Below are 57,671 nucleotides of genomic sequence, written 5' to 3' on the forward strand. Positions count from 1 at the left end.
TTCACTATCAAAATCTCGCCCGCAACGGGCAGGGGGCGTCCAGCCACCATACGGCGCTACCGGTTGAGATCGGCCTTGCCGGCGAGGAGGGCTACCCCCATCAGGGTAAAGTGGATTTCCTTGATAATCAGCTCACGCCGAGTACCGGTACGATCCGCATGCGCGCGCTGCTGGATAACGCGCAGCGTCAGTTCACGCCGGGACTCTTTGCCCGCGTGCGCCTGCCGGGCAGCGCGGAATTCCAGGCCATGCTTATTGACGACAAAGCGGTACTGACTGACCAGGATCGCAAGTATGTCTATATCGTGGATAAAGAGGGTAAAGCGCAGCGTCGCGATATTACGCCGGGGCGTCTGGCCGACGGTTTACGCATCGTGCAGCAGGGGCTGAAACCTGGCGATAAGGTCATCGTTGACGGTCTACAGAAAGTGTTCATGCCGGGTATGCCGGTGAACGCGAAAACCGTCGCCATGACCGCCAGCACCGCCCTCAACTGATCACTTGACCTGAGAATCCTTCCCATGGACTTTTCCCGCTTTTTCATCGACAGGCCGATTTTCGCTGCCGTACTGTCGATTCTGATTTTTATCACAGGATTAATCGCCATCCCGCTTCTGCCGGTGAGTGAATATCCTGACGTCGTACCGCCAAGCGTACAGGTGCGTGCGGAGTATCCGGGCGCCAACCCGAAAGTGATTGCCGAGACCGTGGCGACGCCGCTGGAAGAGGCGATCAACGGCGTCGAGAACATGATGTACATGAAATCCGTTGCCGGCTCGGACGGCGTGCTGGTTACTACCGTCACGTTCCGTCCGGGTACCGATCCGGATCAGGCGCAGGTGCAGGTGCAAAACCGCGTAGCGCAGGCCGAGGCGCGTCTGCCGGAAGACGTGCGGCGCCTGGGCATCACGACGCAGAAGCAGTCGCCAACGCTGACGCTGGTGGTGCATCTGTTCTCGCCCAACGGTAAGTACGATTCACTGTACATGCGCAACTACGCCACGCTGAAGGTGAAGGACGAGCTGGCACGTCTGCCCGGCGTCGGCCAGATTCAGATTTTCGGCTCCGGTGAATACGCGATGCGCATCTGGCTGGATCCGAACAAGGTCGCGGCCCGCGGGCTGACCGCCTCGGACGTGGTCACGGCAATGCAGGAGCAGAATGTGCAGGTCTCCGCCGGCCAGCTTGGCGCCGAGCCGCTGCCGAAAGAGAGCGATTTCCTGATCTCCATTAACGCCCAGGGGCGTCTGCATACCGAAGAAGAGTTTGGCAACATTGTCCTGAAAACGTCGGAGGACGGTTCGGTCGTCCGCCTGCGTGACGTGGCGCGTATCGAGATGGGTTCCGGAAGCTATGCGCTGCGTTCCCAGCTTAACAATAAAGACGCGGTCGGGATTGGTATCTTCCAGTCACCGGGGGCAAACGCCATTGATTTGTCTAACGCGGTGCGCGCCAAAATGGACGAGCTGTCCACCCGTTTCCCGGAAGATATGAAGTGGGCGGCACCTTACGATCCGACGGTTTTCGTGCGCGACTCCATCCGTGCGGTGGTGCAAACCCTGCTGGAAGCGGTGGTGCTGGTTGTACTGGTGGTGATCCTGTTCCTGCAAACCTGGCGCGCGTCGATCATTCCGCTGATCGCGGTGCCGGTGTCGGTGGTGGGGACGTTCAGCATTCTCTATCTGCTGGGCTTTTCGCTTAACACCCTGAGTTTATTCGGGCTGGTGCTGGCGATTGGTATCGTGGTGGACGATGCCATCGTGGTGGTGGAAAACGTCGAGCGAAACATTGAAGAGGGGCTTGCGCCGCTTGCGGCGGCGCATCAGGCGATGCGTGAAGTTTCCGGGCCCATTATCGCGATTGCGCTGGTGCTGTGCGCGGTGTTCGTGCCGATGGCGTTCCTCTCCGGCGTAACCGGTCAGTTCTACAAGCAGTTTGCGGTGACGATAGCGATTTCCACGGTGATCTCCGCCATCAACTCGCTAACGCTCTCTCCGGCGCTGGCGGCGCTACTGTTAAAACCGCACGGCGCGCCGAAAGACTTCCCGACCCGGCTTATCGATCGCCTGTTCGGCTGGATTTTCCGTCCGTTTAACCGCTTTTTCCATCGTAGCTCTAACGGCTATCAGGGGCTGGTGGGCAAAACGCTTGGCCGACGCGGCGCGGTGTTTGTGGTGTATCTGCTGCTGCTGTGTGCCGCGGGCGTCATGTTTAAAGCGGTACCCGGCGGGTTTATTCCGACACAGGATAAGCTCTACCTGATTGGCGGCGTGAAGATGCCGGAAGGTTCGTCGCTGGCGCGCACCGACGCGGTGATCCGCAAAATGAGCGAAATCGGCATGAATACCGAAGGCGTGGACTACGCGGTGGCTTTCCCGGGGCTGAACGCGCTGCAGTTTACCAACACGCCGAATACCGGGACGGTGTTTTTTGGCCTGAAGCCGTTTGACCAGCGCAAGCACTCTGCGGCGGAAATTAACGCGGAGATCAACGCGAAAATCGCGCAAATCCAGCAGGGCTTTGGTTTCTCCATACTGCCGCCGCCGATTCTGGGGCTGGGTCAGGGGTCAGGCTACTCGCTGTATATTCAGGATCGCGCAGGTCTGGGCTATGGCGCGCTGCAAAACGCGGTGAACACCATGTCCGGTGCGATTATGCAGACGCCGGGAATGCACTTCCCGATCTCAACCTATCAGGCTAACGTTCCGCAGCTGGACGTGCAGGTTGACCGCGATAAGGCGAAAGCGCAGGGCGTGTCGCTGACCGATCTGTTCGGTACGCTGCAAACCTATCTGGGCTCGTCGTACGTGAACGACTTCAACCAGTTCGGGCGCACCTGGCGCGTGATGGCGCAGGCAGACGGGCAGTTCCGCGACAGCGTGGAAGATATTGCGAATTTACGCACCCGGAATAGCCAGGGCGAAATGGTGCCAATTGGCAGTATGGTGAAAATCACGACCACCTACGGACCGGATCCGGTGATCCGCTACAATGGCTACCCGGCGGCGGATCTGATTGGCGATGCCGACCCGCGCGTACTCTCGTCCGCGCAGGCGATGACGCAGCTGGACGCGATGTCTAAGCAGATCCTGCCGAACGGAATGAACATTGAATGGACGGATCTGAGCTTCCAGCAGGCCACGCAGGGCAATACGGCGCTGATCGTCTTCCCGGTCGCGGTACTGCTGGCGTTCCTGGTGCTGGCGGCGCTGTATGAAAGCTGGACGCTGCCGCTGGCGGTGATCCTCATCGTTCCGATGACCATGCTTTCCGCGCTGTTTGGCGTCTGGCTGACCGGGGGCGATAACAACGTCTTCGTGCAGGTGGGGCTGGTGGTGCTGATGGGGCTGGCCTGTAAAAACGCGATTCTTATCGTGGAGTTTGCCCGCGAGCTGGAAATTCAGGGGAAAGGCATCATGGAAGCAGCGCTGGAAGCGTGCCGCCTGCGTTTACGTCCGATTGTGATGACATCCATCGCCTTTATCGCCGGGACCATTCCGCTGATCCTCGGCCACGGCGCGGGCGCAGAAGTGCGCGGCGTCACCGGGATTACGGTCTTCTCCGGGATGCTGGGCGTGACGCTGTTTGGTCTGTTCCTGACGCCGGTCTTTTACGTGACGCTGCGTAAGTTCGTGACGCGCGGCAAAGTGGAAAGAGAGGTTCTGCCTGCGTAGGGATATCGCAGATAACAAAAAACCGCACTCACTATGAGGGCGGTTTTTTTTTTGCGTAAATTACTGGGCTTTTTTGTACTGGGCAATCAGTTCAGGTAAAGGATCGCACCCGCTGGTATCGGCTTTTTTGACCTCGTCCAGCGCGCTTGCCACGGTGTGGCGCGCTAATACCGCGAGCGAGGCCTGCTCTGCTTCTTCGGAAATAGATTTGAAGTACCAGCAGGCGTTCGCGCTGACCACGCAGCGGGCCGGCACGTCCGGGCGCGACGCCCAGAGTTTTTTATCTTCGGTGACTGAAAGGTAGATATCGCGCAGGGTAATCTCTTCCGGCGGACGTCCAAGATGAATTGAGCCGTTGCGGCCAAGCGTTGAGACGATAATGCCGTCACGCGTGAGTGGAACCATCAATTTGCGGATAAAGCTCGGGTTGGCTTCCAGGCCGTAGGCCAGAATCGCACTCGTCGAACGTTCACCTAGTTGCTCCGCCATCGCTACGCTGAGAACCATCTGCAAAGCTGTCGGGAAGCGGTAATCTAACATTTCTCTTTCCTGGGTTGCGGTGAATCTTGTTCTTTTTGGCACCGCAGAGGTGAATAAGCAATAAACAACAATATAACAAATACGGTAATTTTTTTGAAGCAATCTGCGGCATTTGCGATCAAACACCCTGTTCCGGTTTAGCTATACGTGCGGTTCGGGAAGTCAACCGTCACCAGGAGGCCACCTTCTGCGGAAGTACTCAGGTTTACGCTGCTGCCGTGCTGCTGTGCAACGGCTTTGACAATGGCAAGCCCCAGTCCGCTCCCGCTTTGCAGCTGATTGGGATCGCGGAAAAACCGGTCGAATACGCGCTCGCGCAATTCAACCGGGATACCCGGCCCCCGATCGGAGACGCGTAGCTGGGCTGATGTATCTGCTGAGCATACCTCCACCTGAATCCGCCCGCCCTCAGGACTGTACTTCACGGCGTTTTCAATGAGATTGTCTATAAGCGACATCAGACGCTCCCTGACGCCAGCGATCCAGATTTCATCCTCAGCGAAGAATTCCAGCTCAATCTTGCGCCCGGACGCTAGCGGCTCCAGCGCAGCCATCCGCTCTTGTATGAGCGAGGTTAGCGGCACGGGCTCCATCGCGGTGTCAATGCGCGCTTCACTGTGCATCATCAGCAGCAGCTGGTTGACGAGACGGGCCGCCCGGCTATTGCTGCGCACAATCCCTGCAAGCAGCTGCCGCTGGCTCTCGCTGCTCACCCAGGACTGCAGCGCCTCCACGTTGATGCGCATCGCGGCCAGCGGCGTACGCAATTCGTGCGCGGCGTCCGCAATGAAAACCCGTTCGCGTTCCGCGCTTTCCCGCACTCTGGCAAGAAAGTCATTAATCGCGTCCACCATCTGGCGGAGTTCCTTATGCCCAGGAACAGCCTTTAAAGGGGAGAGATCGTCAGGCGAACGTAATGAGATCTCATTAACCACCTTGCTCCAGGGGCGCATCGCAATGCGGATTGACAGCCACGCAGGAAACAGAAGAAAAGGAATACATACCAGCAGCGGCATAATGTAGTAGCCCCGCGAGTTCAGGTAGATAAAGAAGTTCCAGCTTCCGGCAGGGGTGAAAAGGGTTACCTCCACGTTGGAGTGGGGGGATTTAAGCGTGCGGCTCGTCCAGGCGTGACCTTCACTCTGAACGCGCTGCATTTCGCCCAGTCTGGTGTTTTTTACCCCCGTAGGTGCACCATCAGAAGAGAAAATAACCTCGTTGTTTTTGCGAACTATCAGGTTAATCGACAGCTCCGGATCTTCACCGCCGCCATAGCCTTCCCGCAACGCTTTGCTGAATGCTTCCAGGACATCATTACGATCCTGCGGGCGCTCGTCACTGAGATCAACCAGAGTAAAAATGGTTTCGTAAGTCTTACTTCCCGTGAGTATCGGAGGGCTACGCAGGTCTTCCAATAAAATAAAGGTTAAAAAAAGACACCACAGCAGGGTAAGCAGCAGCATCTGGGCGATGATAATTCGCCGTACCAGCGTTGGGCGCCTCAGTTGGTGCCAGACATTTCGCATTAATCTGTCACCTTCTGGATAGCGACGGTATCAATGACATACCCGACGCCCCGCACCGTTCGTACATAGCCGTCACCAATTTTTCGCCGCAAATTCCCCATATGCACGTCGAGCGCATTGCTGAGATTTTCCTTCGCGCCAAATATCCTCTCTTCCAGGAACCGCCGTGTGATCACCCGGTCAGCGCGCAGCATCAACGTTTCAAGCAGCGCATATTCACTGGCCGTCAACTCAACGTGACGCGCATTCACCGTTACGCGACGCGTCGGGATATGAAGCGATAAGCTCCTGATTTCTATCGCTTCATTTTCAAAACCATAGCTGCGTCGCGCAAGGGCTCTGACTCGCGCCAGCAGTTCGGCGAGAACGAAGGGTTTGACAAGATAGTCGTCTGCGCCAGCATCCAGCCCGCACAGGCGATCCTGCAGGGTACCTCGCGCCGTCAGGATAATGACGGGGATCCCCTTAAGCTGCTGGCGCAAACGCGTCATCAGGCTCATGCCGTCGCCGTCGGGCAGCCCCAGGTCGAGCAGAATAAGTTCCGGCACGCCGACCTCAAGCTGATGCAGCGCATCCTCTTTACGGCGAACCCATATGACATCAAATCCTTGATCTGAAAGGGCGATACGTACGCCATTGCCGAGATCCAGGTCGTCTTCGATTAGTAAGATTTTCACATTGGTAACTGTATCAACAGTGAATGAAGAACAACTTAAGAAAAAAACGGTAGCAGGAAATCCGTCCGGTTGACAGCGCCCGCACGCGCTTCAGCGTTTCTTCATTTTCGGCTCATAAGAACCTCAGGGTGAGTATTCAGAATGAGTGCTCTGGCGTGTAAACCGCTTGCATTGCAATCATTTGAATCCAAAGGACTTCTTCAATGAGTAACATCGAACTGCGTCATTCTTTCCCCTATTTACTTCCGAGCCGCAGACTGAAAAACATCGTGCCGGGCGTTATTCTGGCGTTACTGGCTACCCCGGTACTGGCGGCAGAGCAGAAACAGGGCAATGTCTTAACCCTGGGGGGAGGCGTGGACGTCGCGCCACGCTACTCGGGTTCGGATAAAAGCCGGGTCTCGGCATCTCAGGTAGTAGATTATTCCATGGCAAATGGTTTCTTTATCAGCACCACGCGGGGTATCGGTTACGGAAACAACATTGGCAACCTGGATTACAACGCCGCAGTGAGCTACCGAACAGGCCGTAAAGATAAAGACGTGAGCAGTGATTCGATCAGCTCCGGCAGCGACAACCTGCGGGGGATGGGCGATATCAAAGGTTCCGCTATCGTGGTGCCGGGGCTGGGGTATAAGGTGACCGACTGGCTCAATCTTCAGCTGCAGGCTGAGATCCCGGTTTCTGAGAGAGACAACGGTGAGGCGGTGCATTTCGGCATTTCCAGCCCGCTCTACACATCGTCGAAAAATGCGGTGACGCTGGGGCTGACGGGCAGCTGGGGTTCCGGCAAGTACATGCAAACGTACTATGGGGTTAATGCTGCCCAGTCCGCCGCATCGGGGTTTGCCCGACATGACGCCGGAGCGGGAATTTACGCCTGGTCGATGAACCTTGACTGGACCTACAGGCTCACCTCGAGCTGGAGCGTTCTCACCTCCGCGGGCGTAACGCAGCTGACGGGGGATGCGGGTGATAGCCCGATAGTGCAACGTAAAACGTCGCCAACGGGAAGCCTGAAGGTGACGTACAGTTTCTGATTGCGGGTTGCTTATAGATATGAGCGCGCAATAGCGACGAATTTGAGCCGCCCCGGAAAGATGATGGGGCGGTAGTTTTTAAATGATGTTTAACAGTAGTCAGAATAATGAGTTGACTGACGTTTTATTAAGAACTGAGAGGCATCGACCTGACTCCGGAGCATTTGGAAACCATAACCTCACTGAGAAGTGTGCCAATATTACGTGGCTATCATCCCTGTCCGGAGAATAAAGTGCTCGGAAAATTATTGTTAAAGTACATGCCAGGGTTACAAAATTTATTAGCCTACGATAAAAGCTGGCTAAAACATGATGTTAAAGCTGGATTATCCGTCGCGGCTGTAGCGCTACCCGTTGCTATTGCTTATGCTGAATTGGCGGGTGTTGGGGCAATAGTGGGGCTCTATTCCTGCGTTTTACCGATGATAGCTTATGCACTGTTTGGTTCTTCACGTCAGCTTATTGTTGGCCCTGATGCAACGACCTGCGCCGTGATTGCAGCCGTCGTGTTTCCTCTTTCTGCAGGCAATCCTGAACTGCACTGGCAACTCACGATCGTCATGACGTTGATGATGGGCGGGTGGTGCCTGCTTGCCAGTAAATTTCACCTGGGTGCACTTGCCGATCTCCTTTCTCATCCCATTCTTACAGGGTTGCTTAATGGCGTAGCCGTAACGATTATTGTCGGGCAATTAGGCAAGGTTTTGGGGATCAAGCTCGATGAAGCGCAGGTTATTGAGAAAATACTGGCCTTGCCAGGCCGACTTTTAGACAGCCATGTATTAACAATAGGGATATCACTTTTAACGTTAATTATTTTAATGGTTATCAAAACGTATCGCAGCAATTGGCCAGCACCTCTGATTGCCATTGTGATAACAACGATACTGGTATGGGGAACATCTGCGCAACAGTATGGTATTGCCACGATTGGGGGGGATGGCTTCCAGCCTGGTTTACCCGTCGTTAACTGGGGTGCGTTCCAGCCCGGTCCGATGCGAGAATTAGTGATCCCGGCGCTTAACCTGGCTTTAGTGAGTTTTGTCAGTCTGATGCTGACCGCTCGCAGTTTCGCCGCGAAAAATGGCTATGAAATTAATGCTGATGCAGAGTTCCGGGCACTGGGTATTGCGAACATTATGTCTGGGCTATCTCAGGGATTTGCCATCAGTGGAGCCGATTCCCGGACCGCGGTTAATGATTCCGTTGGGGGGAAAAGTCAGCTGGTTTCCATAGTCGCAGCCTTACTGATAGGTTTAGTGGTGGTATTTTTCACGCAGCCATTACAATTTATTCCGGTATCTGCATTAGGTATTGTTCTAATGTATGCATCGTGGTCATTAATTGATTTACGTGGGTTATGGAACCTGAGGCGAAGAAATAAACAGGCATTTCGCCTGGCCTTCTTTACGTTTGGCTGTGTTTTAATCATCGGTGTAATTCAGGGGATCGGCCTTGCGGTGTTGCTTGGCCTGTTACAGTTCCTGCGTACGGTATTTCGTCCCTCTGAGCACTTACTGGGGACTGACGAAAATGGAATGATCCACTCATTAGGGAATACAACCGATATTAAAATGGTCCCGGGCGTGCTGATGTATCGATTTAACTCACCGTTGACCTATTTTAATGTGGCTTATTTTAAACGTCGGGTATTGAACCTGGTTGATGGTGCAGCAGTACAACCTAAATGGGTGGTTATTGATGCCGTGGCTTGCTTCACCTATTCAGATATCAGTGTCCTGGCAACCATTAATGAGTTAAAGCGTGACCTGAAAGCCCGACAGATTGTGTTAATCCTTGCGGGCAGGAAAACGGAATTAACACGTTGGTTTAAAGAAAGTCGGCCAACGATGAATGATGATGACATGATTCTGGCGCCAGACCTCTATTTGGCACTCCGGTTCATTCAAAGCAAAGAGAGTGTGAATGAATCAGGTGGTGATGCACAACCAAACCCTGGTTAAAGGCTTGCTCGCCACCCGCGAGCAAGCCATATCCCTTAGCGGTACAGCGTCTTTTCCGCAACCGGAACAACCAACGCCGATCGCCAGTCCGCCAGCGTCAGCTGCGCAAGCCTGCCGAGCGCGATATAGAACGGATGCCCGGCGTTGTCGACAAACACCGACAGAAAGCGGGTGCTCCACGGCAGCAGATGCCACGCCAGAAGCCGATCGCACTCCGACTCGCGGCCATTCTCGGCCAGCCATGCCGCCAGCAGCAGCAGGGTGCCGAAATGATCTTCCGGTTCATTTTGCTGCATCTGAAACGCGATATTGTTTTCCCGCATCCACTGGCGCAGCGCGAGGGTCGAATCGCCAAACAGCACGGATTCACGGTCCAGCCAGACGGAACCCCACGGCGGAGCGGGCAGGGCATAAGGACCAATAAACAGCCGTTGCCAGGCATCCGTCAGCGGCTCATCGGAAGATGAAGCAAAGGTTTCGGCAACGGGCAGCAGCGTTTCCGGCGGCAGGGGCCAGTCCTCTATCCATTCGCCAGCGGTAAGTGCCTGCACCAGCGGGGCTGTCTGCTCGCTGTCAGGCGCGAAGTAAAACAGCGCGCCCAGTACGCGGGCGCTGAACGCGAACGAGTCACGGTGTGAGACGTCTTTCATTAAACCTTCCTTGCTCGCGCGGTTATGTCCGCGCGACGTGATTAACCATTAATACAGACCAAAGCATAAACCAGGGTCATAGAATTCACCCCTTACACCTTCTCAATCTGCACCAGATTGGTGTGCTGCGGGTTGCCTTTTGCCAACGGTGACGGGCGGTGCGTGGTCAGGGTGTTGATACACGAGCCGTGGTCGATACGATCGCCATTCATATTGGCATCGTGCCAGGCTCCCTGGCCCATGGCGCTTACGCCTGGCATGATGCGCGGCGTGACTTTCGCTTCTATTCTCACCTCACCGCGATCGTTTAAGACGCGCACCGTATCGCCGTTTTTAATGCCACGTTTCGCGGCATCAACGGGATTCAGCCAGACCTCCTGGCGGCAGGCCGCTTGCAGCACGTCGACGTTACCGTAGCTCGAGTGGGTGCGGGCTTTAAAATGGAAGCCAAACAGCTGCAGCGGGAACTGCGCGCGCTCGGGCGCATCCCAGCCGTCAAAGGTGGATGCGTAGACGGGCAGCGGGCTGATGGTCTCATCTTTTGCCAGCTCCCAGGTCGCCGCAATATCCGCCAGCTTGCTGGAATAAATTTCAATCTTGCCTGAGGGCGTTTTCAGCGGGTTGGCTTCCGGGTTCTCGCGGAATTTTTTATAGGCCACAAAGTGTCCGTTCGGATCTTTGCGCTTATAGATGCCCATTTTTTTCAGCTCGTCATAGGACGGCAGCGTGGGATCTTTTGCGAGCATTTTGGCATACAGATACTGCAGCCACTCTTCCTGCGTTCGCCCTTCGGTAAATTTCTGATGGATATCCGGTCCGAGGCGTTTCGCCACTTCGCTCATGATCCAGTAGATAGGCTTGCGCTCAAACTTCGGCGCGGTCACGGGCTGGAGAAAAATCAGGTAACCCATGTTCCCGGCGTAATCGTTAGGGATAATGTCTTCCTGCTCGACGGTCATTAAATCTGGCAGCAGGATATCGGCGTATTTCGCCGATGAGGTCATAAAGTTGTCGATCACCACGATGGTTTCGCACTTACTTTCGTCCTGCAGAATATCGTGGGTTTTATTGATATCGGAGTGCTGGTTAATAATGGTGTTGCCCGCATAGTTCCAGATGAACTTAATCGGTACGTCCAGCTTATCTTTACCGCGTACCCCGTCGCGCAGAGCGGTCATTTCCGGGCCACGGGCGATGGCGTCCGTCCAGCTGAAGCAGGAAATTTGCGTTTTGACCGGGTTTTCCGGCAGCGGCATACGTTCGATAGTGATGGTGTAGGTCGATTCACGGGCGCCACTGTTGCCGCCGTTGATCCCCACGTTGCCGGTCAGAATCGGCAGCATCGCGATGGCGCGGGAGGTCAGTTCACCGTTCGCCTGACGCTGTGGTCCCCAGCCCTGGCAGATATAGGCCGGCTTCGCGGATCCAATCTCGCGGGCCAGTTTAATGATGCGGTCTGCAGGAATGCCGGTGATGCGCGAGGCCCACTCCGGCGTTTTCGCCGTGTTGTCCTCACCCTGGCCGAGAATGTACGCTTTATAGTGACCATTCGCGGGGGCACCTTCCGGCAGCGTTTTTTCGTCGTAGCCAACGCAGTATTTGTCCAGGAACGGCTGGTCCACCAGGTTTTCGTCGATCAATACCCAGGCAATCCCCGCCACCAGGGCGGCATCGGTACCCGGACGGATCGGGATCCACTCGTCTTCGCGTCCGGCTGCCGTATCGGTGTAGCGCGGGTCGATGACAATCATACGTGCGTTAGAACGCTCGCGGGCCTGCTCCAGATAGTAAGTAATCCCGCCGCCGCTCATGCGCGTTTCCGCTGGGTTATTGCCGAACATCACCACCAGTTTGGTATTTTCGATATCCGAGGTGCTGTTGCCGTCGTTGCTGCCGTAGGTATAAGGCATCGCGCAGGCGATTTGCGCCGTGCTGTAGGTGCCGTAGTGGCTCAGGAAACCGCCGTAGCAGTTCATCAGGCGCGCCACCAGCGAAGCGTAAGGGGAGGAGCGGGTGATATTGCCGCCGACAATCCCGGAGGAGTAATTAATATACACCGCTTCGTTGCCGTACTTGCTGACCACGTCTTTCAGGCTGGTGGTGATGGCGTTCAGCGCTTCGTCCCAGCTGATGCGCTCGAACTTGCCTTCACCCCGCTTACCCACGCGTTTCATCGGGTAGTTCAGACGGTCAGGATGGTTGATGCGGCGGCGAATGGAGCGCCCGCGCAGGCAGGCCCGCACCTGGTGATTGCCGTAGATATCCTCACCGGTGTTATCCGTTTCGACCCAGTACACTTCTTCATCGCGGACGTGCAGACGCAGCGCACAGCGGCTGCCGCAGTTGACCGAACAGGCGCCCCAGACCACTTTATCTTCTGCCGGTTTCATTGCATTTTGTACCGCGGCTGCGGCGCTTTTCAGTCCAAAAGGCAACGAAATTCCGCCAGCGGCAAGCGCCAGAGAACCTATCGCCGTAGATTTCACGAGTGTTCGACGGCTAATCCCGCCGTGATGTTCGATATCGGACATGGCTCACCCCACCATTGTGATTACATATTATTTTTCCCGAAACGATAACCGGGCTAATGATGGGGTGAGTGTTACTTATTTGGAGGTATTAAATATTAATCCTTGTCAAATCAAAGGGGATTGACGGTGATTTACTGAGGTTCAGCCGGCGCATTATCCTGATTGCCGGACGCCGCCCCGCTGCCCGTACGGGTGTACAAAATTTTAAAGGTGTCGTTGGCGCAGTGGCCCACCACCTGAGCGTCCGGCTGGTCAGCCTGATCGTTCGGCACAATGTTCAGCGTAAAACCTGACTCCGGCACGCCGTTGTTGATGATCTTCTGCTGAATGTCGCTTTTCACGCGCTCGCAGGAGTCCGGTGCCGCCAGCGCGGCCGTTGAGGCACTCATTAACAGCAGGGCGGTAATCCAGGGTAACCGTTTCATCTGTAGCTCCTTTTCTCTGTGTAGAGATTAATTTTAGCAGGCTTCGTGTAAACAACTGTATTTGCTAATATGATTGGGAATAATCTCTCTGTATTGGTAAAGAATGTGAAGAAATATGCAGCGATAACGCTCCTGGCAGCTACTCTCGCAGGGTGTGATAACAACTCCGCGCCGCTGTCGTTTACGCCCGAGATGGCGAGTTTTTCGAACGAATTTGATTTCGACCCTCTTCGCGGCCCGGTCAAGGATTTTACCCAGACGCTGTTCAACGAGAAGGGTGAAGTGTCCAAACGGGTCACCGGCACCGTGTCGGCGGAAGGGTGTTTCGATACGCTGGAGCTGCACGACCTGGAGGCTAACACGGGCGTAGCGCTGGTGCTGGATGCCAACTACTACATCGATGCAGAAACCCAGCAGCGTAAGGTGAAGCTGCAGGGCAAATGCCAGCTGGCCGAACTGCCGTCAGCCGGGGTGACGTGGGATACCGACGACAACGGCTTCGTGGTGGCCGCACATGGTAAAGAGATGGAGGTGAAGTACCGCTACGATGCGGATGGCTACCCGCTGGGCAAAACCACCGTCTCCGGGGATCAGCATTTATCGGTACAGTCGACGCCGTCTAAGGATCTGCGCAAAAGAATGGATTACTCGGCCGTGAGCCTGTTAAACGATAAGCCGCTGGGCAACGTGACGCAGAGCTGCGACTACGATCGCCACAATAATCCGGTGAGCTGCGATCTGACGATCACGGACGACAGCGTCAAACCCGCCGTTGAGCGCAAGTACACCATCAAAAACACGATTGAGTATTATTGAGAATGAAACCGCGCAGGCTACTGCGCGGTTGGTTTCAGCAGGCTGGCACCTGACGGCTTGTGACCGGCCAGATGCTGATGCTGGAAAATGCACATGCGGATGGTATTGCGGTATTCACCGTTGATAAAGAACTCATGAATCAGCTCGCCTTCTACCATAAAGCCCAGCTTGCGGTAGATATGGATCGCTTTTTCGTTCTCTTTATCCACGATCAGATAAAGCTTGTAGAGATTCAGGACGTTGAATCCGTAATCCATCGCCAGCTTCGCCGCCCGGGAGGCCAGGCCTTTCCCCTGGTGCTCCGGCGAAATAATGATCTGGAACTCCGCCCGGCGGTGAACGTGGTTGATCTCAACCAGCTCCACCAGCCCGGCTTTGTCGCCTTCACACTCCACCACAAAACGACGTTCGCTCTGATCGTGAATGTGCTTGTCGTAAAGATCCGACAACTCGACAAAGGCCTCGTACGGCTCTTCGAACCAGTAGCGCATCACGCTGGCGTTATTGTCAAGCTGGTGGACAAAGCGCAGGTCTTCACGCTCCAGTGGCCGGAGTTTTACATCACAGGGCGCCGACATTATGGGGCTACCGTACGACCAGTGCGGCGATCCAGGCAGCGCAGGGTGTTCGGCTCCCAGTAGGCATTGACGTTCGCACTTTGCTGACACTTATCGCGTGCGTCAAAGGCGACATCTTCTTTGTCCCACTCTTTTTCAGCACGTTTGTTGACCTTCTGACGAAGGCTGCGGGTGTCATTCCATTGTTCTTTGTCCATCGCGGCGTTCTGGCGGCTTTGCGCGCTGTCACCAGACTCAATAATGAGCTTGCTGGTTTCCGCTGTCGCAGAGGCGGCAAAGACGAACGATGACAGCGCCAGCAGGGCTGTCAGACAAAGGCGTTTGCTTAATGTAGTCATAGCGTTTCCTTTTAAATGGGTGCAGATGAGCAAGTTTCCCCGTTCAGATTCTACACCAAAGAGCAATAACGGCATACCCGCGGAGCAAGTATGGAAAAGTAAAGGGCATCATCAGGTATGATGGTTAAATAAATCCTCACCTGACGTGAAATATGCTCAAAACGACGCTGCTTTTTTTTGCCACCGCGCTATGCGAAATCATCGGTTGCTTCCTGCCCTGGCTCTGGCTGAAGAAGGGGGGAAGCGCACTGCTGCTGATCCCGGCGGGCGTCGCGCTGGCTCTGTTTGTCTGGCTGTTAACGCTGCATCCGGCGGCCAGTGGGCGCGTTTACGCGGCTTACGGCGGCGTCTATGTCTGCACGGCGCTGCTGTGGCTGCGCGTGGTGGACGGCGTCAAACTCAGCGCATATGACTGGGCCGGGGCGCTGATTGCCCTGTGCGGTATGCTGATTATTGTGGCGGGATGGGGCCGTGCTTGAGCCCCCCGGGTTTTGTGATCGTTAGCTGATTTTATGATCATTATACTTGTATGGTAGTAGGGTTGGTGGGTAAATTTCCAGCATCACAACGAACGATGTAAGGAAAGGAATTATGAAGATTGTCGCGGCTGACGTGTTTGTTACCTGCCCGGGGCGAAACTTTGTCACCCTTAAAATCACCACCGATGAGGGGATTGTCGGTCTCGGTGACGCCACGCTGAACGGGCGTGAGCTCTCCGTTGCTTCCTATCTGAAAGATCATCTCTGCCCGCAGCTGATTGGCCGCGACGCGCACCGTATCGAAGATATCTGGCAATTCTTCTATAAGGGCGCCTACTGGCGCCGCGGGCCGGTCACCATGTCGGCTATCTCCGCTGTGGATATGGCGCTCTGGGACATCAAAGCCAAAGCGGCCAATATGCCGCTCTACCAGCTGCTGGGCGGCGCATCCCGTGAGGGCGTAATGGTCTACTGCCACACCACCGGGCACACCATTGACGACGTGCTGGAAGATTACGCCCGCCATAAGGAGATGGGCTTTAAGGCGATCCGCGTCCAGTGCGGCGTGCCGGGTATGAAAACCACCTACGGCATGGCTAAAGGGAAGGGGTTGGCCTACGAGCCCGCCACCAAAGGCGACTGGCCGGAAGAGCAGCTCTGGTCCACCGAGAAATACCTCGATTTCACGCCAAAACTGTTTGACGCGGTGCGCAGTAAATTTGGCTTCAATGAGCATCTCCTGCACGACATGCACCACCGCCTGACGCCCATCGAAGCGGCGCGCTTCGGCAAGAGTATCGAAGCGTTCCGCATGTTCTGGATGGAAGACCCAACGCCTGCGGAAAACCAGGAGTGCTTCCGCCTGATCCGCCAGCATACCGTCACGCCAATTGCGGTGGGCGAGGTGTTCAACAGCATCTGGGACTGCAAGCAGCTTATCGAAGAGCAGCTTATCGACTATATCCGCACCACTATTACCCATGCGGGGGGGATCACCGGGATGCGCCGCATCGCGGACTTCGCGTCGCTCTATCAGGTGCGTACCGGCTCGCACGGACCGTCCGATCTGTCGCCGATCTGCCACGCGGCCGCGCTGCATTTCGACCTGTGGGTGCCGAACTTCGGCGTGCAGGAATATATGGGATACTCCGAACAGATGCTGGAAGTCTTCCCGCACAGCTGGCGCTTTGATAACGGCTATATGCATCCGGGCGAGAAGCCGGGGCTGGGCATTGAGTTTGATGAAAAGCTGGCGGCGAAATACCCGTACGATCCGGCCTATCTGCCGGTGGCCCGTCTCGAAGACGGCACGCTGTGGAACTGGTAACCGAGGAGCGAACGATGAAAAGCGTAGTGATTCAACAGCCGAACCAGCTGGTAATTGAAGAGCGTCCCCGCCCGGAGCCAGGCGCAGGGGAAGTCCGCGTCAAAATCAAGCTGGCCGGGATCTGCGGGTCGGACAGCCACATCTACCGCGGGCATAATCCGTTTGCAAAATATCCGCGCGTGATCGGCCACGAGTTCTTCGGCGTGATTGACGCTGTGGGCGAGGGCGTAGAACCGTCCCGGTTAGGGGAGCGCGTTTCGGTGGATCCGGTGATCAGCTGCGGGCACTGCTACCCGTGCTCCGTCGGCAAGCCTAACGTCTGCACCTCGCTGGTGGTGCTGGGCGTCCACCGCGACGGCGGATTCAGCGAATATGCCGCCGTGCCCGCTAAAAATGCCTGGCGCATCCCGGATGCGATCCCGGATAAACACGCCGTGATGGTTGAACCTTTCACCATTGCCGCCAACGTGACGGGGCAGGCTAGCCCTACCGAACAGGACGTTGCGCTGATCTACGGCGCAGGGCCGATGGGACTGGTCACCGTACAGGCGCTGAAGGGCGTCTACAACGTGAAGCAGGTAATCGTCGTCGACAGAATCAATGAGCGTCTGGCCATGGCCCAGCGCAGCGGCGCGGACTGGGTCTTTAATAACGGCGAAACGTCGCTGCAGGCCGCGCTGGACGAAAAAGGCATCAAGCCGACGCTGATTATTGATGCCGCCTGTCATCCGTCGATTTTGCAGGAGGCGGTCATCCTGGCTTCCCCGGCGGCGCGCATCGTGCTGATGGGCTTCTCCAGCGAGCCGAGCCAGATAGTCCAGCAGGGGATTACCGGTAAAGAGCTGGCGATCTTCTCCTCGCGCCTCAATGCCAACAAATTCCCGGTCGTCATCGACTGGCTTGAAAAAGGGCTGATCGACCCGGAAAAACTGATCACCCATACCTTTGACTATCACCATGTAACAGACGCCATCGAACTGTTTGAAAAAGACCAGCGGCAGTGCTGCAAGGTTTTACTGACGTTCGGGCAATAACCCTACACGCGGTTAAGAGCCCGCGAAGACGGGCTCTCAGTGGTACGCATCTTACCTTTTAGAGATAGCCATTATGACGCAAGCACAACCTCAAAGAACCACCTCAGATCTGGTGAAAGCCGCCGTCTCCGGCTGGCTGGGCACCGCGCTGGAGTTTATGGATTTCCAGCTCTACTCGCTGGGGGCGGCGCTGGTATTTCATGAAATCTTCTTCCCGGAACAGTCGGCCGCGATGGCGCTGATTCTGGCGATGGGAACCTACGGCGCGGGCTACATCGCGCGTATCGTCGGGGCATTTATCTTCGGCAGAATGGGCGACAGCATTGGTCGTAAAAAGGTGCTGTTTATCACCATCACCATGATGGGGATCTGCACCACGCTGATTGGCGTGCTGCCGACCTACGCGCAGATCGGCATTTTTGCGCCCGTACTGCTGGTGACGCTGCGTATCATTCAGGGGCTGGGCGCCGGGGCGGAGATCTCCGGGGCCGGGACCATGCTGGCGGAGTACGCCCCGAAAGGGAAACGCGGCATCATCTCCTCGCTGGTGGCGATGGGGACTAACTGCGGGACGCTGAGCGCCACGGCGATCTGGGCCATTATGTTCTTCGCCCTCGATCGTGAACAGCTGCTCGCCTGGGGCTGGCGCGTGCCGTTCCTTGCCAGCGTCGTGGTGATGATCTTTGCCATCTGGCTGCGAATGAACCTCAAGGAGAGCCCGGTCTTTGAGAAAGTAAACGATGCAGAAACCGTGCAGCCGGACACCTCGCTGGGTTCAATGGTGAAAAGTAAATCCTTCTGGCTGGCGACCGGCCTGCGTTTCGGTCAGGCGGGCAACTCGGGGCTGATCCAGACCTTCCTCGCGGGCTATCTGGTCCAGACGCTGCTGTTCGATAAAGCGATTCCCACCGACGCGTTGATGATAAGTTCCATTCTTGGGTTTATCTCCATCCCGCTGCTGGGCTGGCTTTCCGATAAAGTGGGGCGCAGGCTGCCGTACATTATCCTCAATATCTCCGCCATTATTCTGGCGTACCCGATGCTGTCGATTATCGTCGATAAGAGCTACGCGCCGGGGACAATCATGCTCTCGATCATCGTTATCCATAATTTCGCCGTGCTGGGGCTGTTTGCGCTGGAAAATATCACCATGGCGGAGATGTTTGGCTCGCGAAATCGCTTTACCCGTATGGCTATCTCCAAGGAGGCGGGAGGTCTGGTGGCGGTGGGCTTTGGCCCGGTACTGGCGGGGATTTTCTGCAATATGACGGGTTCCTGGTGGCCGATTGTAGCCATGCTGGTGGCCTATTCCGTGATTGGGCTGGTTTCGGCGTTCCTGATGCCGGAAGTCCGCGACCGCGACCTCAGCGCGGCTGAAGATGCCGCGGAGGCCGCGCCGAAAGAGCGCGTGGGTTACGGCGCGTTCTCCACGCGACGCTAGTGGTTTATATCTTTCGTGACTTATCACACAACTTTTTGTTTATGTCACACCACCTGAGCAAAAGTTAATATAAATCAAAAACTCAAACGGCAGTATCAGTATGGTTGATGGCAGTAATTTTTTACCCCGACTGCCATTCTAGTTGGTGTAGTCAGCAGGCGCTGCCGCTCTGGACTGGGGGCGGCAGCGATCCACAGCTTTCTAATTAGCGAGTCTTAATCATGGAAAACACCTTATTACAGGCCAACGCGACGCTGCCTCAGTACGATCGCGACAGCCTTAAAGCACGCATTGTACATTTAGGCTTCGGCGCATTTCACCGCGCGCATCAGGCGGTGTATGCGGACATCCTCGCGGCTGAACACGGCAGCGACTGGGGCTACTGTGAGGTTAACCTGATTGGCGGCGAGCAGCAGATTGCCGACCTGAAGGCGCAGGATAACCTCTACACCGTAGCGGAAATGTCTGCCGATGGCTGGACGTCCCGCGTGGTGGGCGTGGTCAAAAAGGCCCTGCACGCGCAGGTCGACGGGCTGGAAAGCGTGCTGGCGGCAATGTGTGAACCGCAGGTGGCGATTGTCTCGCTGACCATCACCGAAAAAGGCTACTGCCACTCTCCGGCAACCGGGCAACTGATGCTCGATCATCCTTTCATCGTTGCCGACCTGCAAAACCCGCATCAGCCGAAATCCGCGCCGGGCGTGGTGGTGGAAGCGCTGGCGCGCCGTAAAGCGGCGGGGCTGCCCGCGTTTAGCGTGATGTCCTGCGACAACATGCCGGAGAACGGTCACGTGATGCGCAACGTAACCTGCGCGTACGCCCGGGCGGTAGACGGCGAGCTGGCGGACTGGATCGAGGCTAACGTCACCTTCCCGTCAACCATGGTGGACCGCATCGTACCGGCGGTCACATCCGATACGCTGGATAAAATCGCGCAGCTGACCGGCGTACGCGATCCGGCGGCGGTGGCCTGCGAGCCGTTCCGCCAGTGGGTTATCGAGGATAACTTTGTGGCCGGGCGTCCGGAATGGGAAAAAGCCGGAGCCGAACTGGTTTCAGATGTGATCCCGTTTGAAGAGATGAAGCTACGCATGCTCAACGGCAGCCACTCTTTCCTGGCGTACCTCGGCTATCTGGCCGGTTATCAGCACATCAATGAGTGTATGGAAGACGAACACTATCGCGTCGCCGCGCACGCGCTGATGCTCAACGAGCAGGCGCCGACTCTGAAAGTGAAGGGCGTCGATTTAGAACGCTACGCTGACCTGCTGATCGCCCGTTACAGTAACCCGGCCCTGCGCCACCGTACCTGGCAAATTGCGATGGACGGCAGCCAGAAGCTTCCGCAGCGGATGCTGGATCCCGCGCGCTGGCACCTGGTGCACCAGACGCCTTTCCCACTGCTGGCGCTGGGCGTGGCTGGGTGGATGCGCTATGTCGGCGGCGTGGACGAGCAGGGTAACGCTATCGACGTGAGCGATCCGCAGCTGGCGGTGATTCAGGCGGCGGTGAAGGGAAGTGCCGAAGGGGAAAACCGCGTTAACGCGCTGCTCGGCATTGAGGCCATTTTTGGGAAAGAGTTGCCGCGAGAAAAAGCCTTCACAGATGCCGTGATGAGCGCGTATCAGACGCTGCTGCAGAAGGGGGCTAAGACCACGGTGGCGGAGTACGTGTCGCACCTGTAATTCAACACATGCCGCCGTTCGCGGCGGCATGTCGGCGCACAATTTAGTGCATACCCAGACGAATCAGTTCAATTGGTTCGAACTTACCTTCGCATCCTTCCACTTCCACCGTTTTGCCACGGCGCACCTGCGCGGCATCCAGCCCGTTGCTGTGGATCGCCTTAATCACGCCGGTTTTGCCGGTGCCGCTAATCATGACGCGGCTGCCGGTGGTGATTGCATTGCGGTTACGGTCGTATGTCATCATGGTATTTTCTCCTCTCTAAACTATCCGTTACGGCGCTATTTCAGGTTTTGCCGTTCACGGGGCACTATAAATACGCCTGTCTGCCAGTCATGTTTTTGTTTTTGATCAAACTCACACTTTTTTCTTTATTACATGGGGCGTTGACGCTTCACGACGGCAATTTACAAAGCAGACCGTTATTTTCACTTATTGATAGTTTCTACGGGGAAGCGTTGAGGATTGGTTTATATTCCCGATGCCATTCTGGTTGCAGGAAATAACCCTTCATCGGAATAAGGAGTCAGGCTTATGTATAAGAAGATTTTGATGCCTGTTGACGTGTTTGAAATGGATTTAAGCGATAAAGCGGTTCGCCACGCGGCTAACCTCGCGAAGGCCGAGGGCGCGTCGATTACCCTGGTCAATATTCTGCCTGCCAGCAGCCGGTCTCTGCTGCGCGGATTCAACGCCGATATTAAAAAGTTTGAAGAGTATATGAGCGCAGAATCCGGGAAGAAAATGAACGAGTTAAAACGACTGTTCGATATCTCCCCGGAGAATATTCACACTCTGGTTCGTTTTGGCAGCGTCCGCGATGAAATTATCAAGCTGAGCAAAGAAGGGGAATATGACGTGATTGTCATCGGGTCAAAAAATCCGGGCATCACCACCCATCTGCTGGGGTCAAATGCGGAATCTATTCTGCGCTACGCCACAATTCCGGTGTTAGTCGTTCGCTAATTACGGCGCCGCCCGCGAAAGGGGCGGCAAATATCACTCTTCGCTAAACCACTCGCTATTTTCCTGACGAATAAGCTGCACGGATTCGCCTATCTCCTGCAGATGCAGGGTCATCGCTTTTTCCACGCTGTCCGGGTCGCGTTTTTCCAGCGCGCTGAAAATATCGTGATGCTGGCGGAGCAGCATTTCCGGCGGGGAGACGTGATCGAGGCTCATGTAACGCACCCGGTCAATGGTGGCCTTGATGTTCTCAATGGTATCCCAGGCCAACTGGCAGTCTGCAATTTGCGCCAGCTTCTGGTGAAACTCATCATCAAGCTGGAAGAAATCGTTGAGCTGTTTACGGTCAATCGCAATGCGCTGCTGATGCAGGTTTTGCTCCAGCAGGTAACACTGGTTGTCATTAATGAGCGTCGCGGCACGGCGCACCACCGCGCATTCAATTGCCTGGCGTACGAAACAGCCGTTGCGCACCTGTGAGAGTGAAATTTTGTTCACGTAGCTGCCGCGCTGCGGGCGGATCTGAATCAGGCCGTTCTCCGCAAGCTTAATAAACGCTTCACGCACCGGCTGACGGGACACGTCAAAACGCACGGAGATCTCTTTTTCAGAAAGCGGCGTTCCCGGTGGGATCAGGCAATGGACAATATCACGTCGCAAAATGCGATAGATTTGCTGGTTTACGGGCTGGGTGGGATTGAGTTGCGATTCAGCGGCCATGAGTTGTCATTTCTCAGAGAGTTAGCCCGAACATACTACCATTCTTTTATGACCCGAAACAGACCCGGCCCGCGGGCCGGGAAGGGCTTATTTAGCCACGATGGACGCTAAGTCCGGCAAAACTCTGGCTGACCGGCATCATTTCCACGGTATTGATGTTGACGTGTTTTGGCAGCGTTGCGACCCACCAGACCGTTTCGGTGACGTCTTCCGGCGTCAGGGCGTTGGCGTTTTCGTAGGTTTTATCCGCTTTCGCGTCATCACCCTTGAAGCGCACGTTGGAGAATTCGGTGCCGCCTACCAGCCCCGGCTCGATATCGGTGACGCGAATGGCGGTGCCGTGCAGATCGGTGCGCAGGTTCAGGCTGAACTGGCGCACAAACGCTTTGGTCGCGCCGTAGACATTACCGCCCGCGTAAGGCCAGCTCCCGGCGGTAGAACCGATGTTGATAATGTGGCCGCGGTTGCGCTCGACCATGCCCGGCAGCACCGCGCGGGTCATGTACACCAGCCCTTTGTTGTTGGTGTCGATCATGTTTTCCCAGTCTTCAACGCTGGCTTTGTGGGCAGGCTCCATGCCCAGCGCCAGACCGGCGTTGTTGACCAGCACGTCGATGGCGCGCCACTCTGCCGGCAGGCTGGCAATCATCTCTTCAATGGCCGCACGGTTACGCACGTCCAGCTGCGCGGTCAGGATGCTGTCACCTAAATCGTCCTTCAGCTCCTGCAGGCGCTCCTGACGACGGCCCGTTGCAATCACCTTATGCCCGTTGGCGACGAAGCGACGCGTGATGCTTTCACCAAAACCTGCCGTTGCCCCGGTAACTAAAATAATCATCTCACTGTTCCTCAACGCTTTTTGTGTGGTACTAACATAGCACGCCCGCAGAGGGTGCGTTAAGGCAACATTTGTATGACGGCGTTGCAGGCGATGGCGGCCTGGCCTACTCTGGGAAGATATTCGTTCGGAGGAGTGAAAGATGACGGCCACCAACCCCTTTTTTGACATCAGCCTGCTGCCTTACCAGGCCCCCCATTTTGATACCATCAAAGACGAGCATTATCGTCCGGCCTTCGATGAAGCGCTTCGCCAGAAGCGGGCGGACATAGAGGCGATAGTCTCTCACACCGCTGCGCCAGACTTCACTAACACCGTGCTGGCGCTGGAGAAAAGCGGCGTGATGCTCGCGCGCGTCAGCAGCGTTTTCTTCGCCATGACCTCCGCGCACACCAATGCGTACCTGCAGGAACTGGAGGAGCAGCTCTCCACCGAACTTGCCGCGCTGGCGAACGACATCTGGCTGAACGACACCCTTTTCGCCCGCGTCGAGAGCGTCTGGCAGGACCGCGCCGCGCTGGATGCCGAATCCCGTCGGCTGGTCGAGGAGACGTACCAGCGCTTTATTCTGGCCGGCGCACGCCTGAATGAAGCGGAAAAAGCCGAGCTGAAGGCGTTGAATACCGAGGCCGCGTCCCTGACCAGCCAGTTTAACCAGCGACTGCTGGCCGCAAACAACGCGGGCGGGCTGGTGGTGGATTACGCGCACCAGCTTGAAGGCCTGAGCGCCGAAGAGATTGCCGCCGCGGCGCAGGCCGCCGCGGAAAAAGGGCTTAACGACCGCTGGCTGATCCCGCTCCTGAATACGACACAGCAGCCTGCGCTAGCCGCGCTGCGCAATCGGCAGACGCGCGAAAACCTGTTCAACGCCGGCTGGACGCGCACCCAGAAAGGGGATGAAAACGACACCCGCACGCTAATCCTGCGCCTTACGGCGCTGCGGGAGCGCCAGGCCCGTCTGCTCGGCTTTGAGGATTACGCCAGCTGGAGCATCGCCGACCAGATGGCGAAAACCCCGGCCGCCGCGCTGGAATTTATGCGCGGCATTGTGCCTGCCGCCCGCGCCCGCGCGGAACGCGAGCAGGCCGATATTCAGAAGGTCATCGACGACGAGCAGGGTGGCTTCACCGTGCAGGCCTGGGACTGGGCCTTTTATGCCGAGCGCGTGCGCCAGGCGAAATACGCCCTCGATGAATCGCAGATTCGACCCTATTTTGCGCTCAATACCGTTTTACAGGACGGTGTATTCTGGGCGGCCAGCCAGCTGTTTGGCATTCGTTTTGTGGAGCGTTTCGACATTCCGGTTTATCACCCTGACGTCCGCGTATGGGAAATTTTTGACCACACCGGTGAGGGCATGGCGCTGTTTTACGGCGACTTCTTCGCCCGCGACTCCAAGCAGGGCGGGGCCTGGATGGGCAATTTCGTCGAGCAGTCCTTTGAGTTTGCTGCCCGCCCGGTGATTTACAACGTCTGCAACTACCAAAAGCCGGGTAACGGCGGCGTCGCGCTTCTCTCCTGGGATGACGTGATAACCCTGTTCCACGAGTTTGGCCATACCCTGCACGGTCTGTTTGCCAGCCAGCGCTTCGCCACGCTGTCCGGTACCAATACGCCGCGTGATTTCGTTGAATTCCCGTCGCAAATCAATGAGCACTGGGCCAGCCATCCTCAGGTGTTTAGCCACTATGCCCGTCATTACGAAACCGGTGACCCCATGCCGGACGCGCTGCGGGAAAGCATGCTCAACGCGACCCATTTCAACAAGGGTTATGACATGACGGAACTGCTGAGTGCGGCGCTGCTGGACATGAACTGGCACGGCATCAGCGAGGCCGTGTCGAGCGTTGAAGAATTCGAAGCCGCGGCGTTGAAAAAAGAGGGGCTGGATCTGCCCGCTGTACCGCCGCGCTATCGCAGCAGCTACTTTGCCCATATCTTCGGCGGCGGCTACGCGGCGGGGTACTACGCCTACCTGTGGACACAAATGCTGGCGGACGATGGCTATCAGTGGTTTGTCGAACAGGGTGGATTGACGCGTGAAAACGGGCAGAAATTCCGCGAGGCGATTTTGTCTCGCGGCAACAGCGCTGATTTAGCCGAACTTTATCGAAACTGGCGCGGACACGATCCGAAGATTGAACCGATGCTGGAGAATCGCGGGTTGAGCGCATAAAGTCACTTTTAGCTAAGAAGATAACCGGGCCCCGCGCCCGGTTTTTTTATAGGTCTGAAAGTCCGAAAATGGTCAAAAAAAGAACTGAAATTTACATTTATTAATAGTTTGAAATATATTTATATTAAATGTGCTTAAATTTAGGCGCTTTTACCAATCTCAATTTTATAATGCTCGCAAGTTTATTTAATTATTTATGCTGACTGGTACATGGCCGTTTATTGCATATAAGAATCATCGCAAAAAGATGTTTATTATATTTTTATCTCAGCCTAAAGTATTAATTCTCTCTGCCGATTAGCATGGGTGTGGTCGTGGTGGAAACCCATTTCCATTAACCACAAAAAATAAGCCGTTATTAAAATTCATCTCCAGAAGATGAACCTATGCTAATTATTAAGGAAGAGTCATGTTTAAAAATCTCAACATCGGCACCCGGCTTACCATAGCATTTGGCGCAATTGTGGTTTTAATGTCCGTCGTCTGCGGGCTGCTCTATTTGAGCTTTGACAGAGTGACGGCCGTCAGCAAGCTCAACGTTCATAGCTATAAAGTGGTCGATAACCTTCGCTCCGTAACCGAAAACCTGATCAACATGGAAACCGGCATTCGCGGTTTTGCGCTCACCGGCAATGAGGACGTTCTTCAACCCTTCACGCAGGGGGATGAGAGGTTTAAAAGCAAAGTTGACGAAATTGCAGGGCTTACGCGTGATAACCCGTCGCAGCAGCAAAAATTAACCACCCTCTCCAGGCTTGAAGAAGAATGGAAAAGATCATTTGCACTGCCGTTAATCCAGCGAAGAGAGAGCGTATCCCGCGGGGGGGAAGATATGGATGCGTTCATCAGTAGCCTGGAGCGTAATACCGGAAAAGAGCAAATGGACGCCATGCGGGGTGTTATTCAGCAAGCGCTGAACGACGAGTACCGCATTATGGCTGAACGTCAAACCCGACTGGCTGAAGAACGCTTCCGTACGCGCATGATGATAATCCTGGGAATGATTGCGGCGGTTGTCACCGCGCTGCTGACGGGCATTTTGCTGTCGCGCAGTATTCTCCGACCGCTAAAGCAGGCCGTGAATACGGCGAACACCATTGCCGCTGGCGATCTCACCTCAACCATACGTATTACCCGGATGGATGAAACCGGCACGCTGCTTGCGGCTCTGGACAACATGCAGACCCAGTTGAAAACCCTTGTCACGGAAATCAAAGAGGCCGCGACGTCGGTGGATCTGGCTGCCGGTGAGATCGAGCAGGGTAATATGGAGTTATCGTCTCGTACCGAGGAGCAGGCGGCGGCGTTGCAGCAGACTGCCGCCAGCATGGAACAGTTGACGATGACCGTTCGGAACAATACCGAGGTCGCGGAGCATACGGCAACGTCAGCAAGAAAGACGGAAGCACTGGCACGTGAAGGTGAGTCTGCCGTGGGCGAAATGAGCGAAACGATGCAGAATATCTCGGCTAACGCCCTGAAGATAAAGGAAATCACCAGCGTTATAGAAGGGATTGCTTTCCAGACTAATATTCTGGCGCTGAATGCGGCGGTCGAGGCTGCACGTGCCGGCGAGCATGGTCGTGGCTTCGCCGTGGTGGCGACGGAAGTCAGAAATCTCGCTCAGCGCAGCGCAACGGCGTCCAAAGAAATTGGGGCGCTGATTGAGCATGCCGTTGAGGATGTCGATAACGGTGTGTCGGTGGCATCCAGAACGGCAGAGACGATTTTGCGGGCTGCGAGCAACGTGGCTACGCTTGCTGAAACTATGGACAGTCTTTCAATGGCCTCGGTTGAGCAAATGCAGGGCATCATGCAAATCAGCGCTGCTGTCACCCAGATGGATGGCGTGACGCAGGGTAATGCGGCGCTCGTTGAGCAGTCCGCAGCGGCATCGCAGGCGCTGACCGAGCAGTCCAGGGCACTGAAGCAGATGACGGAAAACTTTGCTATTTGAGCAGCAAAAGCATAATCAAAAGGTAAAGCTCCGGCGTTTTAAACGCGAATCTTAATCAAACCAGCAACGGGGGCGCTAATAAAAAGGGGCGTCCCCGTGAATAATGAAGAAAATAGCCGAGCGTCAGTGACAATTTAAAAATACTGACTACGATTTCGTAAAACGAAAATTTAAAAGGAGTTTCTGATGGCGATTGCTGTGGTGACAGTTTTACTCTTCCTGTTGATGTTCCCGGCGGCTATTCACATTTTGCTACAGCTCGTTGGAGGCTGGTGTGACGCGTAGCCTCCCCGGTTAATCCGGTCTTTTGGGCCGTCATCTGATTTTCAATAAGCAGCGCTACGCTACATTTTAAACTTTATTGTACGAGCGTCTGGACGCGGGTCATCGCGAAACGCGAGCCGGATAATTTACAGGCAGGAAGTATGTCTCTTCGTTCGCTGCGGGCGTTATGCCTGACATGTTTTTTCATTGCGGATGTCCGTGATGGCCTTGGTCCTTTTCTCGGTATCTTTCTGACAGAACGCCACTGGAGCCCCGATGATATCGGCATCCTGATGACTGCCGGTGGGCTGGCGGGATTGCTGGCTACGCTCCCGGCGGGGGTAATTACTGACACTTCGCGGAACAAACGCGCCGTGCTGGCGCTGCTCTGCACTTTGATCACCCTGAGTACGCTGCTGCTCTGGTTTAGCCAGCAGACCAACGTTGTTGCCGTCTCACAAATGGTCACCGGCATCTGCGCGGCGTTTGTCGGGCCGCTCATCGCCGGGATTACGCTGGGCCTGACCGGCCAGCGCGGGTTCAGCGCGCAGATGGGCAAAAATGAGGCGTTTAATCACGGCGGCAATTTTGTCACCGCAGTGATAGCAGGCGGCATTGCCTGGTACTGGGGCGTCGGGGGGATTTTCCTGCTGATGACCTGCACGACGCTGCTGACGCTCTGCGCGCTGCTTGCCATCCGCAACGGGGACATTGATAACGATGCGGCGCGAGGGCTTTCATCCTCAGGTAGCGTTCCTGTCCCCGGCTTCGCGGTGCTGATTAAAAACCGGGCGCTGTTTGTGACCGGACTGACGCTACTGCTGTTCCACCTGGCGAATGCCGCACTGCTGCCGATGCTGAGCATGAGGGTGGCCGCGGCACCCGCCTCGATCAACCCTGGCCTGTACGCGGCAGGCACCGTCATCATCTCGCAGGCGGTGATGATCCCCGTTGCCATCTGGGTTGCAGGCCGAATAGAACGCTACGGCTACTGGCGCTTAATTATGCTGGCGCTGCTGGTTATGCCGGTGCGCGCGGCGCTGGCGGCATCGACCGACGCGCCGTTAATGATGATCCCGGTACAAATTCTCGACGGTCTCGCCGCCGGGATCCTGGGTGTCGTCGTACCGTCGTTTATTGTGGTGCTGCTGCGCGGAAGCGGGCACGTTAATGCCGGGCAGAGTGTGGTGATGCTGATGCAGGGAGTGGGGGCAGCCATGAGCCCGGCGTTAACCGGCACTATCGCCGGTCATTACTCGTTTGCGACGGCATTCAGTGTCCTGAGCGCGATTGCGCTGGCCGCCGTCCTGCTCTGGTGGCGCGTTGCTCACCGAAGCTGGGAAACAAACGCGCCGGATGAGGCTTAGCCCCACCCGGCGTCGCAGTTAAGCCAGTTCGTTAGGGCACGGTTCACCCTTTTCTAACTGCTGAAGATTCCCCAGCGTGGTTTCCGAAATGCTGATCAGCGCTTCGGCGGTCAGAAACGCCTGGTGTCCGGTAAACAGCACGTTATGGCAGGCTGAGAGGCGACGGAACACGTCGTCCTGGATGACGTCATTAGACTTGTCCTCAAAGAACAGATCGCGCTCGTTCTCATACACGTCCATCCCCAGCGCGCCAATCTTCTGGGTTTTCAGCGCTTCGATAGCGGCCTGAGAATCCACCAGACCGCCGCGGCTGGTGTTGATGATCATCACGCCGTCTTTCATCTGGTCAAACGCCGCCTGGTTAAGCAGGTGGTAGTTTTCCGGCGTCAGCGGGCAGTGCAGGGAGATCACGTCGGACTGCGAGAACAGCGTCGGCAGGTCGACGTACTCCACGCCCAGATCCAGCGCAGCGGCGCTCGGGTACGGATCGAATGCCAGCAGACGCATGCCGAAGCCTTTCAGAATGCGCAGGGCAGCCACGCCAATTTTACCGGTGCCGATCACGCCCGCGGTTTTGCCGTACATGGTAAAGCCGGTCAGCCCTTCCAGCGAGAAGTTGGCGTCACGCGTACGCTGATAAGCGCGGTGAATACGACGGTTGAGCGACATCATCATGCCAATCGCATGTTCTGCTACCGCTTCCGGGGAGTACGCCGGGACGCGAACCACCTTCAGACCCAGCTCTTTTGCCGCGTCGAGATCCACGTTGTTGAAGCCGGCGCAGCGCAGGGCGATATACTTCACTCCCTGCTTTTTCAACTCTTCCAGCACCGGACGACTGCCGTCATCGTTAACAAAAATGCAGACGCCTTCACAGCCGTGCGCCGTTTTGGCGGTTTTTTCGGACAGCAGAAAGTCGAAAAATTCAAGCTCAAACCCGTAAGCTTCGTTAACATGTTGCAGATACTTTTTGTCGTACTGCTTTGTGCTATATACCGCGAGTTTCATAAGACTTTCTCCAGTGATTTTGCATTCACGTTAGCATGATTAAAATTATCTTACAATTTCTAAAATATTATTGAATTCAATAAGTTCTATCAATTATTCTAGAGCATATATACACCCTAACTCCATGATATTCTTAGTACGAGAAATCTTCGGCGCGACTCGGTTCAAATCAGGTTGGGCAAAACGGAGTGGGTAACGGGTGCGAAAAACGCATATCGGTATTACTTGAAAGAATGGCAATAGGGTATGAAAACTGCAATCCTTCCGGATGTGATGGGACGATATTAGGAACCGGATGAGTTTCTGAAAAGAGGGAGAATGATGCATGTCGCAACAAGTGGAGTTATCCTTATCTGCGCCGATGTTGCCTGTTTTATACTATTTTATAGCATCTATTGCGGTTTTCTTCTTACTGTTGATTGGAAAACTCAAGGTCAATAGGCTCCGTAAATATCCATTGTTCATTGCCTATACGCTGTTTGTGATAGCGATTGCAGCCATCCAGATTAATGTTTTTGCCAACGGCTATGAGTTTGTTCGCGGTTTTTTACATATCGATTTTGATCCATGGCGGTACGATTCAGTGTATTGGGGGTCGTTGATATTCGCCATGCTCTACCTATTGGCAATGCCCAGGAACAGGTATTAGTTACGCAGTGTTTTCCCGTTTTTAAGTCTGAGATAATGCGTAACCCACTGAATCTAAAATGTGTTCTTTAGGTTACGCATAGCAAAAAGTTTTCTCATACTCTTTACAGCATCTATCCTTTATCTTGGGGTTAACTTCAACTCAACCGCCAAACATGCGACAATATTCGGCATTGCCGGCTTAATTCTTTCGAAAAATCAGGACATTAACTGCCCATGAAGGGTAAATACAAAGCCGCCATTGCGGTTTTACTGCTGTTGATTTTGGTGCCGCTGACGCTGCTGATGACGCTCGCCCAGTGGGTGCCGACGCTCGCCGGGATCTGGCTCCCCGTCGGGACGCGCATTGCTTTCGAAGAAAGCCCAAAACTGACTCGCCACGCGCTGGTGATCCCCGATCTTCGCTATCTGGTGGAAGACTGCGAAATTGCCCGCATCGATAACGTGACGCTGTCACATCCGAGCCGCTGGAAACTGGATATCGGTGCGCTGGATCTTAACACCGTCTGCCTGAGCAAAATTCCCCAGTCTGCACCCTCAACGGTCGCCCCCAAAACGCTGGCCCAGTGGCAGGCTGTGTTGCCCAATACCTGGCTCACCATTCACCGTCTGACGCTCTCGCCCTGGCAGCAGTGGCAGGGCGAGCTCAATGCGTCACTGACGCCCTCCAGCCAGGAGATCGCTTACAGAGGCGAACAGGTCAGCATCAAAGGCACGCTTCGCGGCCAGACGCTCTCGGTCAGCCAGTTCGATGTTCAGCTCCCTGACCAGCCGCAGCCGATTAAGCTGGTGGGCGAGTTCACTTTGCCGCTGGTGCCGGACGGCGTGCCGGTGAAAGGCCACGCGGTCGCGACCTTTAACGTGCCACAGTTAACGTCTCTGGTCGATGCCGATCTCGACTGGGAAGACAATCAGGGACAGCTGGTGGTGATGGCGCGGGATAACCCCGATCCGCTTCTCGACCTGCCGTGGCAGATCACGGCGGAACAGCTGAACATCAGCGACGGGCGCTGGAACTGGGATCTTTCGGGTATGCCGCTGAGCGGGCGGGTGTCCCTTCGCGCCGACAACTGGCAGCAGGGGCTGGAGAAAGCCACCCTGACCGGACGACTGAACGTGTTGACGCAAGGCGATGCGGGTAAAGGTAACGCGGTACTGAACATTGGGCCCGGCAGGCTCAGCATGGAAAACAGCAACATGCCGCTGCATCTGAGCGGCGAGGCGAAGCAAAACGATCTCATTCTTTACGCCAAATTGCCCGCCACACTGACCGGCAGCCTGTATGAACCGCAGCTTGCTTTTGAGCCCGGCGCGCTGCTCCGCTCGCGCGGGCGCATTATTGACTCACTCGATATCGATGAAATCCGCTGGCCGCTGGCGGGCGTGAAGCTCACCCAGAAGGGCGTGGACGGGCGTCTGCAGGCTATTCTGCGTGCCCATGAAAACGAGATGGGCGGTTTTGAACTTCACCTGGACGGTCAGGCCAACGACTTTTTACCTGATAAAGGCCTGTGGCAGTGGCGCTACTGGGGAAAAGGCGGCTTTACGCCGATGCATGCCCGCTGGGATGTCGCCGGGAAAGGCGAGTGGCGCGACAACCTTATTGAGTTGACGGCGCTCTCCACCGGTTTTGACAAGCTTCAGTACGGCACCATGGAGGTCAGCAAGCCGCGGCTGGTGCTGGATCGGCCTGTACGCTGGCTGCGCGATGCCGAAAAACCCGCATTCAGCGGCGCGCTGTCGCTGAATGCCGGGCAAACCCGGTTCTCCGGCGGCAGCGTGTTGCCGCCCTCGGTCCTGACCTTCAGCGTCGACGGTACCGACCCGACTGTTTTTCAGTTTAAGGGCGACCTCCATGCGGACAACATCGGCCCGGTACAGGTGAACGGACGCTGGGATGGCGTGCGCCTTCGCGGGCAGGCCTGGTGGCCGAAACAGTCGCTCACCGTCTTCCAGCCACTGGTTCCGCCGGACTGGAAAATGACGCTGCGTGACGGTGAACTCTATGCGCAGGTTGCCTTCTCGGCGGCCCCCGATCAGGGCTTTGAGGCGGGCGGACACGGCGTGCTGAAATCCGGCAGCGCCTGGATGCCGGACAACCAGATCAACGGCGTCGATTTTGTGCTGCCGTTTCGCTTCAGCGAGGGGACCTGGTCCCTGGGCACGCGCGGCCCGGTCACGTTGCGCATTGGCGAAGTGGAAAACCTGGTGACCGCGCGCAACATTACCGCGGACCTGCAGGGGAATTACCCCTGGACGGAGGACAACCCGCTGCTGCTCACCAACGTTAAGGTAGAAACGCTCGGCGGGAAGATCACCATGCAGCAACTGCGGATGCCGCAGCACGATCCGGCTCTGCTGCGCGTGGACAATATCTCCTCAAGCGAGCTGATCAGCGCCGTCAACCCGAAGCAGTTTACCCTGTCGGGCCCGGTGAGCGGGGCGCTGCCGTTCTGGCTGGACAATGAAAAATGGATCATTAAAGATGGCTGGCTGACCAACCCGGGGCCAATGACGCTGCGCATCGACAAAGATACGGCAGACGCCATCGTGAAGGATAATATGGTCGCGGGCGCAGCGATTAACTGGCTCCGCTACATGGAAATTTCGCAGTCGTGGACGAGAATCAATTTAGATAACCTGGGTGAATTAACCATGCAGGCGACCATCAAGGGGACCAGCCGCGTGGACGGCAAAAGCAGCTCCGTCAATTTGAACTACACCCATGACGAGAATGTCTTTACCCTGTGGCGCAGCCTGCGTTTTGGCGACAACCTGCAAACCTGGTTTGAGCAACACGCGGCGATTCCCGGTCTCCGCAGTTCGACTGGCAAGGAAAGTGAGGAACAACAATGAAAAAGATGGCTGGTGCGCTCACCGTTGCCGCGCTACTGACCGGCTGTACGCCGCGCATTGAAGTCGCTGCGCCAAAGGAGCCGATTACCATCAATATGAATGTCAAAATCGAACACGAGATCCACATCAAGGTCGATAAAGACGTTGAAGCCCTGCTGAAATCGCGCAGCGATCTGTTCTGAGGATGCCATGAAACGATTAGCGTTGATTTTACTGGCCCTGAGTATAAACGTGCAGGCGGCTGCGCTGACCTTAAACGATGCCCGCGCGCAGGGGCGCGTGGGGGAAACCCTGAGCGGCTATCTTGCTCCGATCCAACAGGATGCCGAAACGCTGGAGCTGGTGAATCGCATTAACGCAGCGCGCACGGAGAGCTATCAGAAGCTGGCCGACAGCAATAATTTGCCGGTTGATGAAGTGGCGAAAATGGCGGGGCAAAAGCTGGTGGCCCGCGCGCAGCCGGGCGAGTACGTGAAGGGCATTAACGGTAAGTGGCTGAAAAAATAGCTAGCGGTAGCGCTTGCGGTATTCACCCGGCGATACGCCAAAACGCTGCTTAAAGGCCGTTGAAAAGTGGCTATGGTCGGTGAATCCCCAGCTGTAGCCAATGCCCGCCAGCTTTTCATCGTCGCCGGTTGACTGCAATTCCTGCGCGCAGAGATCCAGACGACGGTTTTTAATGTACTGCGCCACCACCAGCCCCTTCTCGGCAAACATGCGGTAGAGGCTGCGTACGGACATTCCGCTCTCGGCGGCAATCCATTCCGGACGCAGCGATTCAGACTGAATATGGTCATCAATCAGCGCCACAACGTGCTGAAACTGGCGCTCCTTGCGCGGCTGAATCACGTCGCGCTGCTGGAACGCGGGGCGCAGCAGGCAGACCATCGCCTCAAGCGCCGCTTCACTCTCCCGGTCACTCAGGTCGCGGTTGTTCATACTTTCCATCAGCAGGCGATGGCTTAGCTGGACCGTGGGTAAGGTGCGGGAAAGGGCGAGCGCGCAGCTTATCTCCTGAAAGCGGCACTGCTGTTCGATAATCTGACGGGGAACCAGCAGCGAAATCTGGCGGGACTTTTCCTGCCAGTTGATCGAGCAGGGACGAGAGGCGTCAATCAGCGTGATATCCCCGGTTTTGAGCACCGCGCGACGCTCATCCTGCTCAATTTCCGCACTCCCTTCGAGCTGAAACACGGTATAGAACCAGGCATCGTTACTCTGCTTAATCTCATGACGGGAGCGGAACAGGTTAACGCCGCCTGCGGTGACGGTACTGAGCTTCAGGCTGCGCGCATAGCTGGTCTCCAGCTCGCCGTAGAACTTTCCCTCGGTGGGCTGGGCGTTAAAACGCCCGCAAACCTGGTTAATCTGCGCCAGCCACTGCTGATACTGTTCCTGCTCGCTTGCACACGCCATCGTTTCTCTCGCTGCACCGTCAACGTTTTCGCATTGTTGCATTTGTGTTGCATTTTGTCAGAGCTATGAGGCTGACTATAGGAAAGAACACTCACCGGTAACAGCGATATAAGCGGCGATTATCGCGATTTGCGGCACCTGTCACAGGTGGCAAAGCGAATGTCACAGAGACAAAAGCGAGAATGCAAAACCCCACATAGACTGGATGAACACCCTGCGAAGAATAACGAAGGAGTATCCTATGTCTGAATCACAGGTGGCTGTTCTGCCTGCCGTGCAGCAGTTTTTAGACCGACACCACGGCCTGTGGATTGAAGGGCGTCAGGCCGCGTCGGACAGCGAAAAACGGCTGAACGTCTACAACCCGGCCACGGGCGAGGTGATTGCCTCGACCGCCGATGCCAGCGTCGATGACGTTGACCGGGCCGTTATGTCCGGCTGGCGCGCCTTTGTCGCCCGCAGCTGGGCCGGAAAATTGCCGGCTGAGCGCGAGCGGATCCTGCTCCATTTCGCCGATCTGGTCGAACAGCACGGCGAGGAGCTGGCCCAGCTTGAAACGCTGGAGCAGGGCAAATCAATTAACATCTCCCGGGCTTTTGAAGTGGGCTGCACCCTCAACTGGATGCGCTATACCGCCGGGCTGACCACCAAAATTGCGGGCAAAACCCTCGATCTTTCCATCCCGCTGCCGCAGGGTGCGCGCTACCAGGCGTGGACGCGTAAGGAGCCGGTTGGTGTGGTGGCCGGGATTGTGCCCTGGAACTTCCCGCTGATGATCGGGATGTGGAAAGTGATGCCAGCGCTGGCCGCGGGCTGCTCTATCGTCATTAAGCCGTCTGAAACCACGCCGCTGACCCTGCTGCGCGTGGCGGAGCTGGCCAGCGAAGCGGGCATCCCGGACGGGGTGTTCAACGTAGTAACCGGCAGCGGCGCAGTGTGTGGCGCAGCGCTGACCTCGCACCCGCATATCGCGAAGGTGAGCTTTACCGGCTCAACGGCAACGGGTAAGCAGATTGCCCGCGCGGCGGCGGACACGCTAACCGGGGTGACCCTGGAGCTGGGCGGGAAAAACCCGGCCATCGTGCTGAAGGATGCGGACCCCGCGTGGGTGATAGAAGGATTAATGACCGGCAGCTTCCTGAACCAGGGGCAGGTGTGCGCGGCGAGCTCGCGCATCTACATTGAAGCCCCGCTGTTTGACACGCTGGTGAGCGGGTTCGAACAGGCGGTGAAATCCCTGAGCGTCGGGCCGGGCATGTCGCCGGAGGCGTTTATCAACCCGCTGGTGTCGCGCGCCCACTGCGATAAGGTGCAGACCTTCCTCGACGAAGCGACGTCCCGCAACGCGGAGCTGATCGTCGGTAACCGCGGTCCGGAGGGCAAAGGCTATTACGTGTCGCCTACGCTGGTGGTGAACCCGGATTCCGCGCTGCGGTTAACCCGAGAAGAGGTGTTTGGTCCGGTGGTCAACCTGGTGCGGGTATCCGACGGAGAAGAGGCGCTCCAGCTGGCAAACGACACCGAATATGGCCTGACGGCGAGCGTCTGGACGCAGAATATCAGCAAGGCGCTGGAGTACACCGACCGGCTGCAGGCGGGCACCGTGTGGGTGAACAGCCATACGCTGATTGACGCCAACCTGCCGTTCGGTGGGATGAAGCAGTCCGGCACCGGACGTGATTTTGGCCCGGACTGGCTGGACGGCTGGTGCGAAACCAAGTCGGTTTGCGTGCGGTATTAAAAAACAAGCCGGGTAAGGCGTAGCCGCCACCCGGCTTTATTTACAGCGACCACCGATCCCGTCCGGCCTCTTTCGCCCGGTACAGCGCCGCATCGGCGCGGGCAATAATCTCGGTACCCGCAAGCCCCTCGACCATACCCGCAATCCCCATGCTCACGGTGACACGATCGCTGACGGATGACGCGCTGTGCGGTATCGACTCCGCGCGCAGGCCGTCCTGAATGCGTACCGCAACTTTTTCCGCGATATTTTCCGGGCAGTTAAACAGGATCACCACAAACTCCTCGCCGCCGTAGCGTGACACCACATCGTCGGGCGTTCTCACTGACTGCTTCAATACCCGCGCCACGCGCGTCAGACATTCGTCACCCGCCTGGTGACCGTAGGTGTCGTTGTAGCGTTTGAAATAGTCAATATCCAGCATAATCAGCGAGAACGGTTTCTTCTGCTCAACCGCGTTCTCCAGCACCACCTCCATCTTCCGGCGGTTGGCGGTTGTGGTTAACGGATCCTGATGCGCCAGCGCATCCAGTCGTGAGATCAGCAGCTGGTTTTGCTGGTTACGTCGCCAGGCCTCGTCAAACCAGCTTAAGAGGATGAAGCGCCCGCAGATCAGGATCAGCGAAAAGACGCTCCAGATGATAACGAAGTGAAGATTAAGGCCATCATTCAGTACCCAGCTTGCAATCGGCAAGGTTATCCAGAGCGGGAGCACGAAGGCGAGCAACCCCACAGGGTAAAAGTAGAGGGCCGTTAACCCAGCGAGTAATAAAATAACGCACAGCGGCCAGACGTGGGGCAGCAGTAAATCGGTGATGAACCAGAAGCATGATATCGACCAGATAGCGCTACAGATACACAGCACTACGCTGATACCGGCGATGCGCCGCCAGCCCATAAGGATCAGTGCAGCCGAGAGGATAATAATGCCGAGCATCGAAGCGTCGACCATTTTCATCATATGCGGCAAGTGGGGATAAAGGGGATCGCTGGCGTTAAGCAGAACATGGCGCAGCAGAATCATCACGGCGAAGCTGATGTTGACGAAAGCCAGCCAGGGCAGGTTCATCGCCAGCCCGTGCATAACCATGGCGTGGCGCGTCGGCCAGGTTGCTCGCTCAAGTGTCGGTTTTTTTCTTTTTTCCATTGACGCTGTTTACCCCGTCCAGGGAATAAGTTAAGCAGAAAAGGGCGGACAGGCCGCCCTTACGTATGCATCGTTACGGCGTCACAATGTTAAACCAGAAATCAAATTTATCCATATAACCGAGCATGGTGTCGAGTTTTGCACCGTCGCCGACGATTTTCACATCACCGTTGTCTTGCGCCTGTTTGAGCGTCATCTCTTTGAGGATAATTTTGTTCAGCGTATCGCGGCTAAGGGTGATGGTAGCATCAGCATCTTTTGCCTCGGCGTTCGCCGTATGGTTCAGCACGCCATTTTCCAGTTCCAGCTTATATTTCCCGCCATCATTACCTAGATCAATATTAAACACCGATTTGGCATCGCCCGCTTTTTGTCCGTTGATGTGTACGGCAAGATAATCGAAGAACATCTCCGGGGTCATTGCCCGTACGGTATCCGGGCTGGCGGTATTCGGGGTTGGCCCTTTCACCACGCCATTACGCAACTCCTGCGCTCCGGTCAGATAGAAGTTACGCCACGGGCCGGATTCTGCCTGATAGCCAAGCTGTTCAAGCGCATCCGCTTCCAGGTTGCGTGCAGCCTGGTTGTTCGGATCGGCAAAGACCACTTTGCTCACCACCTGCGCTACCCAGCGGTAATTTCCCTGATCGAAGTCGGTTTTCGCTTTGCTCAGTATGGCATCCGCGCCACCCATATACTCCACGAATTTCTTCGCGGCTTCTTCCGGCGGCAGTTCGTCAAGCGTCGCCGGGTTGCCGTCAAACCAGCCCAGGTAAAGCACGTAGGTGGCTTTCACGTCGTGGCTCACCGAACCGTAATAGCCGCGGTTAGCCCAGGTATGCGCCAGCGAATCCGGGAGCTTGAAGTTAGCAGCGATTTCGTCCCGCGTTAGCCCTTCATTCGCCATACGCAGGGTCTGGTCGTTAATGTAACGATAGAGGTCACGCTGACTTTTCAGCAGGTTGACCACGTTTTCGTTGCCCCAGGTCGGCCAGTGGTGCTGTGCCATGATGATTTCGGCTTTATCACCCCAGCGTACAATCGCCTGGTTGATGTATTTCGACCATGGTAGCGGCTCGCGGATTTTGGCCCCGCGCAGCGAGTAGGTGTTATGCAGGGTGTGGGTCACATCCTCAGCGGATTCAATCAGTTTTTTCTCTTCGATATACCAGAGCATTTCTGACGGTGCTTCGGATCCCGGCGCGAGCATAAAGTCATAGGTCAGGCCGTCTATGACCTCTTTCTGGCCGTCTTTTTCAATGATGTTTGTCGGGGCAATCAGCGTCACTGTCCCGGCGGAGGTGGTGGTCCCGAGACCGGCACCCACCTGGCCTTTAGCATCGGGTTTCAGCAGGTTGCCATACATATAGCTGGCGCGGCGGCTCATCACGTTACCCGCCATGATGTTCTCGGCAACGGCCGCTTCCATAAAACCGGCCGGGGCGTAGATTTTTACCTTGCCGGACTTCACGTCAGCTTCTTCCACCACGCCGCGCACACCGCCATAGTGATCCACGTGGCTGTGGGTATAAATTATGGCGACTACGGGTTTTTTGCCGCGATTTTTAAAATAGAGCTCCATCCCGACTTTCGCCGTTTCTGCCGAAACCAGCGGGTCAACCACGGTAACACCTTCTTTCCCTTCGATGATGGTCATATTCGACAGGTCGAGATTTCGAATCTGATAAACGCCGTCGGTTACTTCAAACAGGCCGCTTATATTAATCAGCTGAGATTGACGCCATAAACTGGGGTTAACAGTCTCTGGAGCTTTATCTCCCTCTTTAATAAACGAATATTGTTGTGGATTCCAGATAACATTTCCTTGCTCCCCTTTGATAATGTCCTGAGGAAGAGGCGCAATAAAGCCTTTATGGGCATTCGTAAAATCGGTGTTATCGGAGAAGGGAAGCTGATTAAACAGGGCGTTATTGACTTGCTGTGTCGCTGCAGTGGCGTCCTTCGGGGCTTCTGCGGCAGCGGAACTGAAGGAAATAACAAGTCCAGCCAGAGCAAGACTCCTGACGATCAAATTGAATTTCATCCTAAAACCTCTCAATGATGTATTACGTCGCTTGTGGAAAATTCGCGTCCTGGCTGAAAGTGATTCGAAATGAAATAAAAAAATGAAGTAGAAATAACTATAATCGGGGAGAGGTATTCAGCAAGTAAATGGATAAAACCGGGCATTGTGCCCGGTACGTTATTTATTTCTGTTCGTCTTTCTTCTTCCCGAGCGTTGGCGTCTCGTCGAAGAAGTTCCACGGTTTAAGCAGGGTATGCACCCATTCCGTCGGCATGATCGGCCACTCTTCCGCGCGTGCGACGTGGGTGGTGCCGGTGGTCATCCAGACCACGTCATCCTGATCGTTGAGCGACTCGTTATCCTTGCTGTACTGGCCCAGACCCGTATCGTGGATGGAGCGGTTAGGGAATTTCCCTTCCGGATACAGCTCGTCCGGGTGGTAACGCGTCACCCACAGCTGTTTATCCATAAAGCTCAGACGATGGTAGATCCACTCGTCCGGGGCAAATTTCGCGCCTGTCGCCACCGGATGGGTACCGCCCGCGTAAGGGATAATCTGGTACGAGACCGGGTTGCCCATGCGGTTCTCCTTGCTGGTGTTGCTCAGCAGTCGGATGGTGCCTGGGTCAAACTTCTGCGCCGCCTGCTGTTCGGTATCAATATCGTACTGATTGACCTGCATGGTGCTGGTGCGCGGGCCGCCGGCGGTATTCGGCTTCACCTCCGGATCCATCGCCACCAGCTTGTTGTTGATGCCGTCCACGTCCATATCAAGACGGAAGTTATAGATGTGCTGGTGCGTGGTGCCCACGATATTATGATCGATCAGCGTGCCGTACTTTGTGTCGTCTTTGGCGGTGGCGTCATGCATGGTTTTCGCCTGCACGCCTTTCACCGCCTCGATACCCGTTGCACCGGCGTCAATGCCGATGGTGCCGTTTTCGTGGAACACCCAGTCGAAGATGTAATCGTAGTTGCCCACGGTACTCACCCAGCGCACCACCAGCTCGCGGCGTTCGGCGCTGACGTTCGGCTTGCCCATCTCCTGATGTTTATATTCTGGCCCCGCGTAGCGTTCGAAAATGGCGATCGCGCGTGGGATCTCCATCGGCGTGCCGGTGTAGTCCGGGATGGTTTCGTTGAGCATCACGGCGTTGGACGGCACGTCTTTACCGCGCACCAGCGGCGAGGTCAGGGTGCCCATGCCGTAGTCGCCGGAGTCGAGATAGGCCTTGAAGTACCAGCCCACGTCCGGATCGCCGTACGGGACAATCATGCCGCCGAGCGATCCCTGATACATCACCTGACGCTTTTTCCCGTTGTCGTTGTAAGTGACGGTCGAAATCATCGGGCCGACGCGGGAATCCAGGCTCAGGTGGAAATCCCAGTTCTGCCAGTGCACCATGTCGCCGGTAATGGTGTAGTTTTTGCCTTCCGGCTCAATGATGTCGAGCGGCTTTTTCGGCGTCTCGACACGGTCGCGGCCGTCATAGGGGCGCGGAGTCATCGGAACCGGCACAACGGCACCTTCTTCAATCTTCTGAATTTTTTTCTGCTCAAGATCGACCACGGCCACGAGGTTCTCGATCGGGTGGGCCCAGTAGTTGCCGTCGCCGACGTCCAGATAGCTCACCACCTTAAGCAGGCGATCTTCCTGCTTCAGGCCGTCTTTACCGTCGAAGTAGCCGACGGTAAGCGGCGTGGTGATCACTTTTTTCGGGTCGGTGATGCCGTGTTTTTTAAGCACCTCGGCAAACTCCGAGCTCTCGTTAATGATCTGCTGAACCGCGGTGAAATCATCCAGCAGCACCATGCCGTGCGCGTCCTTCACCGGCTCCCAGAGCAGGATTTTTTTATCCTTCAGGTCCACTACGCTTTCGATAACGTGCTTGCCGTCGAGCATGACGATCTTTGCCTGGCGAGGGGCGTCCACTGCCGTACCGTTGAGCACAAAGTCCCACACTTTGGCTTTCTCTGGTTCCGCAAGGGCGATCTGGGTAAAGCGGGTATTGGGTTTAAAATCCGCAGAGGCTTTCACAACCCCGACAGCCTGCTTAATTTCGTCCGCCGTCAGCGCGTTTAGCGGGTGAGGGCGTTTTTCAACCTGGAAGGTCTGGTCAAGACCAGACTGGAAAACATCGTTGATGAAGGTCTCTGAGATAAAGGCTTTTTTGTCCTTCATCACTACCGGCACTTCAAGCTTGAGGGGGTGACCGTTGACGATGGCCGTCTTTGCGCCCGGTTTGACCTTCACGAAGGCGCCGTCTTTCGCAATGGTGAACATCTGTGCGTAATCATCCCACTGAACGTCCGCGCCAAAATCCTGCAGTGTTTTGTCCATCGGGACCATATGCGCCTCGCTGCCGTGGGCGAAAGCAGGGGATTGCCAGGCGCAACAGAGCGCAACGGCCATAGCCAGTGCCGTTCTACGGGCAGAAAAAGAAGAATTGCTTCCCATCGTAGACCTCATCTTGTTGTGTTTTTAGGGTTTATTGTGTTGTGACAGCCTTATCCTGACAGGCGCCTGAGAAAAGCGTTTGCCTGCATCTGCCAGGTTATTTGTTGGTCTTGCCAGGTTAAAAAAGGCGCTGAGATAAATCACAGGTCGTGCAGAGCAATCTCCTCTCCCCGTTGGGGAGAGGGTCAGGATGAGGGAGAACGTTAGCTGAAATCACCCCGCTGGCGCGCCACCAGCGTCAGAATGGAGTAGAGCGCCACGGCCTGCTGGTGCTGGTTGAAGATCTCTACCGCCCATTCCACCACGCCGGTCGGTTTTTCCTCGGCGGTACGCTGTTTCTTCAGCGTTTTGCGCTTGCAGGTCAGACGCACCTGGATGGTATCGCCCGGCTTGACCGGCTCGATAAAGCGCAGGTTTTCCATGCCGTAGTTGGCAATCACCGGCCCGACGCCTGCATCAACGAACAGTCCCGCCGCGGCGGAGATCAGGAAGTAGCCGTGAACCACGCGTTCGCCAAAGATCGACTCTGCCGCCCCGATCTTGTCCATATGGGCGTAGAAGTGGTCCCCGCTCAGGCAGGCAAAATTGACGATGTCCGCCTCCGTCAGCGTGCGGCGCGGCGTCAGCAGGCTGTCGCCCGGCTGCAGTTCCTCAAAGTATTTACGGAACGGATGGACGCGATCTTCCTGCACCGCTGCGCCACGCACCCACTGTTTGCCGATGGCGGCCAGCATCGTCGGGCTACCCTGAATCGCGGTGCGCTGCAGGTAGTGCTTCACCGCGCGCAGGCCGCCCAGCTCTTCGCCGCCGCCCGCGCGGCCAGGGCCGCCGTGCATTAGCTGAGGAAGCGGGGAGCCGTGGCCGGTAGACTCTTTTGATGATTCTTCATTAAGGATCTGAATACGCCCGTGGGCGCGCGCCGCGCCGGCAATAAACTGGCGGGCAATGTTCAGGTCTGCGGTGACAAGCGTCCCCGCAAGGCTGCCGCCGCCCGCGCGGGCAAGCTGCATGGCGTGCTCTGCACTGCGATACGGCATCAGCGTGGCGACCGGGCCGAAGGCTTCGGTATCGTGCACCGCCGGGGTTTCATCCGGCTGCGGGCAGAACAGCAGGGTCGGCGGGAAGAACGCCCCCGCGGCCTGCAAATCCGCTTTGCCGCCCAGACGGATCTGGCAGCCTGCGGCGACCAGCCGATCCACTTTCTCCTGCACGTCTGCGCGCTGTTCAGCGTTGACCAGCGCCCCCATCTTCACCCCTTCCTGCGCCGGGTCGCCCATCACCACCTTTTCCAGACGGGCAATCAGCGCCTGGCTGACGGCATCAACCTGGCTTTGCGGGACGATAATCCGGCGAATGGCGGTACATTTCTGCCCGGCCTTGGCGGTCATTTCGCGGACCACCTCCCGAATGAACAGGGCAAACTCCGGCTGCTCCGGCGTGACGTCTTCACCCAACACGCAGCAGTTAAGGGAGTCGGCTTCCATGGTGAACGGTATCGAATTCGCCACAATATTCGGGTGCACGCGCAGGCTTTGCCCGGTGCTGGCGGAGCCGGTAAAGGTCACCACGTCCTGGCTGTCGAGCTGGTCGAGCAGATCGCCCGCGCCGCCGCAAATCAGGCTGATGGCGCCGTCCGGCACCAGTCCGCTGTCCACGATGGATTTGACCATCGCCTGCGTCACCTGCGCGGTAGCGGTGGCGGGCTTGATGATGGCGGGCATCCCGGCAAGCCAGGTCGGCGCGAGTTTTTCCAGCATTCCCCAGCAGGGGAAGTTGAAGGCGTTGATGTGTACTGCCACGCCGGATTTCGAGGTCAGAACGTGGCGCGCCGCAAAGCCGCCTTCTTTCGACAGCGGGATTAGCTCATCTTCCGGCCACAGCGTGTCGTCCGGCAGCTCGCGGCTGCCCAGGCTGGCGTATGTGAAGAGGGTGCCGATGCCGCCTTCAATATCGACCCAGCTGTCCGCCTTCGTCGCGCCCGTCTGGGCGGACAGGGCATAAAACGCCTCTTTTTCGCCGAGCAGGTGTTTCGCCACCGCTTTCAGCATGGCGGCACGTTCAATAAAGGTCATGGCGCGCAATGCTTCGCCCCCATGCTCAATGGCATAGCGACGGGCGGCCGCCATGTCCAGCCCTTCGCTGGTCACTTCCCAGAGTGCTTCGCCGCTGATGGCGTGATGAATCGCGCGTTCGCGGCCCCGGCCAGACTGCCAGGTACCGGACAAGAAGCTGGCTAACTGCTGCATCGCTTATCTCCAAATGTTTCGTGATTTCACCATTAATAGTTTGATCGCGAATCATAAAAATCAAGCTGTGTTTTTAATGAATTGTTAACGTTGTGATCTGACTTGCCGAATCGCGTCGCGTAAAGGCGCTTTGCAAAAGGCCTGGAGTGGAAGCCTTGCGAGCAGCATCACAAAATCGGGAAACAATTCTTGGGGTTGTATTTAACCTTTGTGTAACTTTTAAAAAACAAAGTGATTCAACATTTCGCTTTGATTTGCAAACTAACGAATCATAAAGGTGATGACGTGACGCAAGAACAACGGTTTGAGCAGCGCATAGCGCAGGAGACGGCGATTGAGCCTCAGGACTGGATGCCGGAAGCCTACCGTAAAACGCTGATCCGCCAGATTGGTCAGCACGCGCACTCCGAAATTGTCGGCATGCTCCCGGAAGGGAACTGGATAGCCCGCGCGCCGACGCTGCGCCGAAAAGCGATCCTGCTGGCGAAAGTGCAGGACGAAGCCGGACACGGGCTTTACCTCTACAGCGCGGCGGAAACGCTGGGCTGCGCGCGGGAAGATATCTACCAGAAGATGCTCGACGGCAAGATGAAATACTCCTCCATCTTCAACTATCCGACCCTGAGCTGGGCCGATATCGGCGTGATCGGCTGGCTGGTGGACGGGGCGGCCATCGTTAACCAGGTGGCGCTGTGCCGTACCTCCTACGGCCCGTATGCCCGGGCGATGGTGAAAATCTGTAAAGAAGAGAGCTTCCACCAGCGTCAGGGCTTTGAAGCCTGCATGGCGCTGGCGCAGGGCAGTGAGGATCAGCGTCAGATGCTGCAGGACGCCATCAACCGCTTCTGGTGGCCGGCGCTGATGATGTTCGGGCCGAACGACGACAACTCGCCGAACAGCGCCCGCAGCCTGGCCTGGAAAATCAAACGCTTTGGCAACGACGAGCTGCGCCAGCGCTTTGTCGACAACACGGTGCCGCAGGTGGAGATGCTCGGCATGACGGTGCCGGATCCGGACCTGCGTTTCGATGAAGAGAGCGGTCACTACCGCTTCGGCGAGATCGACTGGCAGGAGTTTGACGAGGTCATTAACGGGCGCGGCATCTGTAACCACGAACGTCTGGCCGCGAAACGTAAAGCCTGGGACGACGGGGCGTGGGTGCGGGAAGCCGCGCTGGCGCACGCCGAAAAACAACGTACCCGTCAGGCCGCATAAGAGGAAATAACCATGAGCAATGTCTACTGGCCGCTGTACGAAGTGTTCGTACGCAGCAAACAAGGGTTATCCCACCGTCATGTGGGCAGCCTGCATGCCGCCGACGATCGCATGGCGCTGGAAAATGCCCGTGATGCCTACACCCGCCGCAGCGAAGGGTGTTCTATCTGGGTGGTGAAGGCGAGTGAAATTGTGGCCTCCCAGCCAGAAGAGAGCGGCGAGTTCTTCGACCCGGCGGAAAGCAAGGTTTACCGCCATCCGACGTTCTACACCATCCCCGACGGCATCGAGCATATGTGAGGCAAAGAATGAACTCAGTAACTGCCTATGCCCTGCGTCTGGGCGACAACGGTCTGGTGCTCTCCCAGCGTCTCGGCGCCTGGTGCGGCCACGCGCCTGAACTGGAAATTGACCTCGCGCTCGCCAATATCGGCCTCGACCTGCTGGGGCAGGCGCGCAATTTCCTGACCTATGCCGCGCAATCAGAAGGCCAGGGCGATGAAGACACGCTGGCGTTTGGCCGCGACGAGCGCCAGTTCCGCAACGTCCTGCTGGTGGAGCAGCCGAACGGCAGCTTCGCCGACACGATTGCCCGCCAGTACCTGATGGATGCCTGGAACGTGGCGCTGTACGAACGTCTGACTCAGAGCCGCGACGGCCAGCTTGCCGCCATCGCCGCCAAAGCGATTAAAGAGGCGCGCTACCACCTGCGCTTCAGCCGCGGCTGGCTGGTGCGGCTGGGCGACGGGACCGAAACCTCCGCGCAAAAAATGCAGCAGGCCATCGACAGCCTGTGGCGTTTTACAGCGGAGCTGTTTGACGCCGATGAGGTCGAGCTTGAGCTGATTGACGCCGGCGTGGCGGTGGATCCGCGAACCCTGCGCCAGCCGTGGGAAAGCGAAGTGTTTGCTGGTCTGAAAGAAGCCTGTCTGCAGGTTCCCGCAGAGGTGGCGTACCGCACCGGGGGCAAGAAGGGGCTTCATACCGAACATCTGGGTCCGATGCTGGCGGAAATGCAGTATCTCCAGCGCGCGTATCCCGGTCAGCAGTGGTAAAGGAGAACGCTATGCAACGCCTCGTCGACATCGCGCCTGCGCAAATTCCGCAGATCTGGGCGCTGTTAAGCCAGATCCCCGATCCGGAAGTGCCGGTGTTAACCATCACCGATTTAGGCATGGTGCGCAGCGTGAAGGCGCAGGGGGAAGGCTGGGTGATTGGCTTCACGCCAACCTACTCGGGCTGCCCGGCAACGGAACACCTGCTGGGGGCAATCCGAGAGGCGATGACCGCGCACGGCTTCACTCCCGTGCACATCGTGCTCCAGCTTGAACCCGCCTGGACTACCGACTGGCTGACCGCCGACGCGCGCGAGCGCCTGCGGGCGTACGGCATCAGCCCACCCGTGGGGCATAGTTGCCATGCGCACGCCCCGGCAGAGGTGAGCTGCCCGCGCTGCGCCAGCACCGACACCTCCCTTATCAGTGAATTCGGTTCGACGGCCTGCAAAGCGCTCTACCGCTGCAATACCTGCCGCGAGCCCTTCGACTATTTCAAATGTATTTGAGGCTGCCATGACAACGTTTCATTCATTAACAGTGGCAAAAGTGGAACCCGAAACCCGCGACGCGGTAACCATCACCTTCGCGGTGCCGCAGGCGTTGCAGGAGGCCTACCGCTTCCGCCCCGGCCAGCACCTGACCCTGAAAACGACGCTGGGCGAAGACGAACTGCGCCGCTGCTACTCCATCTGCCGCAGCACCGCGCCGGGTGAGATCAGCGTGGCGGTCAAAGCCATCGACGGTGGGCGCTTCTCCCGCTATGCCCGGGATGAGATCAAAGCGGGCATGGCGCTGGAGGTGATGGTTCCTCAAGGGCAGTTTGGCTACCAGCCGCAGCCTGAACGTGAAGGCCACTACCTGGCAATTGCCGCAGGCTCCGGGATCACCCCGATGCTGGCGATTATCTCCGCCACGCTTTCGACCGAATCCAACAGCCATTTCACTCTGATCTACGGCAACCGCAGCAGCCAGAGCATGATGTTCCGCCAGGCGCTGGCGGACCTGAAGGACAAATACCCGCAGCGGCTGCAGCTGGTCTCCATCTTCAGCCAGGAGCGGCTGGACAGCGACCTGCTCTATGGCCGCATCGACGGGGAAAAGCTGCAGGCGCTGGCGAAAACCCTGATCAACTTCTGCCAGTACGACGAGGCATTTATCTGCGGCCCGTCGGCGATGATGGACGACGCCGAAGCGACGCTGAAAGCGCTGGGGATGCCGGAAAAATCCATTCACCTTGAGCGCTTCAACACCTCCGGAATCACCGTTAAGCGCGCGGTGCACGTGCAGGCGGAAGGTCAAAAAGTGACCGTGCGCCAGGACGGGCGCGACCGTGAAATCACCCTGACGGCGGACGACGAAAGCATTCTTGATGCTGCCCTGCGTCAGGGAGCGGATCTGCCGTATGCCTGCAAGGGGGGCGTGTGCGCCACCTGCAAATGCAAAGTGCTGCGCGGCAAGGTGGACATGGCAACCAACTACAGCCTGGAGCCGGACGAGCTGGCCGCCGGGTACGTACTGAGCTGTCAGTCGCTGCCGTTAACCGCCGACGTGATTGTCGACTTTGACGCGAAGGGGATGGCATGAGCGAACTGATTGTTACCCGTCATGGCCGCGTGCTGCAGCTGACGCTGAACCGTCCGGCGGCGCGCAACGCCCTTAACAATGCGCTGCTGGCGCAGCTTGCGGAACAGCTTGAGGCTGCCGCCGTGGATGCCGACATCGCCGTCTGCGTGATTTACGGCAGCGAGCGCTGCTTTGCCGCCGGGGCCGATCTCAACGAAATGGCGGAGAAAGACCTGCCCGCCACCCTGAACGATATCCGCCCGCAGCTGTGGGCGCGCATTAACGCGTTTAACAAACCGCTGATTGCCGCCGTGAACGGCTTCGCGCTGGGCGCAGGCTGCGAGCTGGCGCTGCTGTGCGACGTGATCATTGCTGGCGATAACGCCCGTTTCGGCCTGCCGGAAATCACGCTGGGCATCATGCCCGGCGCGGGCGGCACCCAGCGTCTTATCCGCAGCGTCGGTAAATCCCTGGCCAGCAAAATGGTGCTGACCGGCGAGAGTATTACCGCAGAGCAGGCGCTGAGCGCCGGGCTGGTGAGCGATCTCTTCCCGGCGTCTCTGACACTAGAGTACGCCCTGAAGCAGGCGGCGTTGATGGCGCGCCACTCTCCGCTGGCGCTGCAGGCGGCGAAGCAGGCGCTGCGGCAGTCGCAGGAGGTGCCGTTGCAGGCCGGGCTCGCGCAGGAGCGCCAGCTGTTTACGCTGCTTTCCGCCACCGAAGACCGCCGGGAAGGTATCGACGCCTTCTTACAAAAACGCACCCCCGACTTTAAAGGACGCTAATTGTGGAATTTATTCTCAGTCACGTAGAACAGGGCGTAATGACCATTACGCTGAACCGTCCGGAGCGTCTGAACAGCTTTAACGATGTGATGCACCAGCAGCTTGCCGATTGCCTGAAGCAGGCCGAGCGCGATGACGCCATCCGCTGCCTGCTGATCACCGGGGCAGGACGCGGGTTCTGCGCCGGTCAGGATCTGAACGACCGTAACGTCGACCCCAACGGCCCGGCGCCGGATCTGGGAATGTCTGTCGAAACCTTCTACAACCCGCTGGTGCGCCGCCTGGCAAAGCTGCCGAAGCCGGTCATCTGCGCGGTTAACGGGGTGGCGGCTGGCGCGGGAGCTACGCTGGCGCTCGGCTGTGACATGGTGATTGCCGCCCGGTCGGCCAACTTCGTGATGGCCTTCAGCAAGCTCGGCCTGGTGCCGGACTGCGGCGGCACGTGGCTGCTGCCGCGCGTGGCCGGACGCGCCCGCGCCATGGGGCTGGCGCTGCTCGGGGACAAACTCAGCGCCGAGCAGGCGCAGGCGTGGGGGATGATCTGGCAGGTGGTGGACGACGACCAGCTCTCCGCCACGGCGCAGCAAATGGCGCTGCACTTTGCCTCGCAGCCGACCTTCGGCCTGGGCCTGATCAAGCAGGCGATCAATGCTGCGGAAACCAACACCCTCGACGCGCAGCTTGACCTGGAGCGCGACTATCAGCGTCTGGCCGGTCGCAGCGACGACTACCGCGAGGGCGTCAGCGCTTTCCTCGCGAAGCGCGCGCCTAACTTTACGGGGAAATAAGATGCTCAACATACGGACTGTCGCCGTGATTGGCAGCGGCACGATGGGCGCGGGGATTGCAGAAGTGGCGGCCAGCCACGGGCATCAGGTGCTGCTCTACGATATTTCCAGCGATGCGATATCCCGCGCTATCGAGGGGATCCGCCAGCGTCTGGCCTCCCGGGTGACGCGCGGAAAACTCTCCGCCGATGCCGGGAGCCAGATCCTCGCCCGGCTGCTTCCCGTCACGGATATCGACGCGCTCTCCGCGGCCGAACTGGTGATTGAAGCGGCCTCGGAACGGCTGGAGGTGAAAAAGGCGCTGTTTTCGCAGCTGGCGGAAATCTGCCCGCCGCAGACGGTGCTGACCAGCAATACCTCTTCGATCTCCGTCACGGCGATTGCTGCGGACATCCACCATCCGGAGCGCGTCGCCGGGATGCATTTCTTCAACCCGGCGCCGGTCATGAAGCTGGTGGAGGTGGTCAGCGGGCTGGCGACCTCCCCGGAAGTGGCCGACGCGCTGTGCGAGCTGGCGCTGAACTGGGGCAAGCAGCCCGTGCGCTGCCAGTCGACGCCGGGGTTCATCGTCAACCGCGTCGCGCGTCCGTTCTATTCCGAGGCCTGGCGCGCACTGGAAGAGCAGGTGGCCGCGCCGGAGGTGATTGACGCCGCCCTGCGCGAAGGCGGCGGCTTCCCGATGGGCCCGCTGGAGCTGACCGACATGATTGGTCAGGACGTTAATTTCGCTGTGACCTGCTCGGTATTTAACGCCTTCTGGCAGGAGCGTCGTTTTCTGCCCTCGCTGGTGCAGCAGGAGCTGGTGCTGGCAGGCAGGCTGGGCAAAAAAAGCGGGAAGGGCGTTTATGACTGGCAGGGCGACAGGCCCGGGGTGCGCTGGGCTGATACCGTAAACGACAGCTACAGCCCGATGCGCGTGGAAAAAAGACGTGACGGTGTCACAGAAATTGATGATATGTACCTGATCGAAACGCAGGGCGAAACCGCGCAGGCCCTGGCGCTGCGGCTTAACGGCCCGGTGGTGGTGGTGGACCGCATCGAGCGCGACGTTGCGATCATCGCCGCAGCCGCCAGCAACCCGCATACGGCGACGCAAAAGGCCATCCGCTACCTGCAGCAGCAGGGGCTTCGGGTGGTGCAGATTGCCGATTATCCCGGCCTGCTGGTCTGGCGCACGGTGGCGATGATTGCCAACGAAGCGCTGGATGCTCTGCAAAAAGGGGTCGCCAGCGAGAAGGACATCGATACCGCCATGCGCCTGGGCGTGAATTACCCGAGCGGGCCGATCGCCTGGGGCGAGCGCCTGGGCTGGCAGCGCCTGCTGACGCTGCTGGAGAACCTGCAGCGTCATTACGGCGAAGAACGCTATCGCCCCTGTTCCCTGCTGCGCCAGCGCGCGCTTCTGGAGAGTAGCTATGAGTCATAACGCCTGGCACAACGCCCGCGCCATGTACGAACGGGACGCCTGCGCGCAGGCGATGGGGATGGACATTGTCGATATGGACGACGGCTACGCGGTGGTGTCCATGACCATCACCCCGCAGATGCTCAACGGCCACCAAACCTGCCACGGCGGACAGCTGTTTTCGCTGGCAGACACCGCCTTTGCCTACGCCTGCAACAGTCAGGGGCTGGCGGCGGTGGCCTCCGGCTGTTCGATTGATTTTCTGCGTCCGGGCTTTGCCGGGGACACGCTCACCGCCACCGCGCGGGTGAAGCATCAGGGCAGGCTGACCGGCGTGTACGACATTGAAATTCAGAACCAGCAACAGAAAACTGTCGCCCTTTTTCGCGGAAAATCTCACCGCATCGGCGGCAATGTGACAGGAGAGGCCTGATGCGTGACGCATTTATTTGTGATGGCGTTCGAACCCCGGTTGGGCGCTACGGCGGGGCGCTTTCCGCCGTTCGGACTGACGATCTCGGCGCCGTGCCGCTCCGCGCGCTGCTGGCCCGCTATCCGCAGCTTGATCTGGAGCGGATTGACGACGTGATCTTCGGCTGCGCGAACCAGGCGGGTGAAGATAACCGCAACGTGGCGCGTATGTCGTCGCTGCTGGCCGGGCTGCCGCAGACGGTGTCCGGAACCACCATTAACCGCCTGTGCGGGTCGGGGCTGGACGCGATTGGTATTGCCGCACGCGCCATTAAGGCGGGCGACGGCGACCTGCTGATTGCGGGCGGCGTGGAGTCCATGTCCCGCGCGCCGTTTGTGATGGGCAAAGCCACCGCCGCGTTCCAGCGACAGGCGGAGATCTTTGATACCACCATCGGCTGGCGATTTGTGAATCCGCTCATGCATCAGCAATTCGGAACTGACAGCATGCCGGAAACGGCAGAGAATGTAGCTGAATTGTTAAATATCAGCCGTGCCGATCAGGACGCGTTCGCGCTGCGCAGCCAGCAGCGTACCGCGCAGGCGCAGCAGAACGGCATTCTGGCGCAGGAGATTGTGTCGGTGCAGGTGCCGGGGAAAAAAGGGGCGGTCAACGAGTTCAGCGAGGATGAACATCCCCGCGCGGACACCACGCTTGAGCAGCTTGCCGGGCTAAAAACGCCGTTCCGCAGGAACGGGGTGGTCACGGCGGGAAATGCCTCCGGCGTCAACGACGGCGCAGCGGCGCTGATCGTCGCCAGCGAGCAGATGGCGCTGGCGCAGGGGCTGGTCCCGCGCACGCGGATCGTGGCGATGGCGACGGCAGGCGTGGAGCCACGTCTGATGGGGCTCGGTCCGGTCCCGGCTACCCGCAGGGTGCTGGAGCGCGCCGGACTCAGCATTAACGAGATGGACGTGATCGAGCTCAACGAAGCTTTCGCCGCGCAGGCGCTGGGCGTGCTGCGTAAGCTGGGATTGCCGGATGATGCCGCGCACGTCAACCCGAACGGTGGCGCGATAGCGATTGGTCACCCGCTGGGGATGAGCGGCGCCAGACTGGCGCTGGCCGCGAGTAACGAACTGCACCGACGCGGCGGGCGCTACGCGCTGTGTACGATGTGCATCGGTGTGGGTCAGGGCATTGCCATGATCCTTGAGCGTGTTTGAGCATAAAAACAATGTGAGTACCCTGCGATGACAAATACAACAAAGCTTGATCCGATTGAAACGGCCTCCCTTGACGAACTGCAGGCGCTGCAGACCGCGCGTCTGAAATGGACCCTGCACCACGCCTATAACAACGTGCCGATGTACAAACGCAAGTTTGATGCCGCGGGCGTTCACCCTGACGATTTCAACGAGCTGGCGGATATCCGTAAGTTCCCGTGCACCACCAAGCAGGACCTGCGGGATAACTACCCGTTCGATACCTTTGCCGTGCCGATGGAGCAGGTGGTGCGCATTCACGCGTCATCCGGCACCACCGGCAAACCGACCGTTGTCGGCTACACGCAGGGTGACATCGACAACTGGGCCAACCTGGTGGCCCGCTCCCTGCGCGCGGCGGGCGGCAGCGCGAAGGACAAAATTCACGTGGCCTATGGCTATGGCCTGTTTACCGGCGGGCTGGGCGCGCACTACGGTGCCGAGCGTTTGGGGGCGACGGTGATCCCGATGTCTGGCGGCCAGACAGAGAAACAGGCGCAGCTGATCCGTGATTTCCAGCCGGACATGATCATGGTGACGCCGTCCTACTGCCTCAACCTGATCGAGGAGCTGGAGCGCCAGATGGGCGGCGACGCCAGCACCTGCTCCCTGCGCGTGGGCGTTTTCGGCGCGGAGCCGTGGACGCAGGCCATGCGTCGCGAAATCGAAAAACGCTTAGGCATTACGGCGCTGGATATTTATGGCCTCTCCGAAGTGATGGGGCCGGGAGTGGCGATGGAGTGTATCGAAACCGCCGACGGCCCAACCATCTGGGAAGATCATTTCTATCCGGAGATCGTCAACCCGAACGACGGCACGCCGCTGGATGACGGCCAGCAGGGCGAACTGCTGTTCACCACGCTGACCAAAGAGGCGCTGCCGGTGATCCGCTACCGCACCCGCGACCTGACGCGTCTGCTGCCGGCAACCGCGCGCAGTATGCGCCGTATGGACCGGATCAGCGGCCGCAGCGACGATATGCTGATCATCCGCGGCGTCAACGTTTTCCCGTCGCAGCTGGAAGAGGAGATCGTGAAGTTCGAACACCTTTCTCCGCACTATCAGCTGGAGGTGAATCGTCGTGGGCATCTTGATTCACTTTCCGTGAAGGTGGAGCTGAAAGAGAGCAGCTTAACGCTGACGCACGAGCAGCGTTGCCAGGTATGCCACCAGCTGCGCCACCGCATAAAGTCGATGGTCGGGATTTCCACCGACGTGATGATTGTGAACTGCGGCAGCATTCCGCGCTCGGAGGGGAAAGCCTGCCGGGTGTTTGATCTGCGTAAAGCGGCGGCTAACGGTTAAAACACCTTCCCCTCTCCCCTTTGGGGAGAGGGCCAGGGTGAGGGGCTTATGCTATGATTCATCCAGGACAAAAATAACAACAGAATGAATCACATGAATAAACTCGACGCCTTTATCCAGCACGCGGTCAGCTCGGTTCCCGTCAGCGGAACGTCGCTTATCTCCTCGTTATACGGTGACGCGCTTTCCCACCGCGGCGGCGAGATTTGGCTCGGCAGCCTGGCCGCCTTACTGGAAGGCATGGGATTTGGCGAGCGCTTCGTGCGCACCGCGCTGTTTCGCCTCAACAAAGAGGGCTGGCTGGACGTCTCCCGCATCGGGCGGCGCAGCTTTTACCGCCTGAGCGATAAGGGGCTGCGGCTGACGCGTCGCGCGGAGAATAAGATTTATCGCGCAGAGCTGCCCGCCTGGGACGGAAAATGGCTGCTGCTGCTCTCCGAAGGGCTGGATAAAACTACGCTCGCGGATGTGAAAAAACAGCTCATCTGGCAAGGATTTGGCACACTGGCACCGAGCCTGATGGCCTCGCCGTCCCAGCATCTGGCGGACGTGCAGTCCCTGCTTCACGATGCCGGCGTGGCGGAAAACGTGATCTTCTTTGAAGCCCACTCGCCGCTGGCGCTCTCCCGCGCCGCGCTGCGTTCGCGGGTGGAAGAGTGCTGGCAGTTAACCGAGCAAAACGCGATGTACGAGTCGTTTATTAACTCGTTCCGCCCGCTGCTGCCGTTGCTGAAGGAGGCCGCGCCGGAGGAGCTGACGCCGGAGCGCTGCTTCCAGATCCAGCTGCTGCTGATTCACTTTTATCGCCGCGTGGTGCTGAAAGATCCACTGCTGCCGGAGGAGTTACTGCCCGCGCACTGGGCGGGGCAAAGCGCCCGACAGCTCTGCATTAATATCTATCAGCGTGTCGCGCCGGGGGCGCTGGCGTTTGTCAGCGAGAAGGGCGAAACCTCCGTGGGTGAACTGCCCGTGCCCGGCACGCTCTACTATCAACGCTTTGGTGGTCTTACAAGCGCATAAGGAGTGAAGATGCCAGTTTATCAAATTGACGGTCTGACGCCGGTGGTACCTGACGAGAGCTATGTTCACCCAACGGCGGTGCTGATTGGCGACGTAATTCTGGGTAAAGGCGTTTATGTTGGTCCGAATGCCAGCCTGCGCGGTGATTTTGGCCGTATCGTGGTGAAAGATGGCGCGAACATTCAGGATAACTGCGTGATGCACGGTTTCCCGGAGCAGGACACGGTGGTGGAGGAGGACGGACATATCGGCCACAGCGCCATCCTGCACGGCTGCATCATCCGCCGCAACGCGCTGGTGGGTATGAACGCGGTGGTGATGGACGGGGCAGTGATTGGTGAAAACAGCATCGTCGGCGCGGCGGCGTTCGTGAAGGCGAAAGCGGAGATGCCTGCCAACCACTTGATTATCGGCAGCCCGGCCAAAGCGATTCGCGAGCTGAGCGAGCAGGAGATGGCGTGGAAGCGGCAGGGCACGCGGGAGTATCAGGTGCTGGTGGAGCGCTGCAAGCTAACTATGCACCAGGTTGAGCCGCTGCGCGAGGCTGAGCCTGACCGGAAACGGCTGGCGTTTGACGAGAACTTAAGGCCGAAGTCGGCGATGTAGCGGTAAGGCCGTCTTTTTTCGCCATATCCATCAGTAGCGCGATGCCAATATAGTTGCTCCAGTTAAAGATATTTTGCAGCACCACCACCGCATTGCCTTTCTCTTTGTCATAGCCGATGAAGCTGGAGTAGCCGCCGATATAGCCGACCTGATAGGTGATTTTTTCCAGACCGATAAAGTCGGTGGTCCAGGCAATGCCCTGCACCCCGTCGGGGCGTTGAATATCGGTATTTCTGACTTCGTCAAAGACGCTGTCCAGCAAGGGATTGTGGGTCGTAGAGACGTGATAGCGGGCATAGGCCGCCAGATCTTCGGCGTTACTGTACAGGCTTGCTGCCGCCACCATGTTGTTGGAAAAATGCCAGTCTGGCGTAAGCTGCCCGCGCGGGATGAATTTTGGCTGATCGCCCGCGTGGCCGAGCGCCCGCTGGGGGTATCCTTTGAGCTTCTGGGGCGTAAAGCTGCTGTTAGCCATATGCAGCGGACGGAAAATATAGCGCGAGGCTAAACTTTGTATATCTTCGCCGGTTTTGTGCTTCAGGATATAGCCAATCAGGGCGTAGCCGGTATTGGAGTATTGCGGCGTTTTATCTCTCGGCGCGCGCCAGTTCGCCAGATAACGCAGCACGTTATCGCTGTCCAGTTCACCGTAGAAATTATCACCCGTGCCTAAGTAGCGGATGAATTTTCCGAGCATCGGAACGTCCATATTCTGGCGCGGAAGGCCGGAGGTGTGGGTTACCAGCTCCAGCAGGGTGATTTTTTGTGCATCCTTACTTAGCGGCGTTCCCGGCGGTAGCAATGTCGCCAGACTGTCGTTCCAGTTCAGTTGCCCCTCACTCACCAGACAGGCCACCACTTCCGCCGTGATCCCTTTGCTGAGCGAGCCGAGCGCAAACAGGGTATCGGGCCTGACCGGGTAGCGGTTGACCGCATCGGTAACGCCCCAGGTGTAAAACTGAGGCGAGCCGTGATTATGGATCACCGCGACCGTCATTCCTGGAACGGACTTTTGCGCCATGTAGTGACGCACCACGCTGTCAACGTCGCCATCCAGCGATTCATGGGTGAGGAGTTCCTGGGTACCTTCCGGGGAGGACATTTGCGAGAGCGTGCCACAACCGCTGAGGAATGGGATAGCAAGCAGAAGCCAGCGAATTTTTTTTGTGATGTTCTGCATACCTGATAGCGAGTGTGGTGGTCATTGGCGCGGCGGGAATGTATCACACTTAGCCTGTTTGAATGTAAACTTTCTGTACGGAGGCCGCCGCGTGGGTGGTCATAGCAGCTTTTCGGCCTGCTTTGAGGATCTCAGCATGACACGCTTTCATCAGCTTACCGCCACCCGCCTGGATGGCAGTCTTATCTCAATGGCCGACTATGCGGGAAAGGTGGTTTTGGTCGTCAATACCGCCAGCCAGTGCGGCTTTACGCCCCAGTATGCGGGTCTCGAAGCGCTATACAAGAAATACGCCGAACAAGGGTTAGTGGTGCTGGGCTTCCCCTGCAACCAGTTCGGTAAACAGGAACCCGGCGACGCCGATGAAATCTCAAAGACCTGTTACATTAACTACGGCGTCAGTTTTCCCATGTTCGGGAAAGTTGAGGTCAATGGCGCTGAAGCACATCCGATGTTTCGTTATCTGAAAAGCGAATTGCCTGGCGTGCTGGGTGGGCGGATCAAGTGGA

Annotated in this window: 51 protein-coding genes (2 of these 51 only partly in view); 33 read left to right on the forward strand and 18 right to left on the reverse strand. The window is 57.4% G+C overall.

Features of this window, described 5'->3' with window-relative positions; genetic code table 11:
• Both IM314_RS00840 and oqxB read left to right on the forward strand, forming a co-directional pair.
• Positions 1-497 carry the end of an efflux RND transporter periplasmic adaptor subunit gene (locus IM314_RS00840; RefSeq protein ID WP_028012991.1) on the forward strand. The gene continues 679 nt to the left of window position 1, outside the view, so the window shows 497 of its 1,176 coding nt (coding positions 680-1,176); its start codon lies off the left edge, out of view; its stop codon occupies positions 495-497.
• A gap of 24 nt (positions 498-521) precedes the next feature.
• Positions 522-3,674: a multidrug efflux RND transporter permease subunit OqxB gene (oqxB, locus tag IM314_RS00845; protein ID WP_028012992.1), complete on the forward strand. Its 3,153-nt coding sequence runs from the start codon at positions 522-524 to the stop codon at positions 3,672-3,674.
• 60 nt (positions 3,675-3,734) lie between these two features.
• Here the strand turns inward: oqxB and IM314_RS00850 are convergent, their stop codons facing one another.
• From IM314_RS00850 to IM314_RS00860, 3 genes are all read right to left on the reverse strand, one after another.
• Positions 3,735-4,214, reverse strand: a complete 480-nt coding sequence (locus tag IM314_RS00850; RefSeq protein ID WP_028012993.1) for an Rrf2 family transcriptional regulator — start codon at positions 4,212-4,214, stop codon at positions 3,735-3,737.
• Between the two features lie 137 nt (positions 4,215-4,351).
• On the reverse strand, positions 4,352-5,740 hold the full coding sequence (locus IM314_RS00855; protein WP_047365319.1) for a HAMP domain-containing sensor histidine kinase: 1,389 nt from the start codon (positions 5,738-5,740) through the stop codon (positions 4,352-4,354).
• Positions 5,740-6,417, reverse strand: a complete 678-nt coding sequence (locus IM314_RS00860; RefSeq protein ID WP_028012995.1) for a response regulator — start codon at positions 6,415-6,417, stop codon at positions 5,740-5,742. Before IM314_RS00860 ends, IM314_RS00855 begins: the two co-directional genes overlap by 1 nt.
• A 203-nt stretch (positions 6,418-6,620) precedes the next feature.
• Here IM314_RS00860 and IM314_RS00865 point away from each other — a divergent pair, with 203 nt between their 5' ends.
• Together IM314_RS00865 and IM314_RS00870 are read left to right on the forward strand one after the other, a co-directional pair.
• The gene (locus IM314_RS00865; protein WP_193358306.1) at positions 6,621-7,457 is read left to right on the forward strand and encodes a MipA/OmpV family protein; all 837 of its coding nucleotides are present in this window, start codon (positions 6,621-6,623) and stop codon (positions 7,455-7,457) included.
• A 233-nt stretch (positions 7,458-7,690) separates the two neighbouring features.
• Positions 7,691-9,421, forward strand: coding sequence for a SulP family inorganic anion transporter (locus IM314_RS00870; RefSeq protein WP_193358305.1), 1,731 nt, complete (start codon positions 7,691-7,693; stop codon positions 9,419-9,421).
• 35 nt (positions 9,422-9,456) lie between these two features.
• On the opposite strand, the gene dmsD is transcribed toward IM314_RS00870, so the two are convergent.
• The 3 genes from dmsD to IM314_RS00885 form a co-directional block, all read right to left on the reverse strand.
• The gene (gene dmsD, locus IM314_RS00875; RefSeq protein ID WP_028012998.1) at positions 9,457-10,071 is read right to left on the reverse strand and encodes a Tat proofreading chaperone DmsD; all 615 of its coding nucleotides are present in this window, start codon (positions 10,069-10,071) and stop codon (positions 9,457-9,459) included.
• A gap of 92 nt (positions 10,072-10,163) precedes the next feature.
• A complete protein-coding gene (ynfE, locus tag IM314_RS00880) occupies positions 10,164-12,602 on the reverse strand; it encodes a selenate/tellurate reductase subunit YnfE (protein ID WP_193358304.1) in 2,439 nt (812 codons plus the stop codon).
• Positions 12,603-12,733: 131 nt separating this feature from the next.
• A complete protein-coding gene (locus tag IM314_RS00885) occupies positions 12,734-13,027 on the reverse strand; it encodes a DUF1161 domain-containing protein (protein ID WP_028013000.1) in 294 nt (97 codons plus the stop codon).
• 69 nt (positions 13,028-13,096) lie between these two features.
• Between IM314_RS00885 and IM314_RS00890 the strand changes: the two genes are divergently transcribed.
• Entirely contained in the window at positions 13,097-13,843 is a 747-nt protein-coding gene (locus IM314_RS00890) for a YnfC family lipoprotein (protein WP_032644870.1), read from the forward strand.
• Positions 13,844-13,860: 17 nt separating this feature from the next.
• Here the strand turns inward: IM314_RS00890 and speG are convergent, their stop codons facing one another.
• Entirely contained in the window at positions 13,861-14,421 is a 561-nt protein-coding gene (speG, locus tag IM314_RS00895; RefSeq protein ID WP_041910220.1) for a spermidine N1-acetyltransferase, read from the reverse strand.
• Entirely contained in the window at positions 14,421-14,759 is a 339-nt protein-coding gene (locus IM314_RS00900; RefSeq protein WP_041910218.1) for a DUF1283 family protein, read from the reverse strand. The genes speG and IM314_RS00900 overlap by 1 nt, the downstream gene beginning before the upstream one ends.
• 152 nt (positions 14,760-14,911) lie before the next feature.
• Between IM314_RS00900 and IM314_RS00905 the strand changes: the two genes are divergently transcribed.
• The 5 genes from IM314_RS00905 to IM314_RS00925 all read left to right on the forward strand — a co-directional run bounded on the left by IM314_RS00905 (position 14,912) and on the right by IM314_RS00925 (position 20,725).
• Positions 14,912-15,238 (forward strand): YnfA family protein, encoded by a 327-nt coding sequence (locus IM314_RS00905; protein ID WP_025757996.1) that lies wholly within the window; start codon positions 14,912-14,914, stop codon positions 15,236-15,238.
• 112 nt (positions 15,239-15,350) lie between these two features.
• A complete protein-coding gene (gene manD / locus IM314_RS00910; RefSeq protein ID WP_028013004.1) occupies positions 15,351-16,565 on the forward strand; it encodes a D-mannonate dehydratase ManD in 1,215 nt (404 codons plus the stop codon).
• A 14-nt stretch (positions 16,566-16,579) separates the two neighbouring features.
• Positions 16,580-17,599 (forward strand): Zn-dependent oxidoreductase, encoded by a 1,020-nt coding sequence (locus IM314_RS00915; RefSeq protein ID WP_193358303.1) that lies wholly within the window; start codon positions 16,580-16,582, stop codon positions 17,597-17,599.
• Between the two features lie 73 nt (positions 17,600-17,672).
• Positions 17,673-19,040: an MFS transporter gene (locus tag IM314_RS00920; protein WP_041910211.1), complete on the forward strand. Its 1,368-nt coding sequence runs from the start codon at positions 17,673-17,675 to the stop codon at positions 19,038-19,040.
• A gap of 221 nt (positions 19,041-19,261) precedes the next feature.
• Positions 19,262-20,725: a mannitol dehydrogenase family protein gene (locus IM314_RS00925; protein ID WP_193358302.1), complete on the forward strand. Its 1,464-nt coding sequence runs from the start codon at positions 19,262-19,264 to the stop codon at positions 20,723-20,725.
• Between the two features lie 43 nt (positions 20,726-20,768).
• On the opposite strand, the gene ydfZ is transcribed toward IM314_RS00925, so the two are convergent.
• Positions 20,769-20,972 carry a putative selenium delivery protein YdfZ gene (gene ydfZ, locus IM314_RS00930; RefSeq protein WP_193358301.1) on the reverse strand — a complete coding sequence of 68 codons (204 nt, stop codon included), beginning with the start codon at positions 20,970-20,972 and terminating at the stop codon, positions 20,769-20,771.
• 288 nt (positions 20,973-21,260) lie between these two features.
• On the opposite strand from ydfZ, the gene IM314_RS00935 reads away from it, so the two are divergent.
• Positions 21,261-21,692 carry a universal stress protein gene (locus tag IM314_RS00935; protein ID WP_041910207.1) on the forward strand — a complete coding sequence of 144 codons (432 nt, stop codon included), beginning with the start codon at positions 21,261-21,263 and terminating at the stop codon, positions 21,690-21,692.
• Between the two features lie 33 nt (positions 21,693-21,725).
• Here IM314_RS00935 and IM314_RS00940 read toward each other — a convergent pair whose 3' ends face one another.
• Together IM314_RS00940 and ydfG are read right to left on the reverse strand one after the other, a co-directional pair.
• Complete coding sequence (locus IM314_RS00940; protein WP_193358300.1) at positions 21,726-22,412, reverse strand: GntR family transcriptional regulator; 687 nt, start codon at positions 22,410-22,412, stop codon at positions 21,726-21,728.
• Between the two features lie 91 nt (positions 22,413-22,503).
• A complete protein-coding gene (ydfG, locus tag IM314_RS00945; RefSeq protein WP_028013011.1) occupies positions 22,504-23,250 on the reverse strand; it encodes a bifunctional NADP-dependent 3-hydroxy acid dehydrogenase/3-hydroxypropionate dehydrogenase YdfG in 747 nt (248 codons plus the stop codon).
• Positions 23,251-23,392: 142 nt separating this feature from the next.
• Between ydfG and dcp the strand changes: the two genes are divergently transcribed.
• From dcp to IM314_RS00960, 3 genes are all read left to right on the forward strand, one after another.
• Entirely contained in the window at positions 23,393-25,426 is a 2,034-nt protein-coding gene (dcp, locus tag IM314_RS00950) for a peptidyl-dipeptidase Dcp (RefSeq protein WP_193358299.1), read from the forward strand.
• A gap of 409 nt (positions 25,427-25,835) precedes the next feature.
• Entirely contained in the window at positions 25,836-27,383 is a 1,548-nt protein-coding gene (locus IM314_RS00955) for a methyl-accepting chemotaxis protein (RefSeq protein WP_193358298.1), read from the forward strand.
• Positions 27,384-27,808: 425 nt separating this feature from the next.
• Positions 27,809-29,014, forward strand: a complete 1,206-nt coding sequence (locus IM314_RS00960; protein WP_193358297.1) for an MFS transporter — start codon at positions 27,809-27,811, stop codon at positions 29,012-29,014.
• Between the two features lie 18 nt (positions 29,015-29,032).
• Here IM314_RS00960 and IM314_RS00965 read toward each other — a convergent pair whose 3' ends face one another.
• Positions 29,033-30,022: a 2-hydroxyacid dehydrogenase gene (locus tag IM314_RS00965; RefSeq protein WP_028013015.1), complete on the reverse strand. Its 990-nt coding sequence runs from the start codon at positions 30,020-30,022 to the stop codon at positions 29,033-29,035.
• A gap of 325 nt (positions 30,023-30,347) precedes the next feature.
• Here IM314_RS00965 and IM314_RS00970 point away from each other — a divergent pair, with 325 nt between their 5' ends.
• The 4 genes from IM314_RS00970 (at position 30,348) to IM314_RS00985 (ending at position 34,033) form a co-directional block, all read left to right on the forward strand.
• Positions 30,348-30,671, forward strand: coding sequence for a hypothetical protein (locus IM314_RS00970; protein ID WP_047365301.1), 324 nt, complete (start codon positions 30,348-30,350; stop codon positions 30,669-30,671).
• A 215-nt stretch (positions 30,672-30,886) separates the two neighbouring features.
• Positions 30,887-33,526 carry a YdbH family protein gene (locus IM314_RS00975; RefSeq protein WP_193358296.1) on the forward strand — a complete coding sequence of 880 codons (2,640 nt, stop codon included), beginning with the start codon at positions 30,887-30,889 and terminating at the stop codon, positions 33,524-33,526.
• Positions 33,523-33,708 (forward strand): YnbE family lipoprotein, encoded by a 186-nt coding sequence (locus IM314_RS00980; protein WP_028013019.1) that lies wholly within the window; start codon positions 33,523-33,525, stop codon positions 33,706-33,708. The genes IM314_RS00975 and IM314_RS00980 overlap by 4 nt, the downstream gene beginning before the upstream one ends.
• 7 nt (positions 33,709-33,715) lie before the next feature.
• Positions 33,716-34,033 (forward strand): YdbL family protein, encoded by a 318-nt coding sequence (locus IM314_RS00985; protein WP_028013020.1) that lies wholly within the window; start codon positions 33,716-33,718, stop codon positions 34,031-34,033.
• Here the strand turns inward: IM314_RS00985 and feaR are convergent, their stop codons facing one another.
• Positions 34,034-34,942, reverse strand: a complete 909-nt coding sequence (feaR, locus tag IM314_RS00990) for a transcriptional regulator FeaR (RefSeq protein WP_193358360.1) — start codon at positions 34,940-34,942, stop codon at positions 34,034-34,036. It lies immediately after the preceding gene.
• 241 nt (positions 34,943-35,183) lie between these two features.
• Here feaR and IM314_RS00995 point away from each other — a divergent pair, with 241 nt between their 5' ends.
• On the forward strand, positions 35,184-36,683 hold the full coding sequence (locus IM314_RS00995; protein ID WP_193358295.1) for an aldehyde dehydrogenase family protein: 1,500 nt from the start codon (positions 35,184-35,186) through the stop codon (positions 36,681-36,683).
• Between the two features lie 40 nt (positions 36,684-36,723).
• Here IM314_RS00995 and IM314_RS01000 read toward each other — a convergent pair whose 3' ends face one another.
• The 4 genes from IM314_RS01000 to paaZ form a co-directional block, all read right to left on the reverse strand.
• Positions 36,724-37,830 (reverse strand): GGDEF domain-containing protein, encoded by a 1,107-nt coding sequence (locus IM314_RS01000; protein WP_047365295.1) that lies wholly within the window; start codon positions 37,828-37,830, stop codon positions 36,724-36,726.
• A 73-nt stretch (positions 37,831-37,903) separates the two neighbouring features.
• The gene (locus tag IM314_RS01005; protein ID WP_193358294.1) at positions 37,904-39,874 is read right to left on the reverse strand and encodes an alkyl/aryl-sulfatase; all 1,971 of its coding nucleotides are present in this window, start codon (positions 39,872-39,874) and stop codon (positions 37,904-37,906) included.
• A 163-nt stretch (positions 39,875-40,037) separates the two neighbouring features.
• A complete protein-coding gene (tynA, locus tag IM314_RS01010; RefSeq protein ID WP_193358293.1) occupies positions 40,038-42,314 on the reverse strand; it encodes a primary-amine oxidase in 2,277 nt (758 codons plus the stop codon).
• A 203-nt stretch (positions 42,315-42,517) separates the two neighbouring features.
• Positions 42,518-44,560 (reverse strand): phenylacetic acid degradation bifunctional protein PaaZ, encoded by a 2,043-nt coding sequence (gene paaZ, locus IM314_RS01015; protein WP_041910195.1) that lies wholly within the window; start codon positions 44,558-44,560, stop codon positions 42,518-42,520.
• A gap of 285 nt (positions 44,561-44,845) precedes the next feature.
• Here paaZ and paaA point away from each other — a divergent pair, with 285 nt between their 5' ends.
• The 13 genes from paaA to paaY all read left to right on the forward strand — a co-directional run bounded on the left by paaA (position 44,846) and on the right by paaY (position 55,982).
• On the forward strand, positions 44,846-45,775 hold the full coding sequence (gene paaA / locus IM314_RS01020; protein ID WP_041910193.1) for a 1,2-phenylacetyl-CoA epoxidase subunit PaaA: 930 nt from the start codon (positions 44,846-44,848) through the stop codon (positions 45,773-45,775).
• Between the two features lie 12 nt (positions 45,776-45,787).
• On the forward strand, positions 45,788-46,075 hold the full coding sequence (paaB, locus tag IM314_RS01025; protein ID WP_003857353.1) for a 1,2-phenylacetyl-CoA epoxidase subunit PaaB: 288 nt from the start codon (positions 45,788-45,790) through the stop codon (positions 46,073-46,075).
• Positions 46,076-46,083: 8 nt separating this feature from the next.
• Positions 46,084-46,830, forward strand: a complete 747-nt coding sequence (gene paaC / locus IM314_RS01030; protein WP_041910191.1) for a 1,2-phenylacetyl-CoA epoxidase subunit PaaC — start codon at positions 46,084-46,086, stop codon at positions 46,828-46,830.
• Positions 46,831-46,841: 11 nt separating this feature from the next.
• Complete coding sequence (gene paaD, locus IM314_RS01035) at positions 46,842-47,339, forward strand: 1,2-phenylacetyl-CoA epoxidase subunit PaaD (protein ID WP_041910189.1); 498 nt, start codon at positions 46,842-46,844, stop codon at positions 47,337-47,339.
• A gap of 7 nt (positions 47,340-47,346) precedes the next feature.
• Positions 47,347-48,417: a 1,2-phenylacetyl-CoA epoxidase subunit PaaE gene (gene paaE / locus IM314_RS01040; protein WP_041910187.1), complete on the forward strand. Its 1,071-nt coding sequence runs from the start codon at positions 47,347-47,349 to the stop codon at positions 48,415-48,417.
• Positions 48,414-49,181, forward strand: coding sequence for a 2,3-dehydroadipyl-CoA hydratase PaaF (paaF, locus tag IM314_RS01045; RefSeq protein WP_041910185.1), 768 nt, complete (start codon positions 48,414-48,416; stop codon positions 49,179-49,181). The genes paaE and paaF overlap by 4 nt, the downstream gene beginning before the upstream one ends.
• The gene (paaG, locus tag IM314_RS01050; RefSeq protein ID WP_028013032.1) at positions 49,181-49,969 is read left to right on the forward strand and encodes a 2-(1,2-epoxy-1,2-dihydrophenyl)acetyl-CoA isomerase PaaG; all 789 of its coding nucleotides are present in this window, start codon (positions 49,181-49,183) and stop codon (positions 49,967-49,969) included. Before paaF ends, paaG begins: the two co-directional genes overlap by 1 nt.
• A 1-nt stretch (position 49,970) precedes the next feature.
• Complete coding sequence (paaH, locus tag IM314_RS01055; protein WP_193358292.1) at positions 49,971-51,395, forward strand: 3-hydroxyacyl-CoA dehydrogenase PaaH; 1,425 nt, start codon at positions 49,971-49,973, stop codon at positions 51,393-51,395.
• Positions 51,385-51,807 carry a hydroxyphenylacetyl-CoA thioesterase PaaI gene (gene paaI, locus IM314_RS01060; protein ID WP_028013034.1) on the forward strand — a complete coding sequence of 141 codons (423 nt, stop codon included), beginning with the start codon at positions 51,385-51,387 and terminating at the stop codon, positions 51,805-51,807. Before paaH ends, paaI begins: the two co-directional genes overlap by 11 nt.
• The gene (gene pcaF, locus IM314_RS01065) at positions 51,807-53,012 is read left to right on the forward strand and encodes a 3-oxoadipyl-CoA thiolase (protein WP_193358291.1); all 1,206 of its coding nucleotides are present in this window, start codon (positions 51,807-51,809) and stop codon (positions 53,010-53,012) included. Before paaI ends, pcaF begins: the two co-directional genes overlap by 1 nt.
• Before the next feature lie 27 nt (positions 53,013-53,039).
• On the forward strand, positions 53,040-54,356 hold the full coding sequence (gene paaK / locus IM314_RS01070; RefSeq protein WP_045261420.1) for a phenylacetate--CoA ligase PaaK: 1,317 nt from the start codon (positions 53,040-53,042) through the stop codon (positions 54,354-54,356).
• Between the two features lie 84 nt (positions 54,357-54,440).
• Positions 54,441-55,376 carry a phenylacetic acid degradation operon negative regulatory protein PaaX gene (gene paaX / locus IM314_RS01075; protein ID WP_021241337.1) on the forward strand — a complete coding sequence of 312 codons (936 nt, stop codon included), beginning with the start codon at positions 54,441-54,443 and terminating at the stop codon, positions 55,374-55,376.
• A gap of 9 nt (positions 55,377-55,385) precedes the next feature.
• Positions 55,386-55,982, forward strand: a complete 597-nt coding sequence (gene paaY / locus IM314_RS01080) for a phenylacetic acid degradation protein PaaY (RefSeq protein WP_045630362.1) — start codon at positions 55,386-55,388, stop codon at positions 55,980-55,982.
• Here the strand turns inward: paaY and IM314_RS01085 are convergent.
• Positions 55,891-57,162: a serine hydrolase gene (locus IM314_RS01085; protein WP_060573004.1), complete on the reverse strand. Its 1,272-nt coding sequence runs from the start codon at positions 57,160-57,162 to the stop codon at positions 55,891-55,893. The genes paaY and IM314_RS01085 overlap by 92 nt on opposite strands.
• Positions 57,163-57,298: 136 nt before the next feature.
• Between IM314_RS01085 and IM314_RS01090 the strand changes: the two genes are divergently transcribed.
• On the forward strand, positions 57,299-57,671 hold the 5' portion of the coding sequence (locus IM314_RS01090) for a glutathione peroxidase (RefSeq protein WP_193358290.1). 107 nt of this gene lie beyond the right edge of the window; 373 of the gene's 480 nt are visible here — the first part of the coding sequence; the start codon lies at positions 57,299-57,301; its stop codon lies off the right edge, out of view.

The organism is Enterobacter cloacae complex sp. P42RS (genome assembly GCF_014930595.1).
GTDB lineage: Bacteria > Pseudomonadota > Gammaproteobacteria > Enterobacterales > Enterobacteriaceae > Enterobacter > Enterobacter bugandensis.

Coding starts and splice junctions, on each gene's coding strand:
- oqxB (WP_028012992.1), top strand. CDS start 522: ATGGACTTTTCCCGCTTTTTCATCGACAGGCCGATTTTCGCTGCCGTA.
- IM314_RS00850 (WP_028012993.1), bottom strand. CDS start 4,214: ATGTTAGATTACCGCTTCCCGACAGCTTTGCAGATGGTTCTCAGCGTA.
- IM314_RS00855 (WP_047365319.1), bottom strand. CDS start 5,740: ATGCGAAATGTCTGGCACCAACTGAGGCGCCCAACGCTGGTACGGCGA.
- IM314_RS00865 (WP_193358306.1), top strand. CDS start 6,621: ATGAGTAACATCGAACTGCGTCATTCTTTCCCCTATTTACTTCCGAGC.
- dmsD (WP_028012998.1), bottom strand. CDS start 10,071: ATGAAAGACGTCTCACACCGTGACTCGTTCGCGTTCAGCGCCCGCGTA.
- ynfE (WP_193358304.1), bottom strand. CDS start 12,602: ATGTCCGATATCGAACATCACGGCGGGATTAGCCGTCGAACACTCGTG.
- IM314_RS00885 (WP_028013000.1), bottom strand. CDS start 13,027: ATGAAACGGTTACCCTGGATTACCGCCCTGCTGTTAATGAGTGCCTCA.
- IM314_RS00890 (WP_032644870.1), top strand. CDS start 13,097: ATGATTGGGAATAATCTCTCTGTATTGGTAAAGAATGTGAAGAAATAT.
- speG (WP_041910220.1), bottom strand. CDS start 14,421: ATGTCGGCGCCCTGTGATGTAAAACTCCGGCCACTGGAGCGTGAAGAC.
- IM314_RS00900 (WP_041910218.1), bottom strand. CDS start 14,759: ATGACTACATTAAGCAAACGCCTTTGTCTGACAGCCCTGCTGGCGCTG.
- IM314_RS00905 (WP_025757996.1), top strand. CDS start 14,912: ATGCTCAAAACGACGCTGCTTTTTTTTGCCACCGCGCTATGCGAAATC.
- manD (WP_028013004.1), top strand. CDS start 15,351: ATGAAGATTGTCGCGGCTGACGTGTTTGTTACCTGCCCGGGGCGAAAC.
- IM314_RS00915 (WP_193358303.1), top strand. CDS start 16,580: ATGAAAAGCGTAGTGATTCAACAGCCGAACCAGCTGGTAATTGAAGAG.
- IM314_RS00920 (WP_041910211.1), top strand. CDS start 17,673: ATGACGCAAGCACAACCTCAAAGAACCACCTCAGATCTGGTGAAAGCC.
- IM314_RS00925 (WP_193358302.1), top strand. CDS start 19,262: ATGGAAAACACCTTATTACAGGCCAACGCGACGCTGCCTCAGTACGAT.
- ydfZ (WP_193358301.1), bottom strand. CDS start 20,972: ATGATGACATACGACCGTAACCGCAATGCAATCACCACCGGCAGCCGC.
- IM314_RS00935 (WP_041910207.1), top strand. CDS start 21,261: ATGTATAAGAAGATTTTGATGCCTGTTGACGTGTTTGAAATGGATTTA.
- IM314_RS00940 (WP_193358300.1), bottom strand. CDS start 22,412: ATGGCCGCTGAATCGCAACTCAATCCCACCCAGCCCGTAAACCAGCAA.
- ydfG (WP_028013011.1), bottom strand. CDS start 23,250: ATGATTATTTTAGTTACCGGGGCAACGGCAGGTTTTGGTGAAAGCATC.
- dcp (WP_193358299.1), top strand. CDS start 23,393: ATGACGGCCACCAACCCCTTTTTTGACATCAGCCTGCTGCCTTACCAG.
- IM314_RS00955 (WP_193358298.1), top strand. CDS start 25,836: ATGTTTAAAAATCTCAACATCGGCACCCGGCTTACCATAGCATTTGGC.
- IM314_RS00960 (WP_193358297.1), top strand. CDS start 27,809: ATGTCTCTTCGTTCGCTGCGGGCGTTATGCCTGACATGTTTTTTCATT.
- IM314_RS00965 (WP_028013015.1), bottom strand. CDS start 30,022: ATGAAACTCGCGGTATATAGCACAAAGCAGTACGACAAAAAGTATCTG.
- IM314_RS00970 (WP_047365301.1), top strand. CDS start 30,348: ATGTCGCAACAAGTGGAGTTATCCTTATCTGCGCCGATGTTGCCTGTT.
- IM314_RS00975 (WP_193358296.1), top strand. CDS start 30,887: ATGAAGGGTAAATACAAAGCCGCCATTGCGGTTTTACTGCTGTTGATT.
- IM314_RS00980 (WP_028013019.1), top strand. CDS start 33,523: ATGAAAAAGATGGCTGGTGCGCTCACCGTTGCCGCGCTACTGACCGGC.
- IM314_RS00985 (WP_028013020.1), top strand. CDS start 33,716: ATGAAACGATTAGCGTTGATTTTACTGGCCCTGAGTATAAACGTGCAG.
- feaR (WP_193358360.1), bottom strand. CDS start 34,942: ATGGCGTGTGCAAGCGAGCAGGAACAGTATCAGCAGTGGCTGGCGCAG.
- IM314_RS00995 (WP_193358295.1), top strand. CDS start 35,184: ATGTCTGAATCACAGGTGGCTGTTCTGCCTGCCGTGCAGCAGTTTTTA.
- IM314_RS01000 (WP_047365295.1), bottom strand. CDS start 37,830: ATGGAAAAAAGAAAAAAACCGACACTTGAGCGAGCAACCTGGCCGACG.
- IM314_RS01005 (WP_193358294.1), bottom strand. CDS start 39,874: ATGAAATTCAATTTGATCGTCAGGAGTCTTGCTCTGGCTGGACTTGTT.
- tynA (WP_193358293.1), bottom strand. CDS start 42,314: ATGGGAAGCAATTCTTCTTTTTCTGCCCGTAGAACGGCACTGGCTATG.
- paaZ (WP_041910195.1), bottom strand. CDS start 44,560: ATGCAGCAGTTAGCCAGCTTCTTGTCCGGTACCTGGCAGTCTGGCCGG.
- paaB (WP_003857353.1), top strand. CDS start 45,788: ATGAGCAATGTCTACTGGCCGCTGTACGAAGTGTTCGTACGCAGCAAA.
- paaC (WP_041910191.1), top strand. CDS start 46,084: ATGAACTCAGTAACTGCCTATGCCCTGCGTCTGGGCGACAACGGTCTG.
- paaD (WP_041910189.1), top strand. CDS start 46,842: ATGCAACGCCTCGTCGACATCGCGCCTGCGCAAATTCCGCAGATCTGG.
- paaE (WP_041910187.1), top strand. CDS start 47,347: ATGACAACGTTTCATTCATTAACAGTGGCAAAAGTGGAACCCGAAACC.
- paaF (WP_041910185.1), top strand. CDS start 48,414: ATGAGCGAACTGATTGTTACCCGTCATGGCCGCGTGCTGCAGCTGACG.
- paaH (WP_193358292.1), top strand. CDS start 49,971: ATGCTCAACATACGGACTGTCGCCGTGATTGGCAGCGGCACGATGGGC.
- paaI (WP_028013034.1), top strand. CDS start 51,385: ATGAGTCATAACGCCTGGCACAACGCCCGCGCCATGTACGAACGGGAC.
- pcaF (WP_193358291.1), top strand. CDS start 51,807: ATGCGTGACGCATTTATTTGTGATGGCGTTCGAACCCCGGTTGGGCGC.
- paaK (WP_045261420.1), top strand. CDS start 53,040: ATGACAAATACAACAAAGCTTGATCCGATTGAAACGGCCTCCCTTGAC.
- paaX (WP_021241337.1), top strand. CDS start 54,441: ATGAATCACATGAATAAACTCGACGCCTTTATCCAGCACGCGGTCAGC.
- paaY (WP_045630362.1), top strand. CDS start 55,386: ATGCCAGTTTATCAAATTGACGGTCTGACGCCGGTGGTACCTGACGAG.
- IM314_RS01085 (WP_060573004.1), bottom strand. CDS start 57,162: ATGCAGAACATCACAAAAAAAATTCGCTGGCTTCTGCTTGCTATCCCA.